Below are 57,671 nucleotides of genomic sequence, written 5' to 3' on the forward strand. Positions count from 1 at the left end.
GCGTGGCGATTCAAAAACCGACCGATCGGCAAAACGCCGTACAGGCCATTGTGGATATTAACGGGCACGGCATCAGCACTTCCGGGAGCTACCGTAACTATTACGAGCTCGACGGGAAGCGAATTTCGCACGTGATCGATCCGCTGACCGGACGTCCCATCACGCATAACCTGGTCTCGGTGACCGTGATTGCCCCCACTGCGCTGGAAGCCGACGCCTGGGATACCGGATTAATGGTTCTCGGCCCAGAAAAAGCCAAAGAGGTGGTTCGTCAGGAAGGACTGGCGGTTTATATGATCACTAAAGAGGGCGACGGGTTCAAAACCTGGAGCTCGCCGCAGTTCAACAGCTTCCTGGTGAGCGACAAAAATTAAAAAGCAAGGTTGCGGGTTTTTTATCACTGGCACTCGGGCACGCTAAAGGTATGCTTGTAAGAGGAGCTGATGATGAAAAATCCAACCTATATGAATGATGAGGATCGCTGGCAGGCCGTTCTGGCTCGCGATCCGCGCGCTGACAATCGGTTTGTCTTTGCCGTGCAGACGACGGGGATTTTCTGCCGCCCGTCATGCCGCGCCCGTCACGCGCTGCGTAAAAACGTCTGCTTTTATCCCGATGTCCAGCATGCCGTTCAGGCAGGGTTTCGCCCGTGCAAGCGCTGCATGCCGGACAAACGCGATCCGAATCAGCAAAAGCTGGCGAAAGTGGAGCACGCCTGTCGCCTTCTGGAGCAGGATCCCGCGCTGACGCTTGAAGGCCTGGCGCAGCAGATCGCCATGAGTCCTTTCCATTTCCATCGGCTGTTTAAGTCCGTCACCGGGATGACCCCAAAATCCTGGCAGCAGGCGGCGCGGGGGCAGCGTCTGCGCGCGGCGCTTGCGCAGGGAAACAAAATTACCGATGCCGTGCTGGCGGCAGGGTTTCCCGACAGCAGCAGCTATTACCGCAAAGCCAACGATGCGCTGGGCATGACGGCGAAGCAGTACCGCAAAGGCGAGGTGGCGGTGCGTTACGCCATCGGCGACTGTTCGCTGGGACGCTGCCTGGTTGCGGAAAGCGAGCGGGGGATTTGCGCGATACTGCTGGGCGACAACGATACCAAACTGGCAGAAGAATTTGCGACGCTGTTTCCAAACGCGGAGCCTGCCCCGCAGGAAGATGCCTTTGCCCAGCGTATCAGACAGGTCATTGCCAGTATTGATAACCACGCGGTGCCGCTGGCGCTGCCGCTGGATATACGCGGCACCGCGTTCCAGCAGCGGGTCTGGCAGGCCCTTCGTGACATCCCCTGCGGGGAAACGGCCAGCTATCAGCAGGTGGCGAAGGCGATTGGCCAGCCCAACGCGGTGCGTGCCGTCGCGGGTGCCTGTGCGGCAAACAGGCTGGCGATTGTGATCCCCTGTCACCGCGTGGTCCGCAACGACGGCGCGCTGTCGGGCTATCGCTGGGGGGCGGCGCGAAAAGCGCTATTACTGAAACGTGAGGCGAAACGCCGGGAGGGATAATGCTCGATCTTTTTGCGGATGCTGAACCGTGGCAGGAGCCGCTTGCGCCCGGGGCAGCGATCCTGCGCCGCTTTGCACTCTCCCGTGCGGCGGCATTGCTTGCCGGTATTGAAGAGGTTACGGCGGTTTCACCGTTTCGCCATATGGTGACACCGGGCGGCTACACCATGTCGGTGGCCATGGCCAACTGCGGCGAACTGGGGTGGGCGACGAACGAACGTGGGTATGTGTATGCCCCAAACGATCCCACGACCGGCCGGCCGTGGCCTCCCATGCCTGCGGTGTTTCAGGCGCTTTGTCACGAGGCTGCCGTTGCAGCAGATTACCCTGACTTCCGGCCGGATGCCTGCCTGATTAACCGCTACGCCATCGGCGCGAAGCTCTCCCTGCATCAGGACAAGGATGAACCCGATCTGCGCGCGCCCATCGTCTCGGTATCGTTGGGTCTGCCCGCCGTCTTCCAGTTTGGCGGATTGCGCCGCAACGATCCGCTCAGGCGCATTATGCTGGAGCACGGCGACGTGGTGGTGTGGGGCAGGGAGTCACGGCTGTACTATCACGGCATTCAGCCCCTGAAGCCCGGGGTTCATCCCCTTACTGGCGAATACCGATTTAACCTTACATTCCGTCAGGCGGGATTGAACAAACAAAAATAAGAATTATTCTTGATGTCCGCGCCGGGCAGTTTACACTGCTGGCTGATTTTTATTGTCCGGATTGCCTGCATGCAACTACTTCTTCTTGTCTGGCGTCAGTACCGCTGGCCCTTCATTGCCGTAATGGCCTTAAGCCTTGCCAGCGCGGCGCTGGGTATTGGCCTGATCGCGTTTATAAACGTGCGGCTGATCGAAATGGTCGATACCTCACTCTCGGTTCTGCCGGAGTTTCTCGGCCTGCTGCTGCTGTTGATGGCGGTTACGCTCGGCTCTCAGCTTGCGCTGACCGCGCTTGGTCACCATTTCGTTTTCCGCCTGCGCAGCGAGTTCATCAAGCGGATCCTCGACACGCAGGTTGAGCGCGTGGAGCAGCTCGGCAGCGCCTCCCTGCTGGCGGGGCTGACCAGCGACGTGCGCGCGATTACCATCGCGTTTGTCCGCCTGCCGGAGCTGGTGCAGGGGATCATCCTGACCTTTGGCTCGGCGGCCTATCTCGCCTGGCTTTCGACCAAAATGCTGGCGGTGACCGCGGTGTGGATTGCCATCACCATCTGGGGCGGTTTCATGCTGGTGTCGCGCGTCTATAAACACATGGCGGTTCTGCGCGAAACGGAAGATAAGCTCTATAACGATTACCAGACGGTACTGGAAGGGCGCAAAGAGCTCACCCTGAACCGCGAGCGCGCCGAGTACATCTTTAACCATCTCTATATTCCGGACGCGCGCGAATACCGGCACCACATCATTCGCGCCGATACCTTCCACCTGAGCGCGGTGAACTGGTCCAACATTATGATGCTGGGCGCCATTGGCCTGGTATTCTGGATGGCGAACAGCCTGGGCTGGGCGGATACCAACGTGGCGGCGACCTACTCGCTGACCCTGCTGTTTCTGCGTACGCCGCTGCTCTCGGCCGTCGGCGCATTGCCAACCTTGCTGAGCGCGCAGGTGGCGTTTAACAAGCTTAAGAAGTTCGATCTGGCGCCATTTAAGGCTGAATTCCCGCGCCCGCAGGCCTTCCCGAACTGGCAGACCCTGGAGCTGCGCGACGTGACGTTCCGCTATCAGGACAACGCCTTCTCCGTGGGACCGGTCAACCTGACGATTCACCGCGGCGAACTGCTGTTTCTCATCGGCGGCAACGGTAGCGGAAAATCCACGCTGGCGATGTTGCTCACCGGACTTTACCAGCCGCAGTCGGGCGAGATCCTGCTGGACGGTAAGGCGCTGAGCGCGGAGAAACCCGAGGATTACCGCAAGCTTTTTTCAGCGGTATTCACCGATGTCTGGCTGTTTGACCAGCTGCTGGGGCCGGAAGGGCAGCAGGCCAATCCGGCGCTGGTTGAGAAATGGCTTGCGCAGCTGCAGATGTCGCACAAGCTGGAGCTCCAGGACGGCAAAATCCTGAACCTCAAGCTCTCTAAGGGGCAGAAGAAGCGCGTGGCGCTGCTGCTGGCGCTGGCGGAAGAGCGTGACATCATCCTGCTGGATGAATGGGCGGCGGATCAGGACCCGCACTTCCGTCGCGAGTTTTATCAGGTGCTGCTGCCGCTTATGCAGGAGATGGGCAAGACCATTTTCGCCATCAGCCACGACGATCATTACTTCATTCACGCCGACCGTCTGCTGGAGATGCGCGACGGCAGGCTGAGCGAGCTTACCGGCGACGAGCGCGATGCGGCGTCGCGTGACGCGGTGGCGCGCACGGCCTGATGCCCTCACTCTAACCCTCTCCCACGGGGAGAGGGGATAATCGTGGCCTTAATGCCGCTTTTTTCTCCATCCCGCCTCGCTGTTTATTCTTATTTACATATCCTCGCGCTATGCTTAGTCTCAACTCATTTAATGGATTTATGATTGATGTCGGTATTAAAGAAAAACAGCGCCAGGCAGCGTGACCAGGAACGTGCGCGACTCATCTGGCTTCTCACGACCGATAAAGCGGTCACGTCTACGTTATTAGGCAAACTGACCCTGGCTGAGCAATATGATGTCGGCACCTTAGCCGACGATATTGCTGAGGTAGGTGCGCTGGTTGCTCATTTACCGCCGCCGGATCTGGCGGATACCCTGGAAGCGCTTCCTTCGGAAGAGCGTCACGCCCTCTGGCGCCTGGTACAGGATCACGAGCGCGGCCAGGTTCTGCTTGAAGCCTCGGAAAACGTCTGGGATGACCTGATCGATGAGATGAGCGATCGGGATATCCTCGACGCCCTGCAAACCCTGGATATCGACGAGCAGATTTACCTTGTACAGCATCTGCCGCGTAACCTGACTGGCCGCCTGCTGGCCTCTCTGCCTGCCGATGAACGTGCGCGCGTGCGTCAGGTGATGCACTACGAGAAAAACAGCGTCGGCGCGATCATGGAGTTCGGCGTTATCACGGTACGTCCGGACGTCACGCTCGGTACCGTGCAGCGCTACCTGCGCCGCCTGGGCAAAATGCCGGACAACACCGATAAGCTGTTTGTCACCTCGCGGGATAAAACCCTGCTTGGCGAGCTGGAGCTGAAAACCATCCTGCTCAACAGCGCCCAGCAGCGGGTGAGCGAGGTGATGGAAAACGAGCCGATGGTCTTCTCCCCGGAAGACGATGCGGAAAAAGCGGCGCGTACCTTTGAACGTGATGACCTTGTGAGTGCGGCGGTCGTAGACTCCGTTGGCAAGCTGATGGGCCGTCTGACCATCGATGAAATCGTTGACGTGGTTTATGAAGAGACCGATAACGACCTGCGCGCGCTAGGCGGGATCAGCGCCGAAGATGACGTCCACGCTTCCGTCGGTAAGGCGGTGAAAACCCGCTGGGCCTGGCTGGCTATTAACCTGTGTACCGCCTTCATCGCCTCCCGTGTGATTGACGGCTTTGAACACACCATTTCGCAGCTGGTGGCGCTGGCCTCGCTGATGCCGATTGTGGCCGGAATTGGCGGCAACACCGGAAACCAGACCATCACCATGATCGTCCGCGCGCTGGCGCTGGAAAATATTCAGCCCGGTAACTTCGCCTTTCTGATCTTCAGGGAAATGGGCGTGGCGCTGATTAACGGCCTGGTATGGGGCGGCATTATGGGCGGCATCACATGGTGGCTGTATGACGATATGGCCTTAGGCGGCGTGATGATGCTGGCGATGGTGCTGAATTTGCTGGTGGCATCGATGATGGGCGTCATTATCCCGCTGACGATGACCAAACTGGGGCGCGACCCCGCGGTGGGGTCGAGCGTGATGATCACCGCCATCACCGATACCGGCGGTTTCTTTATTTTTCTTGGGCTGGCAACGATTTTTCTGCTTTAACCTGACGCTTAATGCGGGCGGGGATCAGTGCCATGACGATAATCCCGCCCAGCACGCCAACCGCCAGATTGCCGGTTGATACTGTGGCGGCTACCGTCACCAGCATCACCACCGTTTCGGCAACCGGGGCATTTTTTATCGTGGCGGGCTGAAGGCTGTGCCAGCTGAAGGTTTTGACGGCAACAATCGCCATAATCCCCGCCAGCACCGCCATCGGGATTTTGGCCATCACTTCGCTGAGTGCCGTCACCAGGAGCAGCAGCACGATGCCCGCCGCAATGGTTGAAATGCGGCTTCGTCCTTTCCCCATCTCCACGTTAACGATGGTTTGTCCGATCATCGCGCAGCCCGCAATGCCACCGTAGAGCCCGGCCATGATATTCCCCACGCCCAGCCCGATGCTCTCGCGACGCTTGCTGGAAGGCGTAACCGTCAGTTCGTCCACCAGTTTTGCCGTCAGCAGGGACTCCAGCAGACCGACGAAGGCAATACTCAACGCGCACGGCCAGATAATGTTCAGCGTCTGTAAATTAAGCGGCACCAGCAGCTCGGTAAATCCAGGCAGACCGCCAGTCATTGAGCCTTCATCACCGACAGTCGGCAGGATCTGACCGGTGGTGACGGTGAAAAGGGTTAACAGCACAATCGCAATCAGCGGGGAAGGGACGCTTTTAATATAGCGCGGCACCCACAGCACAATCAGCAGCGTCAGCACGAACAGGCCCACAATCAGCGGGCTTCGGCTCCAGAAATGTGGCACCTGAGCGAAGAAAATCAAAATGCCAAGGGCGTTAACAAATCCGGTCATCACCGACTGGGGAATAAAGCGCATCAGCCTTGCCATGCCCAGCACGCCAAACAGAATCTGGATCACGCCAGCCATCAGCACGGCGGGAAGAATGTATTGTACCCCGTGCTGATGCACCATCGGGCCAATCACCAGCGCTACGGAACCGGCCGCAGCCGTGACCATTGCCGGACGACCGCCCAGCACGGAGAGAGCAAGACACAGCACCACGGAGGCGATCAGGCTGACCTTCGGGTCAACGCCCGCCACCACGGAAAATGAGATCACTTCGGGGATCAGCGCCAGAGCGGTAATCACGCCCGCCAGCGTTTCACGCGCCAGTTGTTTAGGGGAGTGCAGCACGCTGGCTACACTGTCGTCAGGGGATACGGCAGAATGAGGTAAGGACATAACAGTTCGCTGGTTAGGGCAGGCTTCCGTGCGCGCGATCACAAAGTGCAGCATAGTAGCCATAAATTCCTCCTTATACCAGTTGCGCGCCGCAATCCCCTACAAACAATCCATCATTAAATTTCACAATTACAATAATTTCGTAACCTTTAAACAATATTTAAAAGTTGTTACCGTGCCTACGCAGCTTTTTTCACCTGCAATCTCCACGCATCAAGCACTTTTACACTAAGGCATAAATTATGAAAAAAATGACTGCCATGCTCTTTTCTCTGGCCGTCGGGCTCAACGCCGTCTCAATGGCAGCGAAAGCAGACGCACCAAAAGAGCAGGAAACGGACGTCCTTTTAATTGGTGGCGGCATCATGAGCGCCACGCTGGGAACCTATCTGCAAGAACTGCAGCCGGACTGGTCCATGACCATGGTCGAGCGCCTCGATGGCGTGGCGCAGGAGAGTTCGAACGGCTGGAATAACGCTGGTACGGGCCATTCGGCACTCATGGAACTGAACTATACGCCGCAGAAAAAGGACGGTTCCATTAGTATCGAGAAGGCGGTAGAGATCAATGAAGCGTTCCAGATCTCGCGTCAGTTCTGGTCTCACCAGGTCAACAGCGGCGTGATGCACGACCCGCACTCCTTCATCAATACCGTGCCGCACATGAGCTTTGTGTGGGGCGAGCAAAACGTGAATTTCCTGCGCGCGCGCTACGCTGCGCTGCAGCAGAGCACCCTGTTCCGCGGGATGAAATACTCCGAAGACCACGCGCAGATTAAAGAGTGGGCGCCGCTGGTCATGGAAGGCCGTGACCCGAACCAGAAAGTGGCGGCGACCCGTACCGAAATTGGCACCGACGTGAACTACGGCGAAATTACCCGTCAGCTGGTGGCGTCCCTGAAGAAGAAAGATAACTTCAATTTGCAGCTCAGCACCGAAGTGCGCGGCTTTAAGCGCAATGCGGACAACAGCTGGAGCGTGACGGTTGCCGATCTGAAAAACAATGAAGCCGAGCACGTCATTAAGGCTAAATTTGTCTTCATCGGTGCGGGCGGCGCGGCGCTGAAGCTGCTGCAGGAATCCGGTATTCCTGAAGCTGACGACTACGCGGGCTTCCCGGTCGGCGGCCAGTTCCTGGTGTCCGAGAACCCGGAAGTGGTGAACCGTCACCTGGCAAAAGTGTACGGTCAGGCTTCCGTCGGTGCGCCACCGATGTCCGTCCCGCATATCGATACCCGTATGCTTGACGGTAAACGCGTGGTGCTGTTCGGACCGTTCGCGACCTTCTCAACCAAGTTCCTGAAAAACGGCTCCCTCTGGGATCTGCTGAGCGCGACCACCACCTCTAACGTCAAACCGATGATGGACGTGGGCCTGGATAATTTCGACCTGGTGAAATACCTGATTAGCCAGGTGATGCTTTCTGATGAAGAACGCTTCGAGGCGCTGAAAGAGTACTATCCGCAGGCGAAGAAAGAAGACTGGCGTCTGTGGCAGGCGGGTCAGCGCGTGCAGATCATCAAGCGCGATCCGAAAGAGGGCGGCGTGCTGCGTCTGGGTACCGAAGTGGTGAGCGATAAGGATGGCACGATTGCCGCGCTGCTGGGTGCGTCACCGGGTGCATCTACCGCTGCGCCAATCATGCTGCACCTGATGGAAAAAGTGTTTAAAGACAAAGTTGCCAGCCCGGAATGGCAGGCGAAGCTGAAAACCATTATTCCATCCTACGGCACGAAGCTGAACGGTAACGTGGATGCGACGGAACAAGAGCTGGAGTACACCAGCCGCGTGCTGCAGCTGCAGTACGTGAAGCCGCAGGCTGCGGATGCTGCGCCGAAGGCGGAACTGAAGCCTCAGCCGGAAAACAAGCCGGTTGCGGATATCTCGCTGTAAGGTAAAAGCAAAACGGTAACATCTGTTACCGTTTTTAATTTAGCAGGTCGGGTAAGGCGAAGCCGCCACCCGACTTGTTTTTAACGTACTACCGCTTGTCCGACCGTCTCTTCTGCCTTCCACACGCGATATTTTACTTCCACGTTTTCAGGCGTATATACCACGATCGGCAACTTGCTGTTGTAGCGCAGCAGGCTGTTGTCGCCCAGATAGGCCGTCACAAATTTCTTCTCTTTCTTGCCGTCCGGGCAGGCCATCATGGTAGAGACCGGAGAGGTCACTTTATCAAAGACGTAATAGTCATAACCCCAGCCTTCCAGGGTTTTGCTTTCCAGCTGGCCGCCCAGACGATGCTGATTGCAGTCCACTTCCAGCGTCTTGCCAATTAACAGTTCAACTTTGTAATTCGCTTCGTCCTGCTGAACCGGCAGTTGAATCACCTGACGCTTCATGCCTTTTTCCGCTTGCGGATAGGGTGCAACTTTTTCCAGCGGCTGCGCTTTTTGGGCGTCGCTGGCGAAAGCGCTGGTGCTGACGCACGCGGCGGCGAGAAGCGCGATGGCAAATTTAGGTGCGTTTTTCATTGTCATTCCTTTATGTCAAAACGGTCCTGAACAGACTAACATAACGAGTATGAATGATTGGTGTGATTTACTTACATTTTCATTATTTGCAGCGTAATAAACTTAGCATTAATCGTTTTGGCAGGTGTTTGTACTGGTGTGGAGTGTGACGGGCGTTCGTGTTATTTTAGTCCATCGATAATGTTATTCATCTGTGAAAGGGAAGAGAGATGGTTCGTGCAAAACTGAAAACACCTGAAGGCCGCAAGTTCCTCCTGGCGCTACTCGTCGTGTTTATGATTGCTGCCGCGTGCGTCGGGCGGGCCACTATTGTTGGCGTCATTGAACAGTACAACATCCCTCTCTCCGCCTGGACTACCAGCATGTATGTGCTGCAGTCGGCGATGATCTTCGTTTACAGCCTTGTCTTCACCGTTCTGCTGGCCATCCCGCTGGGCATTTTCTTCCTGGGCGGACGTGAAAAACACTGAGCAGTCACCTGCTATAAGAAGCCAGCCTGCGGGCTGGCTTTTTTATATGTGATGATATTTATTCGCATTTCCAGGGTATTCTGTGTCGAACAAGGTCGTTCGACATAAAGCAGGAGATGTTCAATGTTATCCCGGTTTGCAACGCTCAGCCGGATCCCGAAAGGCGTCTGGGTTGTAGGTGGGGTCAGTATGCTGATGGATATCTCCTCGGAGATCATTCACAGCCTGCTGCCGCTGTTTATGGTCACGACGCTGGGAGCCAGCGTGATTTTCATTGGCTTGATTGAAGGCCTGGCTGAAGCCACCGCGCTGTTTATCAAAGTTTTTTCCGGTGCCATCAGTGACTACCTGGGGAAACGTAAAGGACTGGCGGTGCTGGGCTACGGTCTTGGCGCGCTGAGTAAGCCGCTGTTCGCTATCGCCTCTTCGTCGGGCATGATTCTGGGGGCACGCTTAATCGACCGGGTAGGGAAGGGGATCCGGGGCGCGCCGCGCGATGCGCTGGTCGCTGACGTTACGCCGCCGGAACTTCGCGGCGCGGCCTTTGGGCTGCGTCAGTCGATGGACACCGTCGGCGCATTTCTCGGGCCGCTGCTGGCCGTAGGCTTAATGCTGCTGTGGAACGATGATTTCCGCACGATTTTCTGGATTGCGGTGATCCCCGGCGTCCTCGCCGTGGCGCTGCTTTTCTTCGGCCTGCATGAGCCGAAAACGCCCGTCGAACATAAACGCACGAACCCCATCAAAAAAGAGAACCTCAGGCGCCTCGGGAAAGGCTGCTGGTGGGTTATTGGCCTGGGCGCCATCTTCACGCTCGCACGTTTCAGTGAAGCCTTTCTTGTCCTGCGCGCACAGCAGTCGGGGGTGCCGCTGGCGCTGATCCCGCTGGTGATGGTGGCCATGAATTTGCTCTATTTTCTGTCAGCCTATCCGTTTGGCAAGTTATCGGACGGGATGAGCCACACCCGACTACTGCAGTGGGGCCTGGTGATGCTGATTGGGGCAGATATTGTGCTGGCGCTAAGCACCCACTGGGCTGGAATGCTTCTGGGCGTTGCGCTTTGGGGAGTGCATATGGGGATGACGCAGGGGCTGCTGGCGGCAATGATCGCAAAAACGGCACCTGCGGATCTGCGCGGTACCGCCTACGGCATTTTTAGTCTGGTCAGCGGCGTGGGATTGTTAGTCGCCAGCCTGGGCGCCGGGGCCATCTGGGAAAGGTTTGGCGCGGAATATACGTTTTATGCCGGAGCCGTGATTTGTCTTGTTACGCTGATGTACCTGTGCAAAACACCGGACGAGGCAAAATAAAAAACCAGCCGTAATAGGCTGGTTTTCAATGTGTTTTTGGTCGGCACGAGAGGATTTGAACCTCCGACCCCCGACACCCCATGACGGTGCGCTACCAGGCTGCGCTACGTGCCGACGCATAAAAAGAATACTACTCGATTCCGTTTCGAATGCAAGGGAATCCGTCGCTAACTGGTTTATTATTAATCAGTTAGCGATGAAGCGCTTCTCATCCGTCAGAACCTGTAACAGCAGGCTAAGCTGTGGTTTCTGGTCCTTCAGCCGTTCACCCTGCAGATTATAGGTCTGATAGTTCCCGTTGCTGTTCAGCACCAGCGTCAGCTTCGGCGTGGTCACCACCAGCGTGTTGCCGTCAGCTGCAGTCACCCAGTTATGGCGGCGCGTGGCGCTGAAGAGATCCTGCCCCTGCGAATACTCGTTTGCTGGCGTACTGACGTGCAGCAGGCGCTGCATCAGGGTCGTCATGACGTCTTTATGTTCTGTGAGCATATTGATGCGCTGCGCCGGCGTTCCCGGCCAGTGGATCACCAGCGGAACATGCAGGTTTGGACGTGACCAGCTCATGCTCTTCGTCTCGTCGCCTAACGGTACGCCATGCCCTGCGGTCACGATCACGACCGTGTTATCAAGCTTGCCTGATTCACGTAGCGCGTCAAGCACGCGGCCAATCTGTGCGTCAACATCGCTGGCCGCGCGGCCGTAGCGGCGCGCAAAGCCAGCCTGGTTGCTGTCGTTAAGCGTTGTGCCGTTAAAGGCCACCCACGAGAACCAGCGGTTATCTTCCTGCGCGTAGCGCTGCAGCCAGTTTATCCACTGGTTTGCGGTCTGGGCATCAGACTGGCTCTGCGCGGCAGGCAGTGAGAAATCAGAGAGCAGCGCCTGGCGGTACAGTGAACTGTTGAAGCCGTCCGATGAGAACAGCCCTAACTGATAGCCCTGCTGATTAAGCCCGGTGATCAGCGCCGCAGGAATGCGCGCAGACAGCACGCCGTCCATGTATCCGGCAGAAATGCCATAGAACAGGCCAAAGATACCCGCATCGGTTGAGTTACCTGAACTCATATGCTGGGTAAACGACACGTTCTGACTCGCGAAATCGGCCAGCGCAGGCATCTGCTTCTCGTAACGAGAATAGTTGAGGCCATCGACGGTAATCAGCAGGACGTTTTGCCCGCGACCCATATCGCGATAGCGCAGATCGCTCAGTGGATACTGTACGCTAACCGCTTCCGGATTACCCTGTTCGACCAGACGGCGCTGGTACTCCTGGGCATCAAGCAGGCCGTGTTTCTCAAGGAAACGACGGGCCGTCATCGGATAAGAGAGCGGCAGGTTAGCGCGCTGCATGGTAATAGGGCGATAGAAGTTCGCATCCGCCCAGATATACATGAGGTGCGAACTGATAAATGAGACGAAAAAGAGCGCGGCGACGGGCTTCGCGTAATGGCGGCGTCGGGTCAGGCTGCGGAGCTTTTGCCAGCTCCAGGTGGCAAACAGCATCTCGATCAACAGGATCACCGGAACGCTGATGAACATCAGCTGCCAGTCGCGGGCCGTTTCGTTCTGGTCGGGGTTGATCACCAGTTCCCAGACGATAGGGTTGAGATGCAGGTGGAAGCGGGTGAACACTTCACTGTCGATAAGCAGCAGCGTCATCCCCACCGTCGCAAGGATTGCGGACAAGAACCGCATCAAACGCTGCGACATGACGATAAACGTCAGAGGAAACAGGATCAGCAGATAGGTGGCGAATACCAAAAAGCTAAAGTGACCAACAACGCTTATCCAGGAGTAGATACGCCCGGTTAGCGTTGTGGGCCAGTCTGCGACAAACAGATAACGACAGCCAATTACCGTCGCTAGCAGAATGTTGAACAGGGCAAACCAGTGTCCCCAGCTGACCATCTGGGAGACTTTTTCACGGTAGCGCTGACGATTCGTCACCATAAACTGTTGTTCGTTTCCCTTAATGGGCCTGGTCGTTGCTGACGGATGACTGTAACGCCTGGGCGAAAGATTTGGCGATCGCCTGACGCTGAGCCGGAGCAACGCTGGTGTTGATAAGGTTGGTGACCATATTTCCCAAAACCATCAGGGAGAGATCGGTCGGCGTTTTATGTTTTTCCAGTACGTTGACCAGCTCACTGAGCAGTTGTTCAACGTGTTCATCACTGTAGCGGGAATGTTGTGGCATAAATCAAAATCAGTTTGTTGATGAAAGGGCAACATATTACCGTAGCAACAGCTTTTTTTCCCCTTTTTTATCTGTTGTTGCACACATGTCCTGGTGGTGGTTGAATACCGCCCGGTCTAAAAGGAGAGTTTATCATGAGTCTGGAAATCAACCAGATTGCCTTGCACCAGCTTATCAAGCGTGATGAGCAAACCCTTGAAGTGGTGCTACGCGATTCGTTACTGGAACCCACGGCAACCGTTGTGGAAATGATGGCAGAGCTGCATCGCGTCTACAGCGCTAAAAATAAAGCCTATGGTCTGTTCAGCGAAGAGAGTGAGCTGGCCGATAGCCTGCGCCTGCAGCGTCAGGGTGAAGAGGATTTCCTGGCGTTTAGCCGCGCGGCAACCGGGCGTCTGCGCGACGAGCTGGCGAAATATCCGTTCGCCGACGGCGGTATTGTCCTGTTCTGCCACTATCGTTACCTGGCGGTCGAGTACCTGCTGGTTACCGTGCTGAATAACTTAAGCAGCATGCGCGTGAACGAGCAGCTGGACATCAGCTCAACGCACTATCTGGATATCAACCATGCGGATATTGTGGCGCGTATTGATTTGACCGAGTGGGAAACTAACCCGGAGTCGACCCGCTACCTCACCTTCCTGAAGGGGCGGGTGGGCCGCAAAGTGGCGGATTTCTTTATGGACTTCCTCGGTGCCAGCGAAGGCCTGAACGCCAAAGCGCAGAACAAAGGGCTGCTGCAGGCCGTTGATGACTTCACGGCGGAAGCGCAACTCGATAAATCTGAACGCCAGACCGTACGTCAGCAGGTTTACAGCTACTGCAACGAGCAGCTGCAGGCGGGGGAAGAGATTGAACTGGAGTCCCTGTCAAAAGAGCTGGCGGGCGTCAGCGAAGTGAGCTTCCAGGAATTCACCGCGGAGAAGGGCTATGAGCTTGAGGAGAGCTTCCCGGCGGATCGCAGCACGCTGCGTCAGTTAACCAAATTTGCCGGCAGCGGCGGTGGGTTAACCATCAACTTTGACGCCATGCTGTTGGGGGAACGCATTTTCTGGGATCCAGCCACCGATACCCTGACCATCAAAGGCACGCCGCCGAATCTGCGCGATCAGCTTCAGCGCCGCACGTCTGGCGGTAAATAGCAGCCATAAAAAAACCCCGCCGAAGCGGGGTTTTCTCGACAGGTTTGCGATTACGCGCGAACGAAGTCGATGTGAGTCAGTTTTGGCTTGAACGCGTGACGCTGAACAGCCTGAACCTTCACTTTTTCTTCTTTACCGCCAACAACGATGGTCAGAACTTCGCTGTAGAACTCAGCTTTGGTCTGCATGTTCCACACTTTGTCGTGATCCAGTTCGATAGCAACTGGAGCAGCTTCGCCACCGTAAACGATAGCCGGGAACTTGTTAGCGTTACGCAGGCGGCGGCTCGCACCCTTACCCTGCACGTTACGTACTTCTGCTTCGATAGTGAACATTGATTTCTCTCTGTATTTAAAACCCTACTACAGGCGACCCAGCAGCAGGTGAGTGTTCTGCCCCACGGATGTGAAGCGGGCGGCATTTTATACTCAAATGCCCCGCACATCAATGAAAAGTCCCGTTAGCCGCGCAATTCATTTGCCCGACGGAAGCGACCTTCATAGTCAAAGACCTTCTCGCGAACCTGCCAGAACTGGCCTTTCTTACGGGCGACCACGAAGTCGGGGTGGCGCAGCTGCGCCTGCTGATGCACGATATCCGCCACGGTTATCCAGCGCAGCGGCACGCCAGGCGTACGGGTATGCGGCCGGATAAACAGCTGCTCAAATGCCGTACGCTGGGCAGGCGTCTGAACCCTGAACCGTTCGCTGACGTCAGCGCCATCCTCATCGTAATAGGTGATTTTCAGCCATTCGCCTTTTTCATCCGCGCCGGGCTGCAGCGCCATGCCGGAGCAGCGCAACACCAGCGCATCTTTCAGCTTCAGCGCCGCTTTCAGCATGTCGTCCGGGTCCACCAGCACCGTGTCGCACTCGCGGCAACGGCGGGCGGCGATGTCATTTTCGGCGTTGCACTGCGGGCAGTTTTTGAAGCGGAAGCGGAAATCGCACTGCTCGCGATGCCCCTCATCATCCTCAAACCAGCCCTGACAGCGGCGGCCAAAGTGTTCAATCAGCGTGCCGTCGGCGGTGGTTTTTCCCCAGAAGGTGTTGGCAAAGCCGCAGGCCGGGCAAAACACCTGTACCGGCACGTTGTCGCTTTTGCCTTTTGGCGCGCCCACTTCCGGGGAGTACAGATCGTGCGGGTTGCCGGCGTAATCCAGTATCAGGCAGTCGGTTTTGCCCGGCGCCAGGCGCAGGCCACGGCCGACAATCTGCTGATACAGGCTGACGGATTCCGTCGGGCGCAGAATCGCAATCAGGTCGACGTGCGGGGCGTCAAACCCGGTGGTTAATACGGAGACATTCACCAGGTAGCGGAACTGCTGGGCTTTGAAAGCCTCAATCAGCCTGTCGCGCTCCGGGCCGGGCGTTTCGCCAGTGATCAGCGCTGCGTCGTCAGCGGGTAGCAGTCCCGTGATTTCGCGCGCGTGTTCGACGGTGGCAGCAAAAATCATCACCCCTTTACGCGTTTGCGCGAACTCTTCAATCTGGCTGATGATATGCGGCGTGATCCGCTTCTGTTTTTTCAGCTCATGGTTAAGATCCGCCTCGCTGAACAGCCCGTTGCTCTGCGCCTGTAAGCGGCTGAAATCGTACTGCACGACCGGCATATCCAGCCGCTCGGGCGGCGTCAGGTAGCCGTGCTTAATCATGTAGCGCAGCGGAAGTTCATAGATACAGTCGCTGAACAGCGCTTTCTCGTCGCCGCGCACTATGCCGTGATAATGAAAGCGGTAGATCCAGCCTTTGCCCAGACGAAACGGGGTTGCCGTCAGGCCGAGCAGGCGTAAGTGAGGGTTCACCTCTTTAAGGTGAGTGAGGATTTGCTGATACTGGCTGTCGTCGTCATCGCTGATGCGGTGACATTCGTCGACAATCAGCAGCGAAAACTCGCTGCGGAACAGATCCAGGTTGCGGGCCACCGACTGTACGCTGCCGAAAACCACTTTGCCGTGGCTCTCTTTGCGCTTCAGCCCGGCGGCGAAAATGTCGGCTTCCAGCCCCAGCGCACAATATTTGGCATGGTTTTGCGCCACCAGCTCTTTGACGTGGGCCAATACCAGCACGCGACCACGCGCCAGGCGCGCCAGTTCGGCAATCACCAGGCTCTTGCCTGCACCGGTCGGGAGGACAATGGCCGCCGGTTCCCGGTGTTTACGGAACCAGGCGAGCGTCGCGTCAACGGCTTCCTGCTGATAGGGACGAAGTGTAAAAGTCATGGGGTCTCGGTTTCGTTAATCCGCATATAGTATGCCACGAAACTTTTTCCCTTGAGTGGCGCAACCAGACCATTATACTGAACCGTTCCTGACTGCTTCTTTTTTCGGACGCACGGTCCGACATCCAGCACCATTAAGGCTAAAAAGATTTCATGCGACTTGATAAGTTTATCGCTCAGCAACTCGGCGTAAGCCGCGCTATTGCCGGGCGCGAAATTCGCGCCAACCGCGTTACCGTGGATGGCGACATTGTGCGAGACAGCGCGTTCAAACTGCAGCCTGACCATCAGGTTGAGTACGACGGCAATCCGCTGACCCAGCAGCACGGTCCCCGCTATTTCATGCTCAATAAGCCGGAAGGCTATGTCTGCTCAACGGACGATCCGGATCACCCGACGGTGCTCTATTTCCTCGACGAGCCGGTGGCGCATAAGCTGCACGCCGCGGGCCGCCTCGACATCGACACTACCGGTCTGGTGCTGATGACCGACGACGGTCAGTGGTCGCATCGCATCACTTCCCCGCGCCACCACTGCGAGAAAACCTATCTGGTCACGCTGGAGTCACCGGTTGCGGATGACACGGCAGAGCAATTCGCGAAAGGCGTTCAGCTGCATAATGAAAAGGATCTGACCAAACCCGCCGTGCTTGAGGTCATCACCCCGACGGAGGTCCGTTTGACCATCAGCGAAGGACGCTACCATCAGGTGAAACGCATGTTTGCCGCCGTGGGTAACCACGTTGTGGGCCTGCACCGTGAACGCATCGGTGCGATTGCGCTCGATCCCGACCTGGCGCCCGGTGAATATCGTCCGCTGACGGAAGAAGAGATTGCCAGCGTCGGTCTGCCTTCGCACTAATTTCAGGAGAACCCTGTGACCACCAGGCCACACTCGTCGTTCAAAATTGTCTTCATTCTTGGCCTGCTGGCGATGCTGATGCCGCTGTCTATCGACATGTATCTGCCTGCGCTGCCGGTGATTTCCGCGCAGTTTGGCGTACCGGCAGGCAGCGCGCAGATGACGCTCAGCACCTATATTCTCGGTTTCGCGCTCGGACAGCTGCTGTATGGCCCAATGGCCGACAGCCTGGGGCGTAAGCCGGTTATTCTTGGCGGGACGCTGGTCTTTGCGGCCGCAGCGGTCGCCTGTGCGCTGGCGCAGAGTATCGATCAACTGATTATCATGCGCTTCCTGCACGGGTTGGCCGCCGCTGCCGCGAGCGTGGTGATCAACGCCCTGATGCGTGATATCTACCCGAAAGAAGAGTTCTCCCGCATGATGTCGTTCGTCATGCTGGTGACGACGATTGCGCCGCTGGTGGCACCGATGGCCGGTGGTGCGGTGCTGGTGTGGTTTAGCTGGCACGCGATTTTCTGGATCCTGGCGCTGGCCGCGCTGCTGGCCTCGGCGATGATTTTCTTCTTTATTGATGAAACGCTGCCCGTCGAGCGCCGCCAGAAATTTCATATTCGAACCACGATAGGCAACTTTGCCTCGCTGTTTCGCCACAAGCGGGTGCTGAGCTACATGCTGGCGAGCGGGTTCAGCTTCGCCGGAATGTTCTCCTTCCTGAGTGCCGGGCCGTTTGTCTATATCGAACTGAACCACGTTTCGCCGCAGCACTTTGGCTATTATTTTGCGCTCAATATCGTCTTCCTGTTTGTCCTGACCATCATTAACAGCCGCTTTGTCCGGCGGGTGGGCGCGCTGAACATGTTCCGCGCCGGGCTGTGGATCCAGTTTGTGATGGCGGTCTGGCTGGTGGTGAGCGCGTTTCTGGACGTGGGCTTCTGGGCGCTGGTGATCGGCGTGGCGGCCTTTGTCGGCTGCGTGTCGATGATCTCGTCCAATGCGATGGCGGTGATCCTCGACGAATTCCCGCACATGGCGGGAACCGCATCGTCACTGGCGGGAACCTTCCGCTTCGGGATTGGTGCCATCGTCGGGGCGTTACTCTCTATGGCGACCTTTACTACGGCCTGGCCTATGCTGTGGGCGATGGCTTTTTGTGCAACCAGCTCTGTGCTTTTCTGTCTTTATGCCAGCCGGCCGCGAAAAGCGGCGCACTAACGCGCAGATAAGGCCCGAAAGGGCCTTTTTTGTTGACGCATATCAACCAAACTCGCGTTCGTTTATTCCGTGTTTGTTTATTTTATGTAAAATCTATTTATGTAAAAAGTCACATCATTGTATTCAAAAAGGTTGAGTTAGATCGCAGAAACGGGTACATATAGCGCCGACGCGAGCCTCGATACCGATAAAAAAGCGCTGAATAGTGCAGGTTGGCGATGATGTGTTACTATAAATGTAAATAAATTGTGAAGTAAATTTTGCTTCCGGGGAACGAACGTGAATACATTACAACTCTCCATTGTCCATCGCTTGCCCCAGAGCTATCGCTGGTCGGCGGGTTTTGCAGGTTCGAAAGTTGAACCGATTCCGCAAAGCGTCGCGGGCTGTGAGAATTGCCTGGTGGCGCTCAAGCTGCTGAGCCCGAGCGACGAAAATGCGTGGCGGGTGATGGAGCGTCTCAGCCAGGCCCTGACGGATATCGAAGTGGACAGCTCCGTACTGGAGTGTGAAGGGGAGCCGTGCCTTTTTGTCAAAAGCCAGGACGAATTCGCCGCGACCTGCCGCCTGAAAAACTTTGGCGTTGCGATTGCTGAACCTTTCTCCGGCCAGTATCCGTTTTAAGCGCTAGTCTGCCGCGAGCAGCTGGCGCGTGTAGCTCTGCGTTGGCGCAGTAAATACGCGCTGGCAATCACCCTGTTCGACCACCTCACCCTGTCGTAGCACAATCACCTGATGGCATAGCGCCCGAACCACCTGTAGATCATGGCTGATAAAGATATAGGCCAGCCGGTGCTTTTCCTGTAGCCCTTTGAGCAGCGCCAGGATCTGCGCCTGTACGGTTCTGTCCAGAGACGAGGTCGGTTCATCCAGAATAATCAGCTCCGGTTTCAGGATCAGCGCGCGGGCGATGGCGATACGCTGGCGCTGTCCGCCGGAAAATTCCGCAGGGTAGCGGTGGCGAGTGTCGGGATCTAAGCCCACTTCCGCCATCACCCGCATGACCTCCTGTTCCCGCTGTTGCGCACTCAGGCCAGGCTGGTGAACGCGCAGGCCCTCTTCGATAATCTGCAACACGCTGAGGCGCGGGTTAAGCGAGGAGTTGGGATCCTGAAATACCACCTGCATGCGGGGCCGCACGGGCAGCATCTGGCGGCGGTTCCAGCGGTGCAGCGGCATATCGTCAAACAGGATCTCGCCCTGAGAGGCAATTAAGCGCAGCAGCGCCAGACCGGTAGTGCTTTTCCCCGAACCGGATTCGCCCACCAGCCCTAGGGATTCACCCGGTCGCAGCGAGAAGCGGATATTTTTCAGCACCGGGTTCTGGTCAACGATGCGCCGCAGAACGCCTTTGCGGATCGGGAACGAGACGGATAAATCATCGACGCGCAGCAGCGGTGTGCTGTCTGCCGTGAGAGGCACCGGGTCGCCGGAAGGTTCGCTGTCGAGCAGGCGCTGCGTATAGGGATGCTGCGGCGCGTTCAGCAGCGTGGACGCGGTATTCTGTTCAACGCAGCGTCCGTTTTGCATGACCGCGACGCTGTCGGCCAGCTTTTTCACGATGCTCAGGTTGTGCGTGATAAACAGCAGGCTCATGTCCAGCTCGTCACGCAGTTCCCTCAAGAGTGTCAGAATTTGCGCCTGCACCGTGACGTCCAGCGCCGTCGTCGGCTCGTCGGCAATCAACAGTTCGGGGCGCGTGAGCAGGGCCATGGCAATCATTACCCGCTGGCGTTCGCCGCCGGAGAGCTGATGCGGAAAATCATTCAGCCGTTTGGCCGCGTTGTGTATGCCTGTACGTTCCAGACAATCCAGAATTTCGCCCCGCGCGGCCTCTTTGCGCATCCCCCGATGAAGTGACAGCACTTCATAGAGCTGTTTTTCCAGCGTATGCAGTGGGTTGAGCGACACCATCGGCTCCTGGAAGATCATGGCAATCTTATTGCCGCGAATACCGCGCAGGGTATGTTCATCAGCGTGCAGCAGCGAACTGCCGTGGAACAGAATATCCCCTTGCGGATAGCTCACGGGCGGGGAGGGCAGCAGACGCAGGATGGAGAGCGCCGAGACGCTCTTGCCCGAACCGGATTCACCCACCAGCGCCAGCGTTTCACCGCGCTGGATCTGCAGCGACAGGTCGGTGACCACGGTACGGGTCTCGCCCTGCTTCGAGAAGGCAATCGACAGGCGATCAATACTGAGAAGAGGCTGCGTCATCTTATACCGCCTTGTTGGGATCGAAGGCATCGCGCACGGCTTCGCCAATAAAAATCAACAGCGAAAGCAGCACGGCCACGGAAAGAAAGGCGGTGATGCCCAGCCACGGCGCCTGCAGGTTGTTCTTGCCCTGCAGCAGCAGTTCGCCGAGCGACGGCGACCCCAGCGGCAGGCCGAAGCCCAGAAAGTCCAGCGAGGTGAGGGTGGTGATGGAGCTGCACAGAATAAAGGGCAGGAAGGTGAGAGTCGCCACCACCGCATTGGGAAGCATATGGCGGAAGATGATTGCGCGATCGCTCACGCCTAACGCCTGCGCGGCGCGAATATAGTCGAAATTACGGGTTCGCAGAAACTCTGCCCGCACCACGCCCACCAGCGCCATCCAGCCAAACAGAACGGTGATGCCCAGCAGCCACCAGAAGCCCGGCTGTACCACGCTGGAAAGCAGAATGATCAGAAACAGCGTTGGCATACCGGACCAGACTTCGATGATACGCTGCCCCCACAGGTCAATTTTTCCGCCGTAGTAGCCCTGAACGGCGCCGGCCACTACGCCCATTACGCTGGAGAAGACGGTCAGCATCAATCCAAAGAGAATAGAAATCCGCGTACCGTAGAGGATGCGCGCCAGCACGTCGCCGCCGTTGGCGTCTGTTCCCAGCCAGTTTTGCGCAGAGGGCGGAGAAGGGAAGGGGGTTGTGGTCGCGAAGTTAATGCTGTTGGCGCCAAAGCGCACCGGAGCCCAGAGGGCCCAGCCGTGCTGTTCGATCTGCTGGCGCAGCCACGGATCCTGGTACTCCGCCGGGGTGGCAAACGGGCCGCCGAAGTCGCTTTCACTGTAGTTAGCCAGTACCGGCACGTACCAGCGGTCGTTAAAGTGCACCAGCAACGGTTTGTCGTTGGCGATCAGCTCCGAACACATGCTCAGGACAAACAGGAAAGCAAAAATCCACAGCGACCAGTAGCCGCGGCGGTTATGGCGAAAACGGGCCCAGCGGGCCTGGTTAACGGGGCTTAAACGCGGCATCAGCGGCCCTCAAAATCAATTCGGGGATCGACCAGCGTATAGCTGATATCGCTGATGATATTCAGCAGCAGGCCAATCAGGGTGAAAATATAGAGCGTGCCAAACATTACCGGATAATCGCGCGATACGGTGGCTTCGTAGCCCAGCAGGCCGAGACCGTTGAGCGAGAACATCACCTCAATCAGCAGCGAGCCGGTAAAAAACATGCTGATGAACGTGGCTGGAAATCCGGCAATCACCAGCAGCATGGCGTTGCGGAAAACGTGTTTCCACATAATCTGCTTCTCGCTGACCCCTTTGGCGCGGGCGGTCACGACATACTGCTTGCGGATTTCATCGAGAAAGGCGTTTTTCGTTAACATGGTCAGGGCGGCAAACCCGCCGATCACCGTCGCCAGCACCGGCAGCGTGATATGCCAGAGATAGTCGGTGATTTTCTGGTACCACGGCAGCGTGCTGAAATCGGCGGAGACCAGCCCCCGCAGGGGGAAGATGTCGAAATAGCTGCCTCCGGCAAAGAAGACAATCAGCAGAACGGCAAACAGAAACGCCGGAATAGCATAGCCGATGATGATGAAGGTGCTGCTCCAGATATCGAAGCGGCTGCCGTTATGCACCGCTTTTCGGATCCCGAGCGGTATAGAGACCAGATAGATAATCAACGTCCCCCACAGCCCCAGCGTGACCGAAACCGGCAGGCTTTGCTTGATCAACGTTAATACGGACGCACTGCGGAACAGGCTATCGCCAAAATCAAAGCGGATATAATCCCAGAGCATCTTGAAATAGCGCTCGTGTATCGGCTTATCAAAGCCGTAGCGATGGGTGATCTCGGCGATCACTTCAGGATCCAGCCCGCGCCCGCCGCGGTAGTGGCTTTCACTGATATTCCCCACGCCGGTTCGCGCATGGCTGGCGCCCATGCCTTCTCCACCGCCGCCGGGCATGCCGCCGCTGTTGCCAAACTCAATGGCGGCAATGGCCTGGTCGACCGGCCCGCCCGGGGCAATTTGCACGATAAAAAAGTTAATGGTGATAATGGCCCACAGCGTGGGAATGACCAGCAGAAGTCGGCGTATTAAATAGGCACCCATGATAATTCCTTATCGCCGCTCGGCGGGCAGTCTGGCGGCTTTATTCACGTCATACCACCAGGTGTCAAAGCCCAGAGAATAGACAGGGCGCACGGCAGGCACGGAGAACTTGTCCCAGCGCGCAAGGCGGTCTTCGCCCATATACCACATGGGCAGCATGTAGTAGTTCCAGGTTAACACCCTGTCGAGGGCGCGACCAAGCGGCAAGAGCTTATCTTTATCGCCCTGCGCCGCCACAATTTTTGCAATCAGGGCATCAATCGCCGGGCTTTTTACGCCTGGCGCATTGTACGAGGAGTCGATGTAGCTGGAGGCCCAGGAGATTTGCAGATCCGAGCTGGGCCACGGCTGCGCGGGCCACAGGCGTTGCATCATGTCGTAATCGCGGCTGCGCATGCGGTTGGTGATCTGCGCGTTATCGACCTGGCGAATGTTCATGGTGATCCCCAGCCGCGCAAGGTTGTGCTTAAACGGCAGCACCCACTGATCGTTGCCGCCGGAGGAGAGCAGCAGTTCAAAGCTTAAAGGCTTGCCGGTTTTCGCATTGACGCGTTTCTGGTTCTTCAGCTGCCAGCCTGCCTCATCCAGCAGCTTGCTGGCCTTCAGCAGGTTGTCGCGGTCGTAGCCGTCACCCTTTGAAGCGGGCGGCTGAAACACCGTGGTAAACACCTCCGGCGGCACTTCCGCTTTCAGCGGCGCCAGCAGGAGCAGTTCGTCGGCTTTGGGGTAGTCGCGCGCGGCATATTCGGTGTTCTGGAAATAGCTGTTCGCGCGGCTGTACGCCCCGTAAAACAGGGCTTTGTTCATCCATTCAAAATCGAAGGCCAGGGAAATGGCTTCCCGAACGCGGCGGTCGGTAAATACCGGGCGCTGAATATTAAACGCCAACCAGCGCGTGTCCTGGGCGGATTCGTTTTTGTGCTCGTCTTTGACGATGTAGCCTTTCGTGAAGTTTTTGCCGATATAGCGGGTCGCCCAGTTTTTGGCGCTGTTCTCCACGCGTAAATCGAAGGCACCGGCCTTGAACGCTTCAAACGCCACGTTATCGTCGAGGTAGTAGTCATAGCGAAGGGTGTCGAAATTCCAGCGCCCGCGGTTTACCGGCAGGTTAGCCGCCCAGTAATCTTTCACGCGGGAATAGACCACGTACTGCCCCATGCGCCAGTCGGTAATGCGGTAAGGGCCACCGGCCAGCGGCGGCGTGGAGAGCGGGTCGCTTAACTTATGGTTTTTCCAGAACGATTCAGGCATCACCGGCAACGAGAACAGGCTAAGCATATTCTCTTTGTTCGGTTCGCTCAGCTCAATGCGTACGGTGAGGGGCGCAATGGCGCGCACCGTTGCGCCTTTATACACAATGCGGAACTGGGGAACGCCTTCGGTCATAAATTTATGAAACGTAAAAGCGACGTCGCTGGCCTTGACCGGCGTGCCGTCGTGAAAGCGGGCCCGGGGGTTTAGGGTAATTTCGGCCCAGGCGAAGTTATCCGCATAGCGCACGTTATCGGCAATCAGCGGGTAATAGCTGCCGGGTTCATCATCCGACGTGACAAAAAGCGTGTCATAGAGCGATTCCGTTCGCGCCGCGGCCACGCCGCGCAGGGCGAAGCGGTTAAAGTTGTCGAACGTTCCCGTAGCCGAGAGCGTGACCTTTCCACCCTTAGGGGCGGCAGGATTGACGTAATCGAAGTGCGTAAAATTGACCGCGTATTTGGGCTCGCCAATCACGGCGAACGCGATGTTCTCTTTGATGGTTTGCGCCTGGCTGGACAGGCTCACGACTGCCAACCAAAGCAACATAAAGCGCATAAACATCTCGCGGCGGCTCCCTCTTTTACAGACCGGCTCAGTTAAGCTGAATAATAAGTGACGCCACGGGCAATGTGAAATTATTCCCCGTCAGGCGACACCGTATTTTGCCACGTGCGGAACTGCTCCAGCGGCATCGGGCGGCTAATCCAGTAACCCTGCAGATAATTAACCCCATGCTCGCGCAGCCAGGCCGCCTGTTCCGGTGTTTCCACCCCTTCCGCAACGGTCGACATATTCAGTCGTCTTGCCAGCGTCAGTACGGCATCCAGCACCGGGGAGGTCACGGTTTCTGTGCCAATGGCGTTGACAAAACCACGGTCGATTTTCAGGTAGTCCATGGTGAAATGTTCAAGATAAATCAGCGCGCTGTGGCCGGTGCCGAAATCGTCGATGGCAATTTCAAACCCTTCGTTATGAAGCCATTCGAAGAGGCTGTTAGCTTCCCGATGGTTCAGCATGTCGCGCTCGGTAATTTCCAGTACGATCTGGAAGTAATCAGGCGGCAGCAGGGCTTTGAAGGTGCGCATATCGTCTTTGAAGCTTTCCGCATGCAGATGCCCCGGCGCGATATTAATGCCCACTTTGGCACCCGGCGGCAGCACGGTCTGTAGCACTGGCGCATCGTGAATAATCAGGTCAAAAAGATGCAGCGTGAGCGGAACAATCAGCTTCTGCGCTTCGGCAAAATTGATAAAGGCGTCCGGCGGGATCTCACCCATGGTCGGGTGCTTCCAGCGCATCAGCACTTCAAGCCCGGTCATCCTGAGCGATTTGGCGTCGACAACGGGCTGATAAACCACATAAAACTGGCCGCGCTTGATGGCGCTCAGAATCTCTTTGCCCGGATTGAGACGCGTCGTGAGGATGTAGAAGTTAAGCGACCCTGCCGCAATCCCGCACACCAGCCCGAAGAACAGGGCGTAAAGTATCTCATCGGTCGTCCACTCCTCGGCGTACAGGTTGATGGTCAGAGGAACGTCTTTGAGCGTCGCGGTGCGCGCCGGCGTTTCATGTAAATCCTTCGCTTTGACGAGGGCGCTTGAGGCAGTGGATAACGCATTTTCGCCGATGACGATCGCGATGCCCGCAAACTCGTCCTGGCGCGCGGTGTAAAGCAGGTACGGCGTCAGGTTGAGATTCACCGAGGTGAATACGCCGCCGTCCTTCACAAGCGGATTACGGTACCAGATGGCAATCGCGGGCTTATTGGGCAGCATGGGCGTGCCGGGGAGCAGTGCGATATCAACCTGCTTGTTGATGTGCAGCTCGGGTATCAGCTCCTCCATCGGGGAATTCATTGGCCCTGTGGCTGACGAGCAGAACGCCATTTTGTCTCTGACCAGCAGGAAGGCGCGTACGTTGAGGCTGAAGGCCGCGCGCGAGGTCAGCTCCGCGTTAACGTCCTGGCAATTATTGAGCGTCAGCGGCTGGAGCACGTCGATGGAGGCTTTCAGCTCGTCAAAATAGCTCTCCATGTAGATGCGCACATCCATGATCAACGTATCGAATCGGATTTCCCGCTTGTGGTAGCTCCAGAAAAATTGCAATGAACCCAGGAGCAGGGCGGCGATCAGGCCGGTAATGATACTGAGGAACAGTATCTTTCGATGACTGGAGAAGTAGCGGGTGAGCATAAACGTCGTGGTTCCTGAATTGCCGCTGATTGTATTCATTGTAACGGGCAAAAAAAAACACCGCCGAAGCAGTGCTTTTTTTTTATTGTATCGCCAGCCAAGGGATAACCAACGATACAATTATCATATTAACTGCGGGTCAGTACGCGGCGCGCTTCGTTGTAGCGCTTCTTCCAGTACGGTTCATTCATGCTGGAAATGGTCACACCGCTGCTGGTGGAGGCATGTACAAACTGGTCATTACCAATGTAGATGCCCACATGTCGACCGGTAGAACCTGCACGGAACAGCACTAAATCGCCGGTACGCAGTTTGGTACGTGAAATCGACTTGCCCATCTCCTGCTGTTCGTAGGTCGAACGCGGAAGATCTAACCCAAATTGCTCGCGGAAGGTACGCTGTACAAAGCCGGAACAATCAATGCCTTTTTTAGTGCTGCCGCCAAGACGGTAACGCACGCCTTTCCAGTCAGCATACTGGTCCATAATGCGGGACTTCACGTCCAGATTACGTACCATATTTTCAAATTCATCCTGAGAGGCTTGCAGTGAAGAGGAATCTTCCATTCCCACAACACGCGTCTCAGGATGCATATTCTTTGCGGTGTTCGATGTACTACATGCAGATAACAGTACCGCGACTGCTATCGCCGGGATCCCCCGTAAGATATATCTCAGAAACGGTTGAGATTTGACCATTTTGTTTATTTTCCCTTGAAGTCCTTAACGACAAATATCGTTATAAAAATGCCAAACGTGACGAGACTAATTATCTGTTCACATTGAGACAATTGTTTCTGGTGACATTTGTGGTGCAGCGCACAAAATTATTCACCATCGAAATAATTATCTCCATGGGGCAAAACGAGTTCGAGATTAACCGATTGCCAGGGCTATTGCGAGTAAAAAGAGCCTTTTTTTTATAAGAAATTGTGATACAGAAAGTAAAAATTTGTCATTGCACAAAATAGCGGCAGATCCGCCGCGTAATCGTGCAATTGCTTCATTTTTATCACGAATGTGATGACAAGAATATGACAGCGCAGAAAGATCGCGGGAAGGGCATTATCAGGGATCGTGATGATCCCCGATAGTTTACGTTAAAAAACGGTAATTATTTGTTCAATTTTTGTTGCTTTCTACGCGGAAGATAGCGATCGAAAAGGGTAATTAGGCGATCGCTCAAAGGCGTCATCAGAACCCACGGCAGACCAATCAGCACCGCGGAAAGGGAACCCACGACAATATCCGTCAGCCAGTGCGCGCCAATCATCACGCGTGGGAAGGCAAATATCACCACAATAAGCAGGGCGATTGCGAACGCCTTCTTACCGAAATAGCGCAGCATAAACCCAGAAAAAATAAGCAGCATCATGCCGTGATCGCCCGGGAAACTGTCCTTCGAGGCATCTTTTGTTGGAATATGCAGCAGTTCACTCACGCGATAAATATTCGGGAAAGAGAGCGAAGGACTTGCACGTTTTACCGGCATCAGATGTTGCGCCAGCTGATTAATGATCACCGCAGCCAGAAGCATCACCAGTCCGATAATCAGGATGCGGCGACGCCCCGTGTCATCCTCTTTGAGCCAGAAAGAGAGCATCAGGCAGCCCATGGCCAGCAGGGAAAAGCCGTCAAAGGCGCGGTTATTGGTAATTGCCACCAGCCACAGAAAGGCGTCACTCTTCACCAGCCCCTGGTTGAAGAAATGAAACAGGGATGAATCCAGCGGGAACCAGAAACCGTGATTCACCGGGATATACCAGGAGAAAAAGAGCGCCAGACCGGCGACATTAAGCAGTAGTATCTGGGGAATTCGAGTCGTCATAACGTTCTGCATTGAGTGAAAACTGGGGCAACGTTAGCCGCCCGAACTTAAACGAAGCTTCAACAGGCTGGACTGCAGGGCATTCCAGTCGGCGTTAACCGCACTAATTAACTCTATTCGGCTGTCAGGTGGCGCGACGTTTTGCGTTTCGATAAAGAAATCGTCGCCCTGGCGGTTGATCCGCACCAGCCCGTCTGGCGTGCGCATGATCCCTTTCACGCGGTCGACCGGCGCAAGTCTGGCCCACTCCAGGATCCCGATGGTGTCGAAAACGGTGTCGGCATCGAAAATCCATCCGCAGGCCTGATACCCCTGACCGCTGTTAAGGTTACGACGCCAGCGCTGGTGTTCCGGCAGGCTAAGCGCGGCCAGACCCTGCTTTGCAGAATGGTGATGCGCATGCTCTGCGCTGGCCGGGAGTTGCGCCAGGTTCTGGCGGGGAAGATCCAGCAGGGCGCTATCAATATTCCCCTGCGTGGCCTGCACCCGCGTCCGATTGCCGCCGAAATGCTGCCACCACGCGTCCAGCGCGGCCCGGCTTTCCGCCGTAGCGCGATCTTCTTTATTGGCGACAATAACGTCTGCTGCGGCGAGCTGATCGCGAAAGTTCTCATTGGCCACCGTTTTTTCATCCAGAAGCTGACGCGGATCGAGCAGGCACAGCGTGGCGCGAAGATCGATCCACGGCTCGTAAACCGGGGCGGTCAGTAAATCGAGGATCTGCTTCGGGTGGCCCAGACCGGTAGGTTCAATCAGCAGGCGGTCCGGTTTGCCCTGACGCAGCAGCGTATTGAGGCCTACCTGCATCGGTAAGCCGTTTACGCAGCACATGCATCCGCCGGGGATCTCTTTAATCATTGCGCCGCTGGATGACAGCAACGCGCCATCAATGCCCACTTCGCCGAATTCATTGACCAGCACGGCCCATTTCTCGGCGGGGTCTTTATTCGCCAGCAGATGAAGAATAGAGGTGGTTTTACCGCTGCCGAGAAAACCGGTGATGAGGTTGGTTTTGGTCACGTGCGCTCCGCAAGAGAATTGTGATGCTATAACACTATGCTCTTATCCTGGCGAAAAACGGGCGCAATGAGAAGGGGGAGGGCGAACGGAGGCAATGTCCGTTCGCATTAAGCGCAATAATCGCTAAAGATTTAACGTTTCAATAACAGCCTGGCGTGCGCCACGGCGGGTGATGCGCTGGTAGGCCTGGCTAACAGCCTCAGCGAAAACGCTATTTTGCGCGAGATCGTGACCGAAGACCTCGCTCAGCCCCAGCAGCGCATTGACGCGGTCGGCGTCGCTGCTGGCCTCGACAATCGTGCGGATTTTATCGCTGAGGGGATCGCGAACGTCAATCGCGTTGCCGCGTTCGTCGAACCCGCTGACGTAGCGTATCCAGCCAGCGACGCCCAGCGCCAGCAGCGGCCATTCTGTTTTACGCTCAAGGTGGACGCGGATGCCATCCAGCATTCGCTGCGGCAGCTTCTGGCTACCGTCCATCGCGATTTGCCAGGTACGGTGCTGCAGCGCCGGGTTAGCAAAGCGATCAATCAGGCTGTCGGCATAGGCAGTCAGGTCGACATCCTTTATACGCAGCGTAGGCGCCTGTTCATCCAGCATTAGCCGCCGGGCAGCTTCGCGGAAGGTGGCGTCCTCCATGCATTCATTAATATGCGCGTACCCGGCGAGATACCCCAGATACGCCAGGAAAGAGTGGCTGCCGTTAAGCATGCGTAATTTCATCTGCTCCCACGGCAGAACGTCCTGCACCATCTGAACGCCCGCCACTTCCCACTCCGGACGCCCGGCGACAAAATTATCTTCCACTACCCACTGAATAAACGGCTCGCAGCTTATGGCGCACGGATCGTCAACGCCGAGCGCGTCGGCGATCTCCGCAAGCGAGGCCTCCGTCGCGGCGGGAACAATTCTGTCGACCATCGTTCCCGGAAAACTCACGTGGCCCTCGATCCACTCCGCCAGCGCCGGGGAGCGCTTTTGCGCCATGCCAAGCACCGCATTTTTCACCACGTGGCCGTTGTCCGGAATGTTGTCGCAGGAAAGCACGGTAAACGCAGGCAAGCCGCGCTCGCGGCGGCGATTAAGGGCTTCGACCAGGATCCCCGGCGCGGAATGCGGCTCAGCGGGATTTTCCAGATCGTGGACGATCCGGGCGTTTTGTAAATCCAGCTTACCGGTCGCGGGATCGATGCAGTAGCCTTTCTCCGTAATGGTGAGCGACACAATCGCCACCTGCGGCTCGCAAAACTTCTCTATTATCGCGGGCAGAGAGTCCAGCTTTGCATTCAGGCATTCATGTACGGCCCCGACAATAATCGGCTGATTTCCTTCAGCACCTTTCTCCAGCACGGTAAACAGGTGATCCTGCGCGCGCAGCTGGCTCATCAGCACGTCGCCGCTGAACAGGCTAATCTCACAAATTCCCCAGTCGCCGCCTTTTTCATTCAGCACCCGGTTTGTTAACAATGCCTGATGCGCGCGGTGAAACGCACCGAAGCCGAAATGGACGATGCGGGAGCGCAGTTGATGACGATCGTAGCGCGGTTGTTGAACCTGGGCTGGAAGGGCGGTTGAGGCAATTGTCTTCATGAAATACACACCTGATTAACCATTAATTAACAATGCCAGTCTAAAGTTATATGACAGCAAATAAAATTGGTAAGCCGTAAATATCCCCGTTCTGTGAGTTTGATCAATCAATGTGTGGCGGCGTGTTGACCCTTCACGGCAAACATGTATGGTAGTCGTCATTGCAGTAACCCATATTGGTATAACAACTTGAGAGGATGAGGCAATGGAACAAACCTGGCGTTGGTACGGGCCGAACGATCCGGTTTCTCTTGATGATGTGCGTCAGGCTGGCGCAACGGGTGTCGTCACGGCGCTGCATCACATTCCTAACGGCCAGGTATGGCCGATTGAGGAGATTCAACAGCGTCAGGCGCTGCTGGCGGAGAAGGGGTTAACCTGGTCTGTGGTAGAAAGCATTCCGGTTCACGAAGATATCAAAACCCATTCCGGGGAATACCGGACCTGGATTGCAAACTATCAGCAGAGCATTCGCAACCTGGCAGCCTGCGGCATTGATACGGTTTGCTATAACTTCATGCCGATTCTGGACTGGACGCGTACCGACCTGGAATATCAGATGCCGGACGGCTCGAAAGCGCTGCGTTTTGACCAGATTGCCTTTGCGGCGTTTGAGCTGCACATTCTGAAACGCCCGGGCGCCGAAGCGGATTACACCGCCGAAGAGCAGCAGCAGGCCCTTGAATGGTTCAATGCCGCCAGTGAAGCGGACGTTGAGAAGCTGACCCGCAATATCATTGCTGGCCTGCCGGGTGCGGAAGAGGGGTACACGCTGGATCAGTTCCGCGCGCGTCTGGCGGAATACGGCAATATTGATAAGCAGCAGCTGCGTGAAAACATGGCGTATTTCCTGCGCGCTATCGTTCCGGTTGCGGAAGAAGCCGGCGTGCGTCTGGCGGTACACCCGGACGATCCGCCGCGTCCTATCCTCGGCCTGCCGCGTATCGTGTCTACGATTGAAGATATGCAATGGCTGAAAGAGACGGTAAACAGCATCCACAACGGCTTTACCATGTGTACCGGCTCCTACGGCGTGCGCGCTGATAATGACCTCGTGCGGATGATAGAAACCTTTGGCGATCGCATTCACTTTACGCATCTGCGTGCGACCTGCCGTGAAGAGAACCCAAAAACCTTCCATGAGGCGGCGCACCTTGGCGGTGATGTGAATATGGTCGCGGTGGTGGACGCTATTCTGGCTGAAGAGGCGCGTCGCAAGCAGGCGGGCGATGATCGTCCTATTCCGTTCCGTCCGGATCACGGACACCAGATGCTGGACGATCTGCGTAAGAAAACCAACCCGGGCTATTCGGCGATTGGCCGCCTGAAGGGGATGGCGGAAGTGCGAGGGGTCGAGCTGGCGCTGAAGATGACGAAGTATCCGGAGCTTCTGTAACCGGAATTGTCGGGTGGCGAAGCCGCCACCCGACAAATGCCATAATCAGTCAGCACGACCCATATAGCGTTTTTCTTCAATATGGATGCGGATCTTCTCGCCAGCGGAGAGATATTCCGGCACCTGCACAACCAGCCCGGTAGTCAGGGTCGCTGGTTTGTTGCGCGCACTTGCTGACGCGCCTTTAATGCCCGGCGCGGTTTCAACGATTTCCAGATCCACGGTCTGCGGCAGTTCAAGCGCCAGCAGCACGCCGTCCCAGGTCAGTACCTGCATGTCTGGCATACCGCCTTCAGGAATGAACAGCAGCTCTTCTTCGATCTGATCTTTGGTGAAGATGTACGGGGTGTAATCTTCTTTATCCATGAACACGTATTCGTTGCCGTCGATGTATGAGAAATCAACGTAGCGGCGGGTCAGGGTCACGGTATCAACGATATCGTCACCTTTAAAACGTTCTTCCACCTTCAGGCCGGTACGCACATCGGCGAAACGCATTTTGTACAGCGTCGCTGCACCACGGGCGCTTGGTGCCTGAATGTCGATGTCTTTCACAATCAGCAATTTGCCGTTGTAATTCAGTACCATACCTTTCTTAATTTCGTTCGCTCTTGGCATTGCAGTAATCCTGTCTACGGGAGGTAAAAAATATCGCGCCAAATTACTCGCGCGCGGCCTTTCAGGCAAGTGGAATTCGTGGCTTTTGCTATCAATACGCAAAAGGTGTTACTGTGCGCCCGATGCCCGACTGTACGGGTGTTCGCCACCGAGAGAGCATGTATGGATTGTCGTCCAGATTGCGGCGCGTGCTGTACCGCTCCGTCCATTTCAAGCCCCATTCCAGGCATGCCTGAAGGCAAGCCCGCCAATACCCGCTGCGTTCAGCTCTCTGAATCCAACCTGTGTATGATCTTTGAGTCTCCCCTGCGCCCGAAGGTGTGTTCCGGGCTTCAGCCATCAGCTGAAATGTGCGGCAGCACGCGCGCGCAGGCAATGACATGGCTGCTGGAGCTGGAAGCGCTCACTGCGCCTTAAACGTCTTTGATCCTCGCCAGACAGCCAATCGTCAGCGTACACATCACCAGCGCAATCCAGAACACCGTGTGGTAGTTCCAGATCTCGGCAACGATACCGGCCATCGAGCCCGCGATAATCCAGCCCACGCGGGTGGTATTAGTATAAAGGGTGGTGGCGGCACCTGCCTGCCCCGGCATCAGATCCTGGAAGTAGAGCATGCCAATCCCCGCCAGGATGCCGATATACACGGCGTTCAGCAGCTGTAAAGCAAGAAGCAGGGCTGGCGTATGGACCGTCAGCATGCCAACGTAGAATAGCAGCCCGGCGACGGCCGCGATGCGCATTAAAAAACGCTTTCCAAAACGCTTCGCATAATAGCCTGCAATCAGCATGGTCGGGATCTCAAGACCCGCGGCGGTGCCCATCATAATGCCGGCCAGCTTCTCCGGCAGGTGTAGCTCATCAATAATAAACAGCGGCATGTTAATGATATACAGGCTGTTGGTGCCCCACATCAGCGTGCAGATAACAAACAGGAGCAGGGCATCGCGGCGGTTACGACGCGGCGCTTCCAGCACGCCCGTTGCCACTTTGGGCTCTTTGCGCATTGACGGCAGAAAAAACCATACCATTGCGCCGCACGCCACAAACGCGACCGCCGCGCTCAGGTACATCACCGTAAAGCCAAACCCCATCGCCAGCGCGTAGGCCAGCGGCGGGCCAATTACCCATGCCAGCGACACCTGAGCGCGCAATATCGAGCTGAACATCACCGCTTCCCGCCCGGTATGGTCGGCATGTTCGCGGGCAAGGGCAAACAGCTGCGGGTTGGCGGTTGAGCCAAAGCTGCTCAGAAAAACGCCGATGAACAGCAGAATGAAATAGTTACGGTTCCAGGCAAACAGGACGCAGGCCAGCACCCCCAGCAGACAGCAGAAAACGATCAGGCTTTTACGATCGCCTTTACGGTCGGAACGACCGGCGAGAAACTGGCTGACAAGAATGCCGATGATGGCGCTTCCGGTAAAAAAGAAGCCAACCATCGCCGGACGGGCGTGAACTTCGTTAGTCAGGAACAGGCTCAGCGTCGGGGTTTGCAACGCACCGGCGATGCCCGTGAAGAAGGCAACAATCAGGAACGCCGTTGACGTCAAATCAAAGGGCTTCGGCGCGGTGGCCGCAGGGGTGTTATGCATGTTTTATAATTAGCGAGTAACAGAGAGGGGCGGAGTTTACGCCGTCAGTTAAAAAATAAACAGTGGGTGAAGTCAATTACCCCACGAAAAATCAAAATGGCATTTCAACTTACTCCCCACCTGGCTGAACTTAGCTGAAACTGGTTTGCTGAAGTTCAGCAAAATTCAGCTGAACGCAGAAGAAATGTGCAGTATCTCTAAATTCTGATATCGGAAATACGACATTTCTTGCAAGCCATTGCAGAAAGCGCAAGACTTTTTGAAACGTTTCAGCGCTATCTTGTTTTAACAAACGGAGCAGGCTAGCGCATTTTTTCTCATGTAAGCTGAAACGATTCAATTTCAGCAGGAGAGGAGAACCATGTTCCAGTTATCTGTTCAGGATATTCACCCGGGCGCTCAGGCCGGGGATAAAGAAGAGGCTATTCGTCAGGTTGCCGCTGCCCTTGTGCAGGCGGGTAACGTCGCGGACGGCTACGTAAACGGTATGCTGGCGCGCGAGCAGCAGACCTCCACCTTCCTCGGCAATGGCATTGCCATTCCGCACGGCACAACCGACACCCGCGACCAGGTGCTGAAAACCGGCGTTAAGGTCTATCAGTTCCCGCAGGGCGTGCTCTGGGGCGACGGCCAGGTGGCTTATGTTGCTATCGGTATCGCGGCGAGCAGCGACGAACACTTAGGTCTGCTGCGTCAGCTGACGCATGTCCTGAGCGATGACTCCGTGGCGGAACAGCTGAAGGCTGCAACAACCGCTGAAGAGCTGCGGGCGTTGCTGATGGGCGAAAAACAGAGTGAAGCGCTGAAGCTGGATAACGACACGCTGACGCTGGATGTTGTGGCCTCCGACCTGGTCACGCTGCAGGCGTTGAACGCGGGTCGCCTGAAAGAAGCGGGTGCCGCTGATGCCACCTTTGTGACGCGCGTGATTAACGATAAACCGCTGAATCTCGGCCAGGGCATCTGGCTGAACGACAGCGCTGAAGGCAACCTGCGCAGCGCAATTGCAGTGAGCCGCGCCGCCACCGCGTTCGACGTCGAGGGCGAGACAGCAGCCATGCTGGTGACCGTGGCGATGAACGATGAGCAGCCGGTTTCGGTGCTGAAGCGTCTGGGCGATCTGCTGCTGAACAATAAAGCTGAAAAACTGCTGAACGCTGATGCGGCGACCGTGCTGGCGCTGCTGACCAGCGACGACGCGCTAACGGACGACGTGCTGAACGCCGAGTTCGTGGTGCGTAACGAACACGGCCTGCATGCCCGTCCGGGCACCATGCTGGTCAACACCATTAAACAATTTGAAAGCGAGATTACCGTGACCAACCTGGATGGTTCGGGCAAACCGGCCAACGGCCGTAGCCTGATGAAAGTCGTCGCGCTGGGCGTGAAGAAAGGCCATCGCCTGCGCTTCACCGCGCAGGGCGCAGATGCTGAACAGGCGCTGAAAGCAATTGGCGACGCCATCGCGGCAGGTCTGGGGGAGGGCGCATAATGAGCAGACGTGTTGCGACTATTACGCTGAACCCGGCTTATGACCTGGTGGGGTTTTGCCCGGAAATTGAGCGCGGCGAAGTTAACCTTGTGCGTACCACTGGCCTGCATGCTGCGGGCAAAGGGATTAACGTCGCGAAGGTGCTCAAGGATCTCGGTATCGACGTCACCGTGGGCGGATTCCTCGGTAAAGATAACCAGGATGGCTTCCAGCAGCTGTTCAGCGAGCTGGGCATTGCCAACCGTTTCCAGGTTGTGCAGGGCCGTACCCGCATCAACGTTAAGCTGACGGAAAAAGACGGCGAAGTGACCGATCTTAACTTCTCCGGTTTCGAAGTGACGCCAGCTGACTGGGAGCGCTTTGTGACCGACTCCCTGACCTGGCTGGGCCAGTTCGACATGGTGTGCGTCAGCGGCAGCCTGCCGTCCGGCGTCAGCCCGGAAGCGTTTACCGACTGGATGACGCGCCTGCGCAGCCAGTGCCCGTGCATTATCTTCGACAGCAGCCGCGATGCGCTGGTGGCGGGTCTGAAAGCCTCTCCGTGGCTGGTGAAGCCAAACCGCCGCGAGCTGGAGATCTGGGCAGGCCGTAAGCTGCCGGAATTAAAAGATGTGATTGAGGCCGCCCATGCGCTGCGCGAGCAGGGTATTGCTCACGTGGTGATCTCGCTGGGTGCAGAAGGGGCGTTGTGGGTTAACGCTTCAGGTGAATGGATTGCCAAACCGCCGTCAATGGAAGTAGTGAGCACCGTTGGCGCAGGGGATTCTATGGTTGGCGGCCTGATTTACGGCCTGCTGATGCGTGAATCCAGTGAACATACGTTACGTCTTGCCACCGCCGTTGCAGCCCTGGCCGTGAGCCAGAGCAATGTCGGTATTACCGATCGTACCCAGTTAGCCGCGATGATGGCGCGCGTTGACTTAAAACCTTTTAACTAACAGCAGGAGAGGAATAATGAAAACGCTGCTGATCATTGACTCCGGTCTCGGACAGGCTCGCGCCTACATGGCGAAGACCCTGCTGGGCGCGGCGGCACAAAAAGCACACCTGGACATCATTGATAACCCAGGCGATGCCGAACTGGCGATTGTCCTGGGCGATAAAATTCCCGCTGACAGCGCGCTGAACGGCAAAAAAGTGTGGCTGGGCGATATTAATCGCGCGGTGGCACACCCGGAACTGTTCCTGAGCGAAGCGAAAGGTCACGCGACCGTCTACAGCGCGCCTGTCGCAGCGGCTCCGGCTGCGGCCTCGGGTCCGAAACGTGTTGTCGCGGTCACGGCCTGCCCGACGGGCGTGGCGCACACCTTTATGGCGGCTGAAGCCATTGAAACCGAAGCGAAAAAACGCGGCTGGTGGGTGAAGGTTGAAACCCGTGGCTCCGTGGGTGCGGGCAATGCCATTACGCCGGAAGAGGTCGCTGAGGCCGATCTGGTGATTGTGGCGGCAGATATCGAAGTGGATCTGGCGAAATTTGCCGGCAAACCGATGTACCGCACCTCTACCGGCCTGGCGCTGAAAAAGACCGCGCAGGAGTTTGATAAGGCCCTGGCAGAAGCCAAACCGTATCAGGCCACCGGCGCAGTAAAAACGCCGACCGAAGGTAAAAAAGAGTCTGCGGGCGCATACCGTCACCTGCTGACAGGCGTGTCCTACATGCTGCCGATGGTGGTTGCGGGCGGCCTGTGTATCGCACTGTCGTTCGCGTTTGGTATTACGGCATTTAAAGAAGAAGGGACGCTTGCGGCTGCGCTGATGCAGATCGGCGGCGGTTCAGCGTTCGCGCTGATGGTGCCGGTGCTGGCGGGCTTTATCGCTTTCTCCATCGCTGACCGTCCGGGTCTGACCCCGGGTCTTATCGGCGGTATGCTGGCAGTGAGCACCGGCTCCGGCTTTATTGGCGGTATCATCGCCGGTTTCCTCGCGGGTTACGTCGCGAAGCTGATTAGCTCGAAGCTGAAGCTGCCGCAGAGTATGGAGGCGCTGAAGCCAATCCTGATCATTCCGCTCATCTCCAGCCTGGTGGTCGGTCTGGCGATGATCTACCTGATTGGTAAGCCGGTTGCGGGTATCCTGGCGGGCCTGACCCACTGGCTGCAAACCATGGGCACGGCGAACGCGGTGCTGCTGGGCGCAATCCTCGGCGGCATGATGTGTACCGACATGGGTGGCCCGGTGAACAAAGCGGCATACGCCTTTGGCGTTGGCCTGCTGAGTACCCAGACTTACGCGCCGATGGCGGCGATCATGGCGGCCGGTATGGTGCCACCGCTGGCGCTTGGCCTGGCGACGATTATTGCCCGTCGTAAGTTCGACAAAGCGCAACAGGAAGGCGGTAAAGCGGCGCTGGTGCTGGGCCTGTGCTTCATCACCGAAGGTGCGATTCCGTTCGCGGCGCGTGACCCAATGCGTGTTCTGCCGTGCTGTATCGTCGGCGGCGCGGTAACGGGTGCCATCTCCATGGCGATTGGCGCGAAGCTGATGGCACCGCACGGCGGTCTGTTCGTCCTGCTGATCCCTGGCGCCATCACCCCGGTACTGGGTTATCTGCTGGCGATTGTTGCCGGTACGCTGGTGGCAGGCCTGTCTTACGCGGTGCTGAAACGTCCGGAAGCGGAAGTTGTGGCAAAAGCAGCGTAAGCACTAAGAAATAAAAAAGCCGGGTGCTAATGCAACCCGGCTTTTTTTATGCCGCCTGTTCTGCGGTTTGCTGAGCCTTCAGCCAGGCAATCTCCTCCGCCCAGATATCCGGATTGATGGTTTCCAGCACCATCGGAATACCGTCGAAGCGGGCGTCCTGCATAATAAAGCGGAAGGCATCGTGACCGATATTGCCTTCGCCCAGGCTGTGGTGGCGGTCAACGCGGCTGCCGAACGCGCTTTTCGCATCGTTCAGGTGCATACCGCGAAGATATTTAAAGCCAACAACGCGCTCGAACTCCTCGAAAGTATTTTTCGTGGCCTCGGTGGTGCGCAGGTCATACCCGGCGGCAAACGCGTGGCAGGTATCAATGCATACGCCCACGCGAGACTTATCTTCCACGCCGTCAATGATTGCCGCCAGATGTTCAAACCTAAAGCCGAGGTTGCTGCCCTGACCAGCCGTGTTTTCAATCACTGCGGTGACGCCTTTGGTCTTATCCAGCGTCATGTTGATGGATTCGGCAATGCGCGCCAGACAGGCATCTTCATCAATCTGCATCAGATGACTACCCGGATGGAAGTTCAGCAGCGTCAGCCCGAGCTGTTCGCAGCGCTGCACTTCATCAAGGAACGCCTCGCGGGACTTATCCAGCGCTTCCTGCACCGGATGCCCGAGGTTAATCAGATAGCTGTCGTGGGGAAGGATCTGGCCCGGCCCGTAATGGTATTTTTCACAGGCGGCTTTGAAATCGTCAATGACCTCAGCGGTGAGCGGCGCGGCGCGCCACTGGCGCTGGTTTTTGGTGAACAGGGCGAAAGCGGTCGCCTCGATTTCGGCGGCGCGAATGGCGGCATTCGCCAGGCCACCTGCAGCGCTGACGTGCGCTCCAACGTATTTCATAAAAAAACTCCTGTTAACCCGAAACGCTTATGATAGCGGGTTAACAGGAGAAGGACGAGATGGTTTATGCCATCAGGCTGTGCACGGCGAGGTTAATCGCACCGCCGCCGACAATCAGCCAGATGAAGAGCACCAACGCCATCAGCAGCGGCTTCGCACCGGCTTTTTTCAGCGCGCTGACGTGCGTGGTCACCCCCAGCGCCGCCATCGCCATCGCCAGCAGCACCGTATCCAGCGTCACCAGCATCTCCACTACCGCTTTTGGCAGCAGGTGGAAGGAGTTAAAGATAGCGACCACGATGAACAGGATCGCAAACCACGGAATGGTGATTTTGCTCTTCTCGCTGCCGCCAGCCGGTGCCAGCTGTTTAACACGGGCCGCGAGGAAAATCAGGAACGGGGCCAGCATCATCACGCGCAGCATTTTGGCAATGACCGCCGCGTTTTCCGCTTCCGGGTTAATGGCGTGACCTGCCGCCACCACCTGCGCCACTTCGTGCATGGTTGAGCCAATATAGATGCCGTAGGTTTCCGGGCTAAACCAGTGCGCCACCAGCGGGTACATGGCCGGATACAGGAAGATCGCCAGTGTACCGAAGATAACCACCGTCGCGACCGCCACCGTCACTTTACTGGCTTCGGCTTTAACGACGGGTTCTGTTGCCAGCACTGCCGCCGCGCCGCAGATGCTGCTGCCTGCGCCGATTAACCAGCTGGTTTGCTTATCCAGGCCAAACACTTTCTGACCGATAAAGCACGCCAGTAAAAAGGTGCTGGTCAGCGTCAGGACGTCAATGGCAATCCCGCTGACGCCCACGTCCGCAATCTGCGAAAAGGTGAGACGGAAGCCGTAAAGGATAATCCCGAGACGTAATAAATGCTGCTTGGCGAAAATCACGCCGCCGTCGCAGGATTTCCAGATGTGGGGGTAAACGGTGTTCCCGACTACCATGCCGAGCAAAATGGCCAGCGTTAACGCGCTGAACCCTGCACCGGCCACTGCCGGAATACTGCCGCCCCATAAGGCCACGCCGGTGACGACGGCGCTGAGCGCAAGGCCGGGCACGAAGTGCCACACTGTACGATGATGTTGTAAGGTGATTTCTGACATAACCTTCTCCTTTGTCTGGCTAAAGGTTACGGCGCGCTGGCTTAAAAATAAAATTGATTATATATTTATAATCAATCTTTATAAGTGGTAAGCAACCATGCACATTACATTGCGTCAGCTGGAAGTGTTTGCCGAGGTGCTGAAAAGCGGCTCGACGACCCAGGCGTCACAAATGCTGGCGCTCTCGCAGTCTGCCGTCAGCGCGGCGTTGACCGATCTCGAAGGCCAGCTGGGCGTCCAGCTGTTTGACAGGGTAGGGAAGCGACTGGTGGTCAACGAACATGGCCGCCTGCTTTACCCGCGCGCGCTGGCGCTGCTGGAGCAGGCTATTGAAATCGAGCAGCTGTTCCGCGAGGACAACGGCGCGATCCGCGTATTTGCCAGCAGCACCATCGGCAATTACATCCTGCCGGAAGTGATTGCCCGCTACCGCCGGGATTTCCCGACCCTGCCGCTGGAGTTGAGCGTGGGTAACAGCCAGGACGTGATCAACGCGGTGATTGATTTCCGCGTGGATATCGGACTTATCGAAGGTCCTTGCCACAACGTCGATATCATTGCCGAGCCCTGGCTGGAGGATGAGCTGGTGGTGTTTGCGTCTCCGGCCTCGTCGTTATTGCAGGGCGAGGTGACGCTGGAGCGGCTGGCGCAGGCGCAGTGGATCCTCCGCGAGCAGGGTTCCGGCACGCGCGAGATTGTCGACTACCTGCTGCTGTCGCATCTGCCGCATTTCCAGCTGGGAATGGAGCTGGGAAACTCAGAGGCGATTAAGCACGCGGTGCGTCATGGCCTGGGCATCAGCTGTCTTTCCCGGCGGGTGATTGCCGAACAGCTGGAGACCGGATCGCTGGTGGAAATCCCCGTTCCGCTGCCAAAACTGGTGCGCACGCTGTGGTGCATCCACCATCGTCAGAAACACCTGTCCAGTTCGCTGCAGCGTTTTCTGCGCTACTGCGAGATGTAAAAGCGCCCCTCACCCCAAAGGGGAGAGGGAAAAATAATGCGTTACTTATAATCCTGGACGCGTCATGAAGCTCTCTTATAACAGGGTATTTCTGCCGGAAGGAACGCAGATCGTCTGCTACAATCGCGCCTCATTTATTAAATGGACAGCATTTTCACATGGTTTCAGAAACTAAAACCACAGAAGCGCCCACGCTACGTCGTGAACTCAAGGCGCGTCACCTGACGATGATCGCCATTGGCGGCTCTATCGGTACAGGTCTTTTCGTTGCCTCTGGCGCAACGATTTCGGCAGCCGGCCCGGGTGGGGCATTATTCTCTTATATCCTGATTGGCCTGATGGTTTATTTCCTGATGACCAGCCTGGGCGAACTGGCGGCATACATGCCGGTGTCAGGTTCGTTTTCGACCTACGGACAAAAATACGTTGAGGAAGGCTTCGGCTTCGCGCTGGGCTGGAACTACTGGTACAACTGGGCCGTCACCATCGCCGTGGACCTCGTCGCCGCGCAGCTGGTGATGACCTGGTGGTTCCCGGACACGCCGGGCTGGATCTGGAGCGCCCTGTTCCTCGCCGTCATCTTCCTGCTGAACTACATCTCCGTGCGCGGCTTTGGCGAAGCGGAATACTGGTTCTCTTTGATCAAAGTGGCAACCGTCATCATCTTTATCGTCGTCGGCGTGGCGATGATCGTGGGTATTTTCAAAGGGGCTGAACCTGCGGGCTGGAGTAACTGGACCATCGGCGACGCGCCGTTTGCCGGGGGCTTCTCGGCGATGATTGGCGTGGCGATGATTGTCGGCTTCTCCTTCCAGGGAACGGAGCTGATTGGTATCGCGGCCGGTGAATCCGAAAACCCGGAGAAGAACATTCCGCGCGCGGTGCGTCAGGTGTTCTGGCGTATCCTGCTGTTCTACGTGTTCGCTATTTTGATTATCAGCCTGATCATTCCGTATACCGATCCAAGCCTGCTGCGTAACGACGTGAAAGACATCAGCGTCAGCCCGTTCACCCTGGTCTTCCAGCACGCGGGCCTGCTCTCAGCGGCGGCGGTAATGAATGCGGTGATCCTGACGGCGGTGCTGTCGGCGGGTAACTCCGGCATGTACGCCTCCACCCGTATGCTTTATACCCTGGCCTGCGACGGCAAAGCGCCGCGCATTTTCTCGAAACTGTCCCGCGGCGGCGTACCGCGCAACGCGCTGTATGCCACCACGGTGATTGCCGGCCTGTGCTTCCTGACCTCCATGTTCGGCAACCAGACGGTGTACCTGTGGCTGCTTAACACCTCCGGGATGACGGGCTTTATCGCCTGGCTGGGCATTGCCATCAGCCACTACCGTTTCCGTCGCGGCTACGTCATGCAGGGTCATGACCTGAATAACCTGCCGTACCGTTCAGGGTTCTTCCCGCTGGGGCCGATTTTCGCCTTCGTTCTGTGCCTGATCATTACTCTGGGTCAGAACTATGAGGCCTTCCTTGCGGACACCATTGACTGGGGTGCCGTCACGGCGACCTACATTGGTATTCCGCTGTTCCTGATCATCTGGTTTGGCTACAAACTGACGAAAGGAACCCGCTTCGTTCGCTACAGTGAAATGGATTTCCCGGAACGATTTAAACAATAACCGCGCTTCCTCTCTTTCAGCCCGCTCAACCGAGCGGGCTTTTTTATGGGCAGATCAGAAGCTGTAGGTCATGCCAACCGTATAGCGACGCCCGTCCAGCACGGTGTCATACGTGTCGTAGTCAATCTGCTTATCCAGCACGTTATACACACCGGCGGTAACCAGCAGGTTTTTGTTCGCGTTGTAGCGCAGACCGACATCAACCTGAGTGTAGGACGGTGTGCCTTGGGACATTGACGTGCGGCTCAGGTACTCAGACGTTTTACCGCGAAGGTTCAGACGGCTCCAGAAACCTACGTCGGGCGTCGCCTGCCAGTCCAGGGTGGTGTTGAACATGTGCTTCGGCATCTTGTTCAGCGGCTTGCCTGAGAACTGACCGCTCTTCTGCTCAGATTCGGTATAGGTATAGTTTGCGGTCCAGTTTACATCGCGCGAGATTTTCCAGCCGAAGGAGGACTCCACGCCGCGCATGTTGGCTTTGTCCACGTTAACGCGGTCGCTCACGAAATCATAGCTGTGATCGCCAATCGTACAGGCGGGATCGGCGCTGCTGTTACAGCGGCGAACTTCCGTAATCTTGTCCTTGAAGTCGGTATTAAACAGCGTCACGCCGGCATTCAGGTTATCGTTGTTATCCCAGAGCAGGGCGAGCTCTTCGCTCAGGCTCTTCTCTGGTTTCAGATCCGGGTTGCCAACGATGATACCGTCAAGACGGCCGCCACCCGTTACCTGGCCCCAACTGGCAGACGACTGCCGCAGATCCGGCGCACGATAGCCAGCCGAAACCCCGCCTTTCAACGTCCAGTGATCGGCCAGGTGCCATACGCCGTAACCGCGCGGCGTCCAGTTCGTCCCGTAGTTTTGGTCTTTGTCCATACGCAGGCCGCCGGTCAATGTAAAGCTTTCCGTCATTGACCATTCATCTTCGGCAAACAGGGCCCAGCTCCAGCGCGTCAGTTTGTTCAGGCCGTCCGCAGCTTCCAGCTGATTGCCCTCGTCGCGCAGTTTCTCATACCGATACTGCCCGCCGAGGGTCAACGTATGATCGCCGAGGAAAATCTGGTTCTGGTTGTTGAAGGTGGTGTTATACGAGCGCATTTTGCGACCTGGATTATTGGTCTCTTCCTGCTGGATATAGCTGGTGGTATTGAAGTCGTCGTAATACCCGCTGTGGGTTAAGGAGTAAGTTGTGTGCTCATAGCGTGAGTCGCTTTTAGTATTTGGCTTACAGGTCGTTCCCCGGCAGGTTTCAGCCGCTTTCGACATCCCTGGCGTGCTGTTTCTGTCCTGAAGCTCGCGAGCAAAATCAAGATCGAAATCGTTCTTCTCATCCGGGGTGAAGTTCAGGGTAATGCCACCGTTACGCATTTTCTGCTCGTTATACCCGTTCACGATTTTATCTTCGGCGCGGCGTGACAACAGCCCCGTCACTTTTGCGCCAAGCAGACCGTCAATCAGGGGACCAGAAGCGTAGGCGTTGGTCTGGAAGATATCGCCGGAATCATGGTTTTCCTGGAAGGTTGCATCGCCGTGCAACGAACCGGTCCAGGCTTTAGTGTTTGAGACTTTTTTGGTAATGACGTTGATGACGCCACCCATCGCATCGGAGCCGTAAAGTGAGGACATTGGGCCGCGGATAACCTCAATGCGCTCAATGGACTCCAGCGGCGGCAGCCAGCCTTGTTCAATACCCGAGTTGTCGCTGTTTGGGCGGGTGCTTCGCGTACTGACGCGTTTGCCGTTCACGAGGAACAAGGTGTACTGAGATGCCATGCCGCGAATGCTGATATCACTGCTACTCCCGCCGCCGGTGACGACCACGCCCGGGACGTCTCTCAGGGCATCGGTAACATCACGGTAGGCTTTATCTTCAATCTGCTGTTTCGAAATAACAGAGATGGAGGCGGGGGCATTCTGGATCTTTTGTTCAAAACCCGTCGCGGTGACGACAACGGTGTCCTGATCGGCTGCGTGAACGAGAGGGGTGAATGTGGCAGCGCCAACGGCGACGGCCAGGAGCTTAATGCGGGGTATTGTCATTTGTACATTCCGTATAAAAATGAATAAAACTCCATCGGGATAACCCTGAGAACTGTATGTTTTTGTCTTTTAAGAACTCTTTAAGATGGAGAAGAGCCTGGAATTGTACAAAAGAATGTAGAATTGTAAACACAAATGATAATTGAAATCATTTGTGTTTGAAGGAGGTGAAAGGAAACCAGCCTGGATTCAAGCGGATAGAACTATGTAAATGAGGGGGAGGGGAAAGGCCCGGTATGCAGGAGGCTACCGGGCAAAAAGGCTGAACTTACCTGAACAGATGTTCCGCATGGAAGCGGAGATGATCTTCAATAAAGGACGCCATAAAGTAATAGCTGTGATCGTATCCCGCCTGAATGCGCAGCGTCAGCGGCCAGTCCTTCTGGCGCGCCGCTTCAGCCAGAACCGCAGGCTGTAACTGTCCGGCGAGGAACTGATCCGCATCACCCTGGTCGATAAGCATCGGAATCGCATCTTCCGTCCGGCTTGCCAGCATCAGCGCGCAGCTATCCCATTCCTGCCATTTCTCTTCATCTTTACCCAGATAGTTTGTGAAAGCTTTTTGTCCCCACGGCACCTGCGTTGGGTTCACAATCGGCGCGAACGCAGAGACGCTGGTGTATTTCCCCGGGTTTTTCAGCGCCATGATTAACGCCCCGTGCCCGCCCATGGAGTGGCCGCTGATGGCGCAGCGGTCGCTCACCGTAAATTCGGCCTTAATCAGCGCTGGCAGCTCGTCGCGAATGTAGTGATACATGCGGTAATGGCTCGCCCACGGCTGCTCGGTGGCGTTGAGATAAAATCCGGCACCTTTGCCCAGGTCGTACCCGGCATCGTCCGCCACATCATCGCCGCGCGGGCTGGTGTCGGGCATCACCAGCGCAATGCCCAGCTCGGCCGCAATACGCTGCGCGCCCGCTTTGGTAGTGAAGTTTTCGTCATTACACGTCAGGCCTGAAAGCCAGAACAGTACCGGCGGATTTTCCGTCGGGGGCAGGAAAATGCTAAACGTCATGGCGCAGTTCAGCGTGGTGGAGTCGTGCCGCCAGCGCTGCTGTCGACCTTCAAAACAACGGTGCTCTTTGAGCAGTTCCATGCAGGGCTCCTTAATGAGAATAGCTATTCATTAGAGCCATAATACAGCGTTTTCATTTACCTGTGAGCAACTTTCACTTTCGCGGAACGGCGAGATGCTGCATCATAAATTTACTTTTCTTTAACAATTGGAGCGGTCATGGCGCTGCGTATTGCGCTTAGTGGGTTTGTCGTTCTGGTGGTGGCGATGGGGATAGGGCGCTTCGCCTTTACGCCTCAGGTGCCGCTGATGATTGCCGCCGGGCAACTCACGCTCACCAGCGCAGGTCTGGTGGCGGCGATGAATTATCTGGGCTATCTGGTGGGCGCATGGGATGCCATGCGGGCGCACCGCTTTGTTGAAACGCGACTCTGGCTTGGCATCACCGGTGCGGTTGCGCTGACCCTGCTCTCCGCCGCCGCGGATAACGCCGTTGTGCACGGCCTGCTGCGCTTTGTGATTGGCTGCATGAGCGGCTGGTCAATGGTGCTGATTGCCGCCTGGAGCAACGAGCGGCTGGGGCAGCTGGGTAAACCGGGGCTCAGCGCCGCCGTGTTTGCCGGACCAGGCGCGGGCATCGCCCTGAGCGGCCTGCTCGCGGTCTATATTCAGGCGAAATCCCTTTCGGCCGGTGCGGCGTGGCAAATCTACGGCGTGCTGGCGCTGGTATTGGTCGCGCTGGTGGCGCGCTATCTGCCGCGTTCCGGACAGCTTCATCGACCCGGCAGCGCGCCAGAGCCGCTGGTGCTGACGACGGATCTCAAGCGCCTGGTCTGGAGCTACAGCCTGGCGGGATTTGGCTATATCCTTCCGGCGACCTTCCTTTCGCAAATGGCGGCGGTGCGTTTTCCCGGCAGCCTGTTTGCCCAGTTTGTCTGGCCGATTTTTGGTGCCGCGGCCGTGGTGGGGATTGCGCTCAGCATTCTTTTGCGCCACACCTCAACGGCTAACCGCAGGCTGGCGATAGTGCTGTGGTTACAGGGTGCGGGCGTGCTGGCAGCCTGGCTGCTGCCGGGCATTGGCGGCTTGCTGACGGGCGGGCTGCTGGTGGGCGGCGGGTTCCTCTGCGCGGTACAGCTCTCTCTTTTATACGGCCGCGAGCTGGCACCGAACCACACGCGCTATATGGCGGGGCTGCTCACCACCGGGTATGCCATCGGGCAATTGGTGGGGCCGGTGACCTCGGCGTTATCAACCTGGCTAACCCACCGGCTGGAGCCTGCGCTGGGGCTGGCTGGCGTTGCGCTGTTTGTCGCGGGTGCCCTGGTCTGGAATCGCCACGCTGAAAGGCAACAGCAATTGCAATAATTATCGTCGTGAATACTGGATTATGTGCGTCGCCTCACGCACAATGAGCGCATACTTTTGCCACAACGAGGGCGAAAGACGCCACACCTGCAGGAGAACAAAATGTCATCACTCAGTAAAGAAGCTGCCCTGGTCCACGAAGCCCTGCTCGCGCGCGGTCTTGAAACGCCACTGCGTCCGCCCGTTCAGGATATGGACAATGAAACCCGTAAAAGATTGATTTCCGGGCATATGACCGAGATCATGCAACTGCTGAATCTCGATCTGAGCGATGACAGCCTGATGGAGACGCCCAAGCGTATCGCTAAAATGTACGTTGACGAAATTTTCTCCGGACTGGATTACGCCAACTTCCCGAAAATTACCGTCATCGAAAACAAGATGAAGGTGGATGAGATGGTGACGGTCCGTGATATTACGCTGACCAGCACCTGCGAGCACCATTTCGTGACCATCGACGGTAAAGCGACCGTGGCGTATATCCCGAAAGACACGGTGATTGGCCTGTCGAAGATCAACCGTATTGTGCAGTTCTTCGCGCAGCGCCCTCAGGTGCAGGAGCGTCTGACGCAGCAGATCCTGATCGCGCTGCAAACGCTGCTGGGTACCAATAACGTGGCGGTCTCTATTGATGCGGTGCACTACTGCGTGAAAGCGCGCGGCGTGCGTGATGCGACCAGTGCGACCACCACCACCTCGCTGGGCGGCCTGTTTAAATCGAGCCAGAACACCCGCCAGGAGTTCCTGCGCGCCGTGCGTCACCACAACTAATCAGACAGGGCAGGGACCATGGAGCGAAACGTCACGCTCGATTTTGTTCGCGGCGTCGCCATTCTGGGTATCCTGCTGCTGAATATCAGCGCCTTCGGTCTGCCGAAGGCCGCTTACCTCAATCCCGCCTGGTACGGCGACATCACCCGAAGCGATGCATGGACGTGGGCGATCCTCGACCTGTTTGCTCAGGTTAAATTCCTCACGCTGTTTGCGCTGCTGTTTGGCGCGGGCCTGCAGCTTCTGCTCAAACGCGGCACGCGCTGGATCCAGTCGCGCTTAACGCTACTGGCAATTCTCGGCTTTATCCACGGCCTGTTCTTCTGGGACGGTGATATTCTTCTCGCTTATGGGTTAGTCGGGCTGATCTGCTGGCGGCTGATTCGCGACGCGCACAGCGTGAAAAGCCTGTTTAACACCGGCGTGATGCTCTATCTCATGGGGCTCGGTGTCCTGCTTTTGCTGGGGCTGATCTCCGGTGACGCGACAAACCGTTCCTGGATCCCGGACGCCGCTAACCTCCAGTACGAGCAGTACTGGAAGCTGAAGGGCGGTACGGAAGCGATAAGCAACCGTGCGGATATGCTGGGCGACAATCTGCTTGCCCTGGGGGCGCAATACGGCTGGCAGCTGGCGGGCATGATGCTGATGGGCGCGTCACTGATGCGCACCGGCTGGCTGAAAGGGGAATTCAGCCTGCGGCACTACCGCCGCACCGGCGCGGGGCTGGTCCTGCTGGGCGTGCTGATTAACCTTCCGGCGGTAATGGCGCAGTGGCACCTTCACTGGGATTACCGCTGGTGCGCGTTCCTGCTGCAGGCGCCGCGTGAATTGAGCGCGCCGTTCCAGACCATCGGCTATGCGGCGCTGATCTATGGTTTCTGGCCGCAGCTTTCTCGCCTGTGGATCGTCAGCGCCGTAGCCTGCGTTGGGCGGATGGCGTTAAGTAATTACCTCCTGCAGACGCTGATCTGCACCACGATTTTCTATCGCTTTGGCCTGTTTATGAAATTCGACCGCCTCGGACTACTGGCGTTTGTTATTCCGGTCTGGATAGTAAACCTGGCGTTTTCTGTCATCTGGCTGCGTTATTTCCGCCAGGGACCGCTGGAATGGGGGTGGCGTCAGTTAACCGCACATGCTTCGGGGGTATCATTGAGTAATACATCCAGATAACGATCTGGATCACAATCATTAACAAAACGGATGTAAGCGTTTTCATGAGTGTGAGCTTCTTCACGTAGTCCCCTTTCTCTCGCTGCCAAAATAGCCACCTTGCTAAACACAGGGGGTGTCTGTGAGTTGCTGCAATTCTTTGAAGGATGGTGAATATGATCACCATTCGTGACGTCGCCCGTCTGGCGGGCGTTTCTGTGGCTACCGTCTCCCGCGTGCTGAACAACAGCGCGCTGGTCAGCCCTGAAACCCGTGAAACCGTAATGAAAGCCGTGACCCAGCTCGGGTACCGGCCAAATGCCAACGCGCAGGCGCTGGCAACACAGGTCAGCGATACCATCGGCGTGGTGGTAATGGATGTCTCGGACGCCTTTTTCGGTGCGCTGGTGAAAGCGGTCGATGTGGTCGCCCAGCAGCATCAGAAATACGTGCTGATTGGCAACAGCTATCACGAGGCGGAAAAGGAGCGTTATGCCATTGAAGTGCTGATCCGCCAGCGCTGCAACGCCCTGATTGTTCACTCAAAAGCCTTAAGCGATGAAGAGTTGGTCGGGTTTATGGAGCAGATCCCGGGCATGGTGTTGATCAACCGCATCGTCCCGGGCTATGCCCACCGCTGTGTCGGGCTGGATAACGTCAGCGGCGCCATGATGGCCACCAAAATGCTCATCAATAACGGCCATCAGCGGATCGGCTATCTGGCATCCAGCCATCACATTGAAGATGACGAGCTGCGGCGTGAGGGGTGGCAAAACGCCCTGAAAGAGCACGGTATTACGCCATCAGAAAGCTGGATTGGCACCGGCACGCCGGATATGCAGGGCGGTGAGGCGGCAATGGTGGAACTGCTGGGCCGCAATCTGCAGCTTTCTGCCGTGTTTGCCTATAACGACAGCATGGCGGCAGGTGCGCTGACTGCGCTGAAGGATAACGGCATTGCGGTGCCACAGCATTTGTCATTGATTGGTTTCGATGATATTCCGATTGCCCGTTACACCGACCCGCAGCTGACTACGGTGCGCTATCCCATTGCTTCTATGGCAAAACTGGCGACCGAGCTGGCGCTGCAGGGAGCGGCAGGGCTGCTGGATCCGGGGGCAACTCACTGCTTCATGCCGACGCTGGTGCGTCGTCATTCCGTCGCCGCCCGGCAAATTGTGGTTCCGATCACTAACTGATTACACCAGGTGATGTAACCGTTTTCAATCTGTGAGTAAATTCACAGTATCTTAACAAGGCGCTGACTATGATGTCAGCGTTTTAGGGGCTGAAACGCTATGTAACGGTGATTATTCGCTTTCACCATAGCCAATGTGCCGCAAACAACGAATAAAACGCATTTCTGGAGCGTTACCGACCACGGAAGATAGAAATTTTATAAGTGAACGTCGGCTGTCAGTAACGTTTTATTAACACCTGCCTGCCGATCGTTATTCACAAGAACTACCCTGCATAAAAAAACCGGAGATACCATGAATAAGAAGGTGTTGACCCTGTCTGCTGTAATGGCAAGCATGCTTTTTGGTGCAGCAGCGCACGCTGCGGATACCCGTATTGGTGTGACCATCTATAAATACGACGACAACTTCATGTCTGTTGTGCGTAAAGCAATTGAGAAAGATGCGAAAGCAGCGCCAGACGTACAGCTGCTGATGAATGACTCCCAGAACGACCAGTCCAAACAGAACGATCAGATCGACGTTCTGCTGGCTAAAGGCGTTAAGGCCCTGGCGATCAACCTGGTTGACCCGGCTGCAGCAGGCACGGTTATTGAGAAAGCGCGCGGCCAGAACGTGCCAATCGTCTTCTTCAACAAAGAACCTTCCCGTAAAGCGCTGGACAGCTATGACAAAGCGTATTACGTCGGTACTGACTCTAAAGAGTCCGGCATTATTCAGGGCGATCTGATCGCGAAGCACTGGGCGGCGAACCCGAACTGGGACCTGAACAAAGACGGTCAGATCCAGTTCGTGCTGCTGAAAGGCGAGCCTGGCCACCCGGATGCTGAAGCGCGTACCACCTATGTTATCAAAGAGCTGAACGACAAGGGCCTGAAAACCCAGCAGCTGGCGTTAGATACCGCGATGTGGGACACCGCTCAGGCGAAAGATAAGATGGACGCGTGGCTGTCTGGCCCGAACGCGAACAAAATCGAAGTGGTCATTGCCAACAACGATGCGATGGCAATGGGTGCGGTTGAAGCGCTGAAAGCCCACAATAAATCGTCCATCCCGGTATTTGGCGTGGATGCCCTGCCGGAAGCGCTGGCGCTGGTTAAATCTGGCGCGATGGCCGGTACCGTTCTGAACGATGCCAACAACCAGGCGAAAGCGACCTTCGATCTGGCGAAAAACCTCGCCGACGGTAAAGGCGCGGCGGATGGCACCAACTGGAAAATTGACAACAAAATCGTTCGCGTGCCTTACGTGGGCGTAGACCAGTCCAACCTGGCTGAGTTTATCGGTAAATAAGATCTTCGTTTTGTCTTCACTGGGCGCAATTCGTTGCGCCCTTTTATAACGCGATATGCGAGGCCAACAAGGTATAATTATGGTCAGCACAACTACTCAGTCGTCCGGTGAATACTTGTTGGAAATGACAGGCGTCAACAAGTCCTTCCCCGGTGTTAAGGCACTCGATAATGTTAATTTAAAAGTCCGTCCTCACTCTATTCATGCATTAATGGGGGAGAACGGTGCGGGTAAATCAACGTTATTAAAATGTCTTTTTGGGATCTATCAAAAAGATTCTGGCAGCATTCTTTTTCAGGGGAAAGAGATCGATTTCCATTCAGCGAAAGAAGCGCTGGAAAACGGTATCTCGATGGTTCACCAGGAATTAAACCTGGTACTGCAACGCTCGGTAATGGATAACATGTGGTTGGGACGTTACCCAACTAAAGGTGTGTTTGTCGATCAGGATAAAATGTATCGCGACACCAAAGCGATTTTCGATGAGCTGGATATTGATATCGATCCGCGCGCCCGCGTGGGGACATTATCCGTTTCCCAGATGCAGATGATCGAAATTGCCAAAGCGTTCTCCTATGATGCGAAAATCGTCATCATGGATGAACCTACCTCGTCATTAACGGAAAAAGAGGTTAATCACCTTTTTACCATTATTCGTAAGCTGAAAGAACGCGGCTGCGGCATTGTGTACATCTCGCACAAAATGGAAGAGATCTTCCAGCTGTGCGATGAAATTACCATCCTGCGCGACGGCCAGTGGATTGCCACGCAGCCGCTTGAAGGGCTGGACATGGACAAGATCATCGCCATGATGGTCGGCCGTTCCCTGAACCAGCGCTTCCCGGACAAAGAGAACAAGCCAGGTGAAGTAATCCTCGAAGTGCGCAATCTGACCTCGCTGCGCCAGCCGTCCATCCGCGATGTTTCTTTCGACCTTCACAAAGGCGAAATTCTTGGCATTGCTGGCCTGGTAGGGGCAAAGCGTACCGACATCGTGGAAACCCTGTTTGGCATCCGCGAGAAGGCCGACGGCACCATCACGCTGCACGGGAAGAAAATTAACAACCATAATGCCAACGAAGCCATTAATAACGGTTTTGCGCTGGTGACGGAAGAACGTCGTTCGACCGGTATTTATGCTTATCTGGATATTAACTTTAACTCGTTAATCTCTAATATTCGCAATTACAAAAACAAAGTCGGGCTGCTGGATAACTCCCGCATGAAGAGCGATACCCAGTGGGTAATTGACTCCATGCGCGTGAAAACGCCTGGCCACCGTACCCAAATCGGTTCGCTTTCCGGTGGTAACCAGCAAAAAGTTATTATTGGCCGTTGGTTATTAACCCAGCCAGAAATTCTGATGCTGGATGAACCGACCCGCGGTATTGACGTCGGCGCGAAGTTTGAAATTTATCAGCTGATTGCCGAGCTGGCGAAAAAGAATAAAGGGATCATTATTATTTCTTCCGAAATGCCGGAACTGTTAGGGATCACGGATCGTATTCTGGTTATGAGCAATGGTCTCGTTGCCGGTATTGTTGACACCAAAACGACAACGCAAAACGAAATTTTGCGTCTTGCGTCTTTGCACCTTTAAGATCAGGGGCTCCTCATGAGTGCGTTAAATAAAAAAAGTTTTCTCACTTACCTGAAAGAAGGCGGTATTTACGTTGTTCTTTTAGTCCTGCTGGCCATTATTATTTTCCAGGACCCTACGTTCTTAAGCCTGCTGAACCTGAGTAATATTCTGACCCAGTCCTCCGTGCGTATCATCATTGCGCTGGGCGTGGCGGGCCTTATCGTCACCCAGGGGACGGACCTTTCTGCCGGTCGTCAGGTCGGCCTGGCGGCGGTTATTGCGGCAACCCTGCTGCAGTCGATGGAAAACGCCAACAAGGTGTTCCCGGAGATGGCGACTATGCCGATTTTCGTGGTGATCCTGATTGTCTGCGCCATCGGGGCGGTGATTGGCCTGATCAACGGTATTATCATCGCTTACCTGAACGTGACGCCATTTATCACCACGCTGGGTACGATGATCATCGTTTATGGTATCAACTCCCTGTACTACGACTTTGTGGGCGCGTCGCCGATTTCGGGCTTTGACAGCGGCTTCTCCACCTTCACGCAGGGGTTTATCGCGCTGGGCAGCTTCCGCCTGTCGTACATTACCTTCTATGCGCTGATTGCGGTGGCGTTCGTCTGGATCCTGTGGAACAAAACGCGCTTCGGTAAAAACATCTTCGCTATCGGTGGTAACCCGGAAGCGGCGAAAGTGTCCGGGGTAAACGTTGCCCTGAACCTGCTGATGATTTACGCGCTGTCCGGTGTGTTCTACGCCTTCGGCGGGATGCTGGAAGCAGGCCGTATCGGCTCCGCAACGAACAACCTTGGCTTCATGTACGAGCTGGATGCGATTGCGGCCTGCGTGGTCGGCGGCGTCTCCTTCAGCGGCGGGGTGGGGACCGTGCTCGGCGTGGTCACCGGTGTGATCATCTTTACCGTCATCAACTACGGGTTGACCTACATTGGCGTGAACCCGTACTGGCAGTACATCATCAAGGGCGCCATCATCATCTTCGCGGTGGCGCTGGATTCACTGAAGTACGCCCGTAAGAAGTAATCGTCACTCGCCATACCCGGCCCGCTCACCGAGCGGGCTTTTTTATGGCCTATGCCAGATGGGACTCTTCTTGCGTCACAATGCGCTCAAACCACTCGAGTTCAGAAAGCTTGCAGGCGACCCACTGTTCGGAAAAGGCGTCGCCCAGGCTGTCGGTGAGATACTGACAGCGGGCGAAGGCCTCAATTGCCTCCTGCTGGAACAGCGGGAGTTCCGGTTGGTCCTGCTGCGGTTCCGGGAGTTCCCCCTCGTCGATATGTTCCAGCCCGAACAGCATGCCGGTCAGGATTGTGGCCGCCACCAGATACGGATTCGCATCGGCTCCGGCCAGTCGGTACTCGATACGACGGTTGCTCTCTTCCGAGCAGGGAATGCGCAGGGCAGCGGAGCGGGTGTTATACCCCCACGAGTTAAAGACGGGTTCCGTCAGGTTTTTTCGCAGGCGACGAAACGCGTTGACCCCCGGCGCAAGAATGGCGACGGAGGCGGGCATCAGCGCCAGCTGGCCCGCGATGCACAAGCGCATCATGCTGCTCAGCGCGTTCACCGGCGAGGCAAAAACGTTCTCGCCACGGCTGTTGTTCAGGCTGAAATGGATGTGCAAACCGCTGCCGGAGAGCTGGCTGAAGGGCTTAGCCATAAAGTTAGCCTGAAGACCGTGCTTTTCAGCGACATAGCGGGTCAGGCGGCGCAGGGCCAGCACGTTATCACAGACCTCTACGACGCGCTGGCTGTGCTTCAGGTTTAATTCGTACTGTCCGGACTCGGCTTCCGCTACCACCCCTGACAGCGGGATGCGCTGAAGGTGCGCCAGCTGTTCCAGTTCGTCAAAAAGCGCCGCGTGCGCCGACGAGGTGTCCATGTGAAAACAGCCCTGATTTTGCGGATCGCGATCGCCCTGTCCCGTCAGGTAAAACTCGATTTCCGGGGCAATGACCGGGAAAAGGCCGTGCTGGTGGAAGCGGGCCACGACGTTCTGCAGTATCGCGCGTGGCTCAAGCGGGCAGGGGTTACCGTCGCTATCCTTCATCGTCAGCAGGATCTGCGCGGTATGCTCCGGATCCTGCGGACAGGGACGCAGAGAACCGGCGACCGGGACGCACAGCCGGTCGGGTTCATCATAAACCGGGGCGGCGATTTTTCCCTTCTGATCCATGGAGTAGACGGAAAGCGGAAAATAACAGCCTTTTTCCAGACTCAGCATGCTCTCCACCGTGAGGCGCTTGCCGCGCATCGTGCCGTTGATATCGTTAAGGTAAACGTCAACGTGTTTCGTCTGCGGGTAGCGTTCAAGATAGTCGGCCACTTCCACGGCAATATTGTGCTGCAGGGCGTCAATTTTTTCATCCAGCCAGAGACCAGAATTAAGTGCGCCGGGGAGTGATAAACCGGGGAAGTTAAAATACGGGCGAAGACTTTTGAGGAAAAACGCATTCATTATCGAGTTCATAGTCATTCTTCAATGAAGCCGTAGCGGCAGTGAACTCAGGTTAAAAGAGCTGGCGTAAAGGGGGGATAAAAAGCGTCAGTACCGGCGTAAAGAAAGTATAAAGGCAGGCCTACTTTTTCTCTTTTTTCTGCATATCCAGCAGCTGCTCTGGCGTCACCGCCGGGTAACCCTGCGCGTCTTCCGGCACTTCGTGCATTGCCGGGATCGGCACCAGAGGGCCTAAAAAGCGCGGTTCGCGTTTGAAGATATAGAGATCGGCCAGGGCGCCAAAACGCGCGCCAAACTCGCGGACGCGCACGCTCAGCATATCTTTCGGCGACGGCACCGCGTAGCACTGGGCCTGAATGCCCATGTGCAGGGCGATAAACAGCGCGCGCTCGCAGTGGAAGCGCTGGGTGATGATGATGAAGTCGTTGGTATCGAAGACTTTGCGCGTGCGCACGATGGAGTCGAGGGTGCGGAACCCGGCGTAGTCGAGCACGATATCGGCAGGGTCCACGCCTGCGGCAATCAAATCCTTCCGCATCGTCACCGGCTCGTTATAGCTTTGCAGCGCGTTATCACCGCTCAGCAGCAGGTAGTTTACCTTGCCGCTGTTGTAGGCGTTCAGCGCGCCCTGAATGCGGTAGCGGTAATACTGGTTGATCACCCCGGTGCGGTAATACTTGGCGGTGCCGAGCACCACGCCCACCTGGCGATAGGGGAGATCCTGCAGGTCATCAAAGATGTAGGGAGCGGTTTTCCAGCTCATCCAGCGGTCGAGACCCAGCACGATAAACAGCAGTATGCCGACCAGGACAGACAGGCTGTAAAAAACGCGCTTTAACATGAAGATGGCTCGTTCGTGGATGAAATTTAACTCAGGCTACTTTACCCGCCTGGTTAGCGCAAGAAACAGCGACTCAACTGAGGGGTTTTTCAGCAACGTGGCGGACATTTCTGTCCGCCGGAAGGTTTACGCCAGCAGGACGCGGTCGATCGTCGTGCAGCCTAACGCCTTGAGCGTTGCGGCGGTGGCATCCCACTGAATCAGCGGCGCATCGGCCTTTTCGGCCAGAACGGCACGCTGAATGTCCGGATAATCGTAGCCGTTCAGGCTCAGCAGGTTGAGTGCGCCCTGCAGCGGCGGCAGCGTTGGGTTAAACGCGGCGTTTTCCGCATAGCTGCCGGTGAAGATACGGCCATCGCGGCACTGCAGTGCCACGCCGCTCGGGGAGTTGCTGTACGGGGTGTGGCTCTTGTTCGCCGCGCGTATGGCCGCCTGGTTCAGGTCATCGCCGGACAGGGCGAAACCGTGATCCTGCTCGTCCATCAGCAGCGTTTTAATCTCCAGATCTTTCGGGCCGAAGGCGTCAGGCAGGTAATCGCCCAGCGTGTGCGGCGCGCGGCCCGGCAGGTTAATGCGCAGCTGCAGCCCGCTGTTCAGCTCGTTCATAAACTGGCGGCAGTGGCCGCACGGGGTGTAGTTTACGGTGATGGCGCTCAGGGCTTTCTCACCGCGCAGCCAGGCGTGGCTGATGGCGCTCTGCTCCGCGTGAACGGTCTGCTGCATGGTTGCGCCGAGGAACTCCATGTTCCCGCCGAAGTACCAGGTTCCGCTGACGCCGCGCGCGATGGCGCCGACGTTGAAGTGGGAAAGATCG

50 protein-coding genes and 1 tRNA gene (2 of these 51 cut by a window edge) are annotated in these 57,671 nt (G+C 56.5%); 26 read left to right on the top strand and 25 right to left on the bottom strand.

Features of this window, described 5'->3' with window-relative positions; all coding sequences use genetic code 11:
- From apbE to mgtE, 5 genes are all read left to right on the top strand, one after another.
- Positions 1-374, top strand: the 3' portion of a protein-coding gene (apbE, locus tag IM271_RS05925) for an FAD:protein FMN transferase ApbE (protein WP_045629880.1). It extends 682 nt beyond the left edge of the window; the window shows 374 of its 1,056 coding nt (coding positions 683-1,056); its start codon lies off the left edge, out of view; the stop codon is at positions 372-374.
- A gap of 72 nt (positions 375-446) precedes the next feature.
- Complete coding sequence (gene ada / locus IM271_RS05930; protein ID WP_193052356.1) at positions 447-1,505, top strand: bifunctional DNA-binding transcriptional regulator/O6-methylguanine-DNA methyltransferase Ada; 1,059 nt, start codon at positions 447-449, stop codon at positions 1,503-1,505.
- The gene (alkB, locus tag IM271_RS05935) at positions 1,505-2,161 is read left to right on the top strand and encodes a DNA oxidative demethylase AlkB (RefSeq protein WP_193052311.1); all 657 of its coding nucleotides are present in this window, start codon (positions 1,505-1,507) and stop codon (positions 2,159-2,161) included. The genes ada and alkB overlap by 1 nt, the downstream gene beginning before the upstream one ends.
- 69 nt (positions 2,162-2,230) lie before the next feature.
- Complete coding sequence (locus IM271_RS05940) at positions 2,231-3,874, top strand: multidrug ABC transporter permease/ATP-binding protein (protein WP_193052312.1); 1,644 nt, start codon at positions 2,231-2,233, stop codon at positions 3,872-3,874.
- A gap of 147 nt (positions 3,875-4,021) precedes the next feature.
- The gene (gene mgtE / locus IM271_RS05945; RefSeq protein WP_028013894.1) at positions 4,022-5,458 is read left to right on the top strand and encodes a magnesium transporter; all 1,437 of its coding nucleotides are present in this window, start codon (positions 4,022-4,024) and stop codon (positions 5,456-5,458) included.
- Here the strand turns inward: mgtE and IM271_RS05950 are convergent.
- Positions 5,421-6,710: a SulP family inorganic anion transporter gene (locus IM271_RS05950; protein ID WP_193052357.1), complete on the bottom strand. Its 1,290-nt coding sequence runs from the start codon at positions 6,708-6,710 to the stop codon at positions 5,421-5,423. The genes mgtE and IM271_RS05950 overlap by 38 nt on opposite strands.
- A 188-nt stretch (positions 6,711-6,898) precedes the next feature.
- Between IM271_RS05950 and mqo the strand changes: the two genes are divergently transcribed.
- Positions 6,899-8,548 carry a malate dehydrogenase (quinone) gene (mqo, locus tag IM271_RS05955; RefSeq protein WP_193052313.1) on the top strand — a complete coding sequence of 550 codons (1,650 nt, stop codon included), beginning with the start codon at positions 6,899-6,901 and terminating at the stop codon, positions 8,546-8,548.
- Positions 8,549-8,628: 80 nt separating this feature from the next.
- Here the strand turns inward: mqo and eco are convergent, their stop codons facing one another.
- Positions 8,629-9,132 carry a serine protease inhibitor ecotin gene (gene eco / locus IM271_RS05960; protein WP_028013891.1) on the bottom strand — a complete coding sequence of 168 codons (504 nt, stop codon included), beginning with the start codon at positions 9,130-9,132 and terminating at the stop codon, positions 8,629-8,631.
- A gap of 209 nt (positions 9,133-9,341) precedes the next feature.
- Here eco and IM271_RS05965 point away from each other — a divergent pair, with 209 nt between their 5' ends.
- Complete coding sequence (locus IM271_RS05965) at positions 9,342-9,602, top strand: DUF2534 family protein (protein ID WP_008500962.1); 261 nt, start codon at positions 9,342-9,344, stop codon at positions 9,600-9,602.
- A gap of 123 nt (positions 9,603-9,725) precedes the next feature.
- Positions 9,726-10,913 carry an MFS transporter gene (locus IM271_RS05970; protein ID WP_193052314.1) on the top strand — a complete coding sequence of 396 codons (1,188 nt, stop codon included), beginning with the start codon at positions 9,726-9,728 and terminating at the stop codon, positions 10,911-10,913.
- Between the two features lie 37 nt (positions 10,914-10,950).
- Here the strand turns inward: IM271_RS05970 and IM271_RS05975 are convergent.
- The 3 genes from IM271_RS05975 to IM271_RS05985 all read right to left on the bottom strand — a co-directional run bounded on the left by IM271_RS05975 (position 10,951) and on the right by IM271_RS05985 (position 13,107).
- A tRNA-Pro gene (locus IM271_RS05975) sits at positions 10,951-11,027 on the bottom strand.
- Positions 11,028-11,099: 72 nt separating this feature from the next.
- Positions 11,100-12,860 (bottom strand): LPS biosynthesis-modulating metalloenzyme YejM, encoded by a 1,761-nt coding sequence (gene yejM / locus IM271_RS05980; protein WP_028013888.1) that lies wholly within the window; start codon positions 12,858-12,860, stop codon positions 11,100-11,102.
- Between the two features lie 19 nt (positions 12,861-12,879).
- The gene (locus IM271_RS05985) at positions 12,880-13,107 is read right to left on the bottom strand and encodes a YejL family protein (protein ID WP_014884596.1); all 228 of its coding nucleotides are present in this window, start codon (positions 13,105-13,107) and stop codon (positions 12,880-12,882) included.
- Positions 13,108-13,241: 134 nt separating this feature from the next.
- Between IM271_RS05985 and yejK the strand changes: the two genes are divergently transcribed.
- Positions 13,242-14,249, top strand: coding sequence for a nucleoid-associated protein YejK (yejK, locus tag IM271_RS05990; protein WP_008500957.1), 1,008 nt, complete (start codon positions 13,242-13,244; stop codon positions 14,247-14,249).
- Positions 14,250-14,299: 50 nt separating this feature from the next.
- Here the strand turns inward: yejK and rplY are convergent, their stop codons facing one another.
- Together rplY and IM271_RS06000 are read right to left on the bottom strand one after the other, a co-directional pair.
- Entirely contained in the window at positions 14,300-14,584 is a 285-nt protein-coding gene (gene rplY / locus IM271_RS05995; protein WP_028013887.1) for a 50S ribosomal protein L25, read from the bottom strand.
- A gap of 125 nt (positions 14,585-14,709) precedes the next feature.
- The gene (locus tag IM271_RS06000) at positions 14,710-16,470 is read right to left on the bottom strand and encodes a DEAD/DEAH box helicase (protein WP_193052315.1); all 1,761 of its coding nucleotides are present in this window, start codon (positions 16,468-16,470) and stop codon (positions 14,710-14,712) included.
- Positions 16,471-16,622: 152 nt separating this feature from the next.
- On the opposite strand from IM271_RS06000, the gene rsuA reads away from it, so the two are divergent.
- The 3 genes from rsuA (at position 16,623) to IM271_RS06015 (ending at position 19,166) form a co-directional block, all read left to right on the top strand.
- Positions 16,623-17,330: a 16S rRNA pseudouridine(516) synthase RsuA gene (rsuA, locus tag IM271_RS06005; RefSeq protein ID WP_028013885.1), complete on the top strand. Its 708-nt coding sequence runs from the start codon at positions 16,623-16,625 to the stop codon at positions 17,328-17,330.
- Between the two features lie 15 nt (positions 17,331-17,345).
- Positions 17,346-18,542 (top strand): Bcr/CflA family multidrug efflux MFS transporter, encoded by a 1,197-nt coding sequence (locus IM271_RS06010; RefSeq protein WP_041908984.1) that lies wholly within the window; start codon positions 17,346-17,348, stop codon positions 18,540-18,542.
- Between the two features lie 279 nt (positions 18,543-18,821).
- Complete coding sequence (locus IM271_RS06015) at positions 18,822-19,166, top strand: YejG family protein (RefSeq protein WP_028013883.1); 345 nt, start codon at positions 18,822-18,824, stop codon at positions 19,164-19,166.
- A 3-nt stretch (positions 19,167-19,169) separates the two neighbouring features.
- Here the strand turns inward: IM271_RS06015 and yejF are convergent, their stop codons facing one another.
- The 9 genes from yejF to IM271_RS06060 form a co-directional block, all read right to left on the bottom strand.
- Complete coding sequence (gene yejF / locus IM271_RS06020; protein WP_193052316.1) at positions 19,170-20,759, bottom strand: microcin C ABC transporter ATP-binding protein YejF; 1,590 nt, start codon at positions 20,757-20,759, stop codon at positions 19,170-19,172.
- Between the two features lies 1 nt (position 20,760).
- Positions 20,761-21,786, bottom strand: coding sequence for an ABC transporter permease (locus IM271_RS06025; RefSeq protein WP_192971280.1), 1,026 nt, complete (start codon positions 21,784-21,786; stop codon positions 20,761-20,763).
- The gene (locus IM271_RS06030) at positions 21,786-22,880 is read right to left on the bottom strand and encodes a microcin C ABC transporter permease YejB (protein ID WP_028013880.1); all 1,095 of its coding nucleotides are present in this window, start codon (positions 22,878-22,880) and stop codon (positions 21,786-21,788) included. Before IM271_RS06030 ends, IM271_RS06025 begins: the two co-directional genes overlap by 1 nt.
- Before the next feature lie 9 nt (positions 22,881-22,889).
- Positions 22,890-24,695, bottom strand: coding sequence for an extracellular solute-binding protein (locus IM271_RS06035; RefSeq protein ID WP_028013879.1), 1,806 nt, complete (start codon positions 24,693-24,695; stop codon positions 22,890-22,892).
- 74 nt (positions 24,696-24,769) lie between these two features.
- Complete coding sequence (locus IM271_RS06040; protein ID WP_049000382.1) at positions 24,770-26,326, bottom strand: cyclic di-GMP phosphodiesterase; 1,557 nt, start codon at positions 26,324-26,326, stop codon at positions 24,770-24,772.
- A 128-nt stretch (positions 26,327-26,454) separates the two neighbouring features.
- Positions 26,455-27,024, bottom strand: a complete 570-nt coding sequence (gene mepS / locus IM271_RS06045; RefSeq protein WP_028013877.1) for a bifunctional murein DD-endopeptidase/murein LD-carboxypeptidase — start codon at positions 27,022-27,024, stop codon at positions 26,455-26,457.
- Positions 27,025-27,439: 415 nt separating this feature from the next.
- Positions 27,440-28,153, bottom strand: coding sequence for a phosphatase PAP2 family protein (locus IM271_RS06050; protein WP_028013876.1), 714 nt, complete (start codon positions 28,151-28,153; stop codon positions 27,440-27,442).
- A 33-nt stretch (positions 28,154-28,186) separates the two neighbouring features.
- Positions 28,187-29,173, bottom strand: coding sequence for a GTP-binding protein (locus IM271_RS06055; protein WP_193052317.1), 987 nt, complete (start codon positions 29,171-29,173; stop codon positions 28,187-28,189).
- A 123-nt stretch (positions 29,174-29,296) separates the two neighbouring features.
- Positions 29,297-30,763 carry a mannitol dehydrogenase family protein gene (locus IM271_RS06060; RefSeq protein ID WP_045629871.1) on the bottom strand — a complete coding sequence of 489 codons (1,467 nt, stop codon included), beginning with the start codon at positions 30,761-30,763 and terminating at the stop codon, positions 29,297-29,299.
- Positions 30,764-30,968: 205 nt separating this feature from the next.
- On the opposite strand from IM271_RS06060, the gene uxuA reads away from it, so the two are divergent.
- Positions 30,969-32,159 carry a mannonate dehydratase gene (gene uxuA / locus IM271_RS06065; RefSeq protein ID WP_028013873.1) on the top strand — a complete coding sequence of 397 codons (1,191 nt, stop codon included), beginning with the start codon at positions 30,969-30,971 and terminating at the stop codon, positions 32,157-32,159.
- 45 nt (positions 32,160-32,204) lie between these two features.
- Here uxuA and yeiP read toward each other — a convergent pair whose 3' ends face one another.
- Complete coding sequence (gene yeiP, locus IM271_RS06070) at positions 32,205-32,777, bottom strand: elongation factor P-like protein YeiP (protein ID WP_008500940.1); 573 nt, start codon at positions 32,775-32,777, stop codon at positions 32,205-32,207.
- Positions 32,778-32,939: 162 nt separating this feature from the next.
- On the opposite strand from yeiP, the gene IM271_RS06075 reads away from it, so the two are divergent.
- Complete coding sequence (locus tag IM271_RS06075) at positions 32,940-33,194, top strand: YkgJ family cysteine cluster protein (RefSeq protein WP_028013872.1); 255 nt, start codon at positions 32,940-32,942, stop codon at positions 33,192-33,194.
- Here IM271_RS06075 and setB read toward each other — a convergent pair.
- The gene (setB, locus tag IM271_RS06080; protein ID WP_045259727.1) at positions 33,191-34,372 is read right to left on the bottom strand and encodes a sugar efflux transporter SetB; all 1,182 of its coding nucleotides are present in this window, start codon (positions 34,370-34,372) and stop codon (positions 33,191-33,193) included. The two genes, IM271_RS06075 and setB, sit on opposite strands and share 4 nt — an antisense overlap.
- A 361-nt stretch (positions 34,373-34,733) precedes the next feature.
- On the opposite strand from setB, the gene fruB reads away from it, so the two are divergent.
- From fruB to fruA, 3 genes are read left to right on the top strand one after another with little or no spacing between them, the layout of a single operon-like run.
- Positions 34,734-35,864, top strand: coding sequence for a fused PTS fructose transporter subunit IIA/HPr protein (gene fruB / locus IM271_RS06085; RefSeq protein ID WP_192986575.1), 1,131 nt, complete (start codon positions 34,734-34,736; stop codon positions 35,862-35,864).
- Positions 35,864-36,802, top strand: a complete 939-nt coding sequence (gene fruK, locus IM271_RS06090; protein WP_010433510.1) for a 1-phosphofructokinase — start codon at positions 35,864-35,866, stop codon at positions 36,800-36,802. The genes fruB and fruK overlap by 1 nt, the downstream gene beginning before the upstream one ends.
- A 16-nt stretch (positions 36,803-36,818) precedes the next feature.
- Complete coding sequence (fruA, locus tag IM271_RS06095; protein ID WP_049000371.1) at positions 36,819-38,504, top strand: PTS fructose transporter subunit IIBC; 1,686 nt, start codon at positions 36,819-36,821, stop codon at positions 38,502-38,504.
- 46 nt (positions 38,505-38,550) lie between these two features.
- On the opposite strand, the gene nfo is transcribed toward fruA, so the two are convergent.
- Positions 38,551-39,408 carry a deoxyribonuclease IV gene (gene nfo / locus IM271_RS06100; protein ID WP_041909003.1) on the bottom strand — a complete coding sequence of 286 codons (858 nt, stop codon included), beginning with the start codon at positions 39,406-39,408 and terminating at the stop codon, positions 38,551-38,553.
- A gap of 64 nt (positions 39,409-39,472) precedes the next feature.
- Positions 39,473-40,519 (bottom strand): YeiH family protein, encoded by a 1,047-nt coding sequence (locus tag IM271_RS06105; RefSeq protein WP_028013867.1) that lies wholly within the window; start codon positions 40,517-40,519, stop codon positions 39,473-39,475.
- Between the two features lie 97 nt (positions 40,520-40,616).
- Here IM271_RS06105 and yieE point away from each other — a divergent pair, with 97 nt between their 5' ends.
- Both yieE and IM271_RS06115 read left to right on the top strand, forming a co-directional pair.
- Entirely contained in the window at positions 40,617-41,483 is an 867-nt protein-coding gene (gene yieE, locus IM271_RS06110; RefSeq protein WP_028013866.1) for a DNA-binding transcriptional regulator YeiE, read from the top strand.
- A 158-nt stretch (positions 41,484-41,641) separates the two neighbouring features.
- Positions 41,642-43,111 carry an amino acid permease gene (locus tag IM271_RS06115; protein ID WP_028013865.1) on the top strand — a complete coding sequence of 490 codons (1,470 nt, stop codon included), beginning with the start codon at positions 41,642-41,644 and terminating at the stop codon, positions 43,109-43,111.
- 54 nt (positions 43,112-43,165) lie between these two features.
- Here IM271_RS06115 and IM271_RS06120 read toward each other — a convergent pair whose 3' ends face one another.
- Both IM271_RS06120 and fghA read right to left on the bottom strand, forming a co-directional pair.
- Positions 43,166-45,151, bottom strand: a complete 1,986-nt coding sequence (locus IM271_RS06120; RefSeq protein ID WP_028013864.1) for a ligand-gated channel protein — start codon at positions 45,149-45,151, stop codon at positions 43,166-43,168.
- A 268-nt stretch (positions 45,152-45,419) separates the two neighbouring features.
- On the bottom strand, positions 45,420-46,247 hold the full coding sequence (gene fghA / locus IM271_RS06125) for an S-formylglutathione hydrolase (protein WP_193052318.1): 828 nt from the start codon (positions 46,245-46,247) through the stop codon (positions 45,420-45,422).
- Between the two features lie 138 nt (positions 46,248-46,385).
- Here fghA and IM271_RS06130 point away from each other — a divergent pair, with 138 nt between their 5' ends.
- From IM271_RS06130 to mglC, 7 genes are all read left to right on the top strand, one after another.
- Positions 46,386-47,534 carry a YbfB/YjiJ family MFS transporter gene (locus tag IM271_RS06130; protein ID WP_041909011.1) on the top strand — a complete coding sequence of 383 codons (1,149 nt, stop codon included), beginning with the start codon at positions 46,386-46,388 and terminating at the stop codon, positions 47,532-47,534.
- A gap of 102 nt (positions 47,535-47,636) precedes the next feature.
- On the top strand, positions 47,637-48,305 hold the full coding sequence (gene folE / locus IM271_RS06135) for a GTP cyclohydrolase I FolE (RefSeq protein WP_047363083.1): 669 nt from the start codon (positions 47,637-47,639) through the stop codon (positions 48,303-48,305).
- Between the two features lie 18 nt (positions 48,306-48,323).
- Complete coding sequence (gene yeiB, locus IM271_RS06140; protein ID WP_193052319.1) at positions 48,324-49,481, top strand: DUF418 domain-containing protein YeiB; 1,158 nt, start codon at positions 48,324-48,326, stop codon at positions 49,479-49,481.
- Positions 49,482-49,636: 155 nt separating this feature from the next.
- Complete coding sequence (gene galS, locus IM271_RS06145; protein ID WP_048960194.1) at positions 49,637-50,659, top strand: HTH-type transcriptional regulator GalS; 1,023 nt, start codon at positions 49,637-49,639, stop codon at positions 50,657-50,659.
- 294 nt (positions 50,660-50,953) lie between these two features.
- Positions 50,954-51,952, top strand: a complete 999-nt coding sequence (mglB, locus tag IM271_RS06150) for a galactose/glucose ABC transporter substrate-binding protein MglB (protein WP_008500923.1) — start codon at positions 50,954-50,956, stop codon at positions 51,950-51,952.
- A 79-nt stretch (positions 51,953-52,031) separates the two neighbouring features.
- Positions 52,032-53,552, top strand: a complete 1,521-nt coding sequence (gene mglA, locus IM271_RS06155) for a galactose/methyl galactoside ABC transporter ATP-binding protein MglA (RefSeq protein WP_028013859.1) — start codon at positions 52,032-52,034, stop codon at positions 53,550-53,552.
- A gap of 15 nt (positions 53,553-53,567) precedes the next feature.
- On the top strand, positions 53,568-54,578 hold the full coding sequence (gene mglC / locus IM271_RS06160; protein WP_013097952.1) for a galactose/methyl galactoside ABC transporter permease MglC: 1,011 nt from the start codon (positions 53,568-53,570) through the stop codon (positions 54,576-54,578).
- A 49-nt stretch (positions 54,579-54,627) separates the two neighbouring features.
- On the opposite strand, the gene IM271_RS06165 is transcribed toward mglC, so the two are convergent.
- The 3 genes from IM271_RS06165 to cdd all read right to left on the bottom strand — a co-directional run.
- On the bottom strand, positions 54,628-56,016 hold the full coding sequence (locus IM271_RS06165) for a glutamine synthetase family protein (protein WP_193052358.1): 1,389 nt from the start codon (positions 56,014-56,016) through the stop codon (positions 54,628-54,630).
- A gap of 121 nt (positions 56,017-56,137) precedes the next feature.
- Complete coding sequence (gene sanA / locus IM271_RS06170; protein ID WP_028013857.1) at positions 56,138-56,857, bottom strand: outer membrane permeability protein SanA; 720 nt, start codon at positions 56,855-56,857, stop codon at positions 56,138-56,140.
- Positions 56,858-56,983: 126 nt separating this feature from the next.
- Positions 56,984-57,671: the 3' portion of a cytidine deaminase gene (gene cdd, locus IM271_RS06175; protein WP_028013856.1), read on the bottom strand. Its footprint extends 197 nt past the window's final position; only the last 688 of its 885 coding nucleotides appear in the window; its start codon lies beyond the right edge, outside the window; it ends in the stop codon at positions 56,984-56,986.

The organism is Enterobacter cloacae complex sp. I3, from assembly GCF_014896175.1.
GTDB classification, from domain to species: Bacteria; Pseudomonadota; Gammaproteobacteria; order Enterobacterales; family Enterobacteriaceae; genus Enterobacter; species Enterobacter bugandensis.

Excerpts from the sequence above, each read along its gene's own strand:
- ada (WP_193052356.1), top strand. The coding sequence starts at position 447 with ATGAAAAATCCAACCTATATGAATGATGAGGATCGCTGGCAGGCCGTT.
- alkB (WP_193052311.1), top strand. The coding sequence starts at position 1,505 with ATGCTCGATCTTTTTGCGGATGCTGAACCGTGGCAGGAGCCGCTTGCG.
- IM271_RS05940 (WP_193052312.1), top strand. The coding sequence starts at position 2,231 with ATGCAACTACTTCTTCTTGTCTGGCGTCAGTACCGCTGGCCCTTCATT.
- mgtE (WP_028013894.1), top strand. The coding sequence starts at position 4,022 with ATGTCGGTATTAAAGAAAAACAGCGCCAGGCAGCGTGACCAGGAACGT.
- IM271_RS05950 (WP_193052357.1), bottom strand. The coding sequence starts at position 6,710 with ATGCTGCACTTTGTGATCGCGCGCACGGAAGCCTGCCCTAACCAGCGA.
- mqo (WP_193052313.1), top strand. The coding sequence starts at position 6,899 with ATGAAAAAAATGACTGCCATGCTCTTTTCTCTGGCCGTCGGGCTCAAC.
- eco (WP_028013891.1), bottom strand. The coding sequence starts at position 9,132 with ATGAAAAACGCACCTAAATTTGCCATCGCGCTTCTCGCCGCCGCGTGC.
- IM271_RS05965 (WP_008500962.1), top strand. The coding sequence starts at position 9,342 with ATGGTTCGTGCAAAACTGAAAACACCTGAAGGCCGCAAGTTCCTCCTG.
- IM271_RS05970 (WP_193052314.1), top strand. The coding sequence starts at position 9,726 with ATGTTATCCCGGTTTGCAACGCTCAGCCGGATCCCGAAAGGCGTCTGG.
- yejM (WP_028013888.1), bottom strand. The coding sequence starts at position 12,860 with ATGGTGACGAATCGTCAGCGCTACCGTGAAAAAGTCTCCCAGATGGTC.
- IM271_RS05985 (WP_014884596.1), bottom strand. The coding sequence starts at position 13,107 with ATGCCACAACATTCCCGCTACAGTGATGAACACGTTGAACAACTGCTC.
- yejK (WP_008500957.1), top strand. The coding sequence starts at position 13,242 with ATGAGTCTGGAAATCAACCAGATTGCCTTGCACCAGCTTATCAAGCGT.
- rplY (WP_028013887.1), bottom strand. The coding sequence starts at position 14,584 with ATGTTCACTATCGAAGCAGAAGTACGTAACGTGCAGGGTAAGGGTGCG.
- IM271_RS06000 (WP_193052315.1), bottom strand. The coding sequence starts at position 16,470 with ATGACTTTTACACTTCGTCCCTATCAGCAGGAAGCCGTTGACGCGACG.
- rsuA (WP_028013885.1), top strand. The coding sequence starts at position 16,623 with ATGCGACTTGATAAGTTTATCGCTCAGCAACTCGGCGTAAGCCGCGCT.
- yejF (WP_193052316.1), bottom strand. The coding sequence starts at position 20,759 with ATGACGCAGCCTCTTCTCAGTATTGATCGCCTGTCGATTGCCTTCTCG.
- IM271_RS06025 (WP_192971280.1), bottom strand. The coding sequence starts at position 21,786 with ATGCCGCGTTTAAGCCCCGTTAACCAGGCCCGCTGGGCCCGTTTTCGC.
- IM271_RS06030 (WP_028013880.1), bottom strand. The coding sequence starts at position 22,880 with ATGGGTGCCTATTTAATACGCCGACTTCTGCTGGTCATTCCCACGCTG.
- IM271_RS06035 (WP_028013879.1), bottom strand. The coding sequence starts at position 24,695 with ATGTTTATGCGCTTTATGTTGCTTTGGTTGGCAGTCGTGAGCCTGTCC.
- IM271_RS06040 (WP_049000382.1), bottom strand. The coding sequence starts at position 26,326 with ATGCTCACCCGCTACTTCTCCAGTCATCGAAAGATACTGTTCCTCAGT.
- mepS (WP_028013877.1), bottom strand. The coding sequence starts at position 27,024 with ATGGTCAAATCTCAACCGTTTCTGAGATATATCTTACGGGGGATCCCG.
- IM271_RS06050 (WP_028013876.1), bottom strand. The coding sequence starts at position 28,153 with ATGACGACTCGAATTCCCCAGATACTACTGCTTAATGTCGCCGGTCTG.
- IM271_RS06060 (WP_045629871.1), bottom strand. The coding sequence starts at position 30,763 with ATGAAGACAATTGCCTCAACCGCCCTTCCAGCCCAGGTTCAACAACCG.
- uxuA (WP_028013873.1), top strand. The coding sequence starts at position 30,969 with ATGGAACAAACCTGGCGTTGGTACGGGCCGAACGATCCGGTTTCTCTT.
- yeiP (WP_008500940.1), bottom strand. The coding sequence starts at position 32,777 with ATGCCAAGAGCGAACGAAATTAAGAAAGGTATGGTACTGAATTACAAC.
- IM271_RS06075 (WP_028013872.1), top strand. The coding sequence starts at position 32,940 with ATGGATTGTCGTCCAGATTGCGGCGCGTGCTGTACCGCTCCGTCCATT.
- setB (WP_045259727.1), bottom strand. The coding sequence starts at position 34,372 with ATGCATAACACCCCTGCGGCCACCGCGCCGAAGCCCTTTGATTTGACG.
- fruB (WP_192986575.1), top strand. The coding sequence starts at position 34,734 with ATGTTCCAGTTATCTGTTCAGGATATTCACCCGGGCGCTCAGGCCGGG.
- fruK (WP_010433510.1), top strand. The coding sequence starts at position 35,864 with ATGAGCAGACGTGTTGCGACTATTACGCTGAACCCGGCTTATGACCTG.
- fruA (WP_049000371.1), top strand. The coding sequence starts at position 36,819 with ATGAAAACGCTGCTGATCATTGACTCCGGTCTCGGACAGGCTCGCGCC.
- nfo (WP_041909003.1), bottom strand. The coding sequence starts at position 39,408 with ATGAAATACGTTGGAGCGCACGTCAGCGCTGCAGGTGGCCTGGCGAAT.
- IM271_RS06105 (WP_028013867.1), bottom strand. The coding sequence starts at position 40,519 with ATGTCAGAAATCACCTTACAACATCATCGTACAGTGTGGCACTTCGTG.
- yieE (WP_028013866.1), top strand. The coding sequence starts at position 40,617 with ATGCACATTACATTGCGTCAGCTGGAAGTGTTTGCCGAGGTGCTGAAA.
- IM271_RS06115 (WP_028013865.1), top strand. The coding sequence starts at position 41,642 with ATGGTTTCAGAAACTAAAACCACAGAAGCGCCCACGCTACGTCGTGAA.
- IM271_RS06120 (WP_028013864.1), bottom strand. The coding sequence starts at position 45,151 with ATGACAATACCCCGCATTAAGCTCCTGGCCGTCGCCGTTGGCGCTGCC.
- fghA (WP_193052318.1), bottom strand. The coding sequence starts at position 46,247 with ATGGAACTGCTCAAAGAGCACCGTTGTTTTGAAGGTCGACAGCAGCGC.
- IM271_RS06130 (WP_041909011.1), top strand. The coding sequence starts at position 46,386 with ATGGCGCTGCGTATTGCGCTTAGTGGGTTTGTCGTTCTGGTGGTGGCG.
- folE (WP_047363083.1), top strand. The coding sequence starts at position 47,637 with ATGTCATCACTCAGTAAAGAAGCTGCCCTGGTCCACGAAGCCCTGCTC.
- yeiB (WP_193052319.1), top strand. The coding sequence starts at position 48,324 with ATGGAGCGAAACGTCACGCTCGATTTTGTTCGCGGCGTCGCCATTCTG.
- galS (WP_048960194.1), top strand. The coding sequence starts at position 49,637 with ATGATCACCATTCGTGACGTCGCCCGTCTGGCGGGCGTTTCTGTGGCT.
- mglB (WP_008500923.1), top strand. The coding sequence starts at position 50,954 with ATGAATAAGAAGGTGTTGACCCTGTCTGCTGTAATGGCAAGCATGCTT.
- mglA (WP_028013859.1), top strand. The coding sequence starts at position 52,032 with ATGGTCAGCACAACTACTCAGTCGTCCGGTGAATACTTGTTGGAAATG.
- mglC (WP_013097952.1), top strand. The coding sequence starts at position 53,568 with ATGAGTGCGTTAAATAAAAAAAGTTTTCTCACTTACCTGAAAGAAGGC.
- IM271_RS06165 (WP_193052358.1), bottom strand. The coding sequence starts at position 56,016 with ATGAATGCGTTTTTCCTCAAAAGTCTTCGCCCGTATTTTAACTTCCCC.
- sanA (WP_028013857.1), bottom strand. The coding sequence starts at position 56,857 with ATGTTAAAGCGCGTTTTTTACAGCCTGTCTGTCCTGGTCGGCATACTG.